This is a genomic window from Nonomuraea sp. NPDC054003 (genome assembly GCF_055585125.1).
The window spans coordinates 226598-282040 of sequence record NZ_JBVJKR010000006.1; the positions used below are offsets into that span (position 1 = coordinate 226598).

The window sequence follows — 55443 nt, forward strand, 5'->3', positions numbered from 1 at the left end:
CCGCCGCGCTGCCCGAGCTGGTGCCCTCCAGCGCGGTGCTCGGCGAGACGTCGCCGGAGGCCTTCCTCGGGCTACGCCTGCCCATCGCGGGCGTCGCGGGCGACCAGCAGGCCGCGCTCTTCGGGCAGGCCGGCTTCACCGCGGGCGCCTCCAAATGCACGTACGGGACGGGCAGCTTCCTCCTGGTCAACACCGGCGACCAGCCCGCGTCCCCGGACTCCGGGCTGCTCTCCACCGTCGCCTGGCGGCTCGGCGACGGGCCCGTCCAGTACGCGCTGGAAGGGTCGGTGTTCGTCACCGGGGCCGCCGTGCAGTGGCTGCGCGACGGGCTGGGGCTGCTCGGCGCCACGGCCGACAGCGAGCGGCTGGCCGCCTCGGTGCCCGACTCCGGCGGCGCCGTCTTCGTACCGGCGCTCACCGGTCTCGGCACCCCGCACTGGGACCCGTACGCCAGGGGAGCGCTCCTCGGTGTCAGCCGCGGCACCACCGCCGCGCACGTCGCCCGCGCGGTGCTGGACGGGATCGCGTTCCAGATCCGCGACGTGGTGGACGCCTCCGGAGTGGACATCACCCGGCTGGCCGTCGACGGCGGCGCCGCGGCCAACGACCTGCTCTGCCAGATCCAGGCCGACCGGCTCGGCCGGCCCGTCGTCCGGCCGGCCGGGACCGAGACGACCGGGCTCGGCGCCGCCTTCCTCGCCGGTCTGGCCACCGGGGTGTGGGCCGGCACGGACGAGCTCGCCCGTGCCTGGCGGGTGGCCCGCGAGTTCGCCCCCCGGCCGTCACCGGAGTCCGAACTCCGGCGCTGGCGCCGGGCGGTCGCCCTCGTGCGCGACTTCGGCTCACCCGCCTGACGCGCGGGGTGCTGTCTAGCGGCTGACTCCGTCGGTGGTGCGGTCGAGGAGCGCCAGGTCGGCGCGGCGGGGGAGGCTCTCCCAGTCGCCCTGGGAGGTGACCGCGAACGCCCCCGCGGCGCAGGCGGTGCGCAGCCGGTGCTCGGGCTCGGCGCCCTCCAGCCAGTCGGCCAGCCATCCGGCGGCGAACGCGTCGCCCGCGCCCACCGGGTCCACCTCGGTGACCTGGTAGGCGGGCGCCCGGTACGCGACGCCGTCGGACAGTTCGACAGCCCCCCGCGAGCCCAGCTTGACCAGCACGTGGCGCGGGCCCAGCGCGGCCAGCGCCTCCGCCATCGCGACCGGCCCCTCCGGGACGGCTCCTTCCGCGTCCTCGTGCGGCGGCGTCGCGAAGGTGTCCGGGAGGAGCAGGCGGGCCTCGTCCTCCGTGGCGAACAGCATGTCCACCTGGCCGATCACCTCGCGCAGCCAGGCGCCCGCCTCCGCCGGGGACCACAGGGCCTTGCGGTAGTTGACGTCCAGGGACACCGGGACTCCCGCGCTCCGCGCCACCTCGACGGCGTGCCGCACGGTCGCGCGGGCGGACTCCGACAGGGCCGGGGTGATCGCGGTGACGTGCAGCACGCGCGCACCCCTGATCAGGTCCGGGTCCAGGTCCTCCGGACGGATGCGTGAGCCGGCGCTGCCCGCGCGGTAGTAGCGGACGTCGATGTGGTCGGCCGTGCGGCGGCCCTTGATCATCAGGCCCGTCGGCGCCTCCAGGTCGGGGACGGCACGCACGTCCACGCCCTCGCCCGCGAGGGCCGAGCGGATCAGGTCGCCGAAGTCGTCGGCGCCCACCCGGCCCGCCCAGCAGGCCGTGCGGCCCAGCCGGGCGACGCCGATCGCCACGTTGGACTCGGCGCCGCCGAGCCCCAGGTCGAAGTCGCGGGCGAAGCGCAGCGGGCCGGTGCGGCGGGCCGCGAACAGGGCCATCGTCTCGCCGAAGGTCACCAGGTCTGTCATCGGATTGAGTTCGGGCACGCATGAAAACCTATTTCGGCGCGCGCCCGTATGCCAATCGTCAGGATCTGAGGGCTCCGGTCGGGGGCGACCCGTCAGCGGCGGCTCGATGGTGGTTCCGGTGCGGGGACGGGGAGGAGGGGGGCGACTCCGGAGGTGGCGTCGCCGAGCCATTCGAGCGTGCGGCGGGCGTCCTTGACGACGGTGGCCACGCTGAAGGCCAGGGCGACGGCGGCGACCAGCGCCAGCGCGGGCGACAGGAGCCCGAGCCGTCTGGGCCGGGACGCCGGCAGGCAGGCAAGCGCCCACGAGCGGGTCTCCTCGCGCGGCCGGTCGAGCCAGCCGCGCAGGCGCGGCCAGGCGTGGAAGAGGGCGGCGGTGGCGGGCACGAGGCGGTCGCCGGTGACGGCCACCAGGGTGCCGGCCTCGGTGCGGGCGGGCGGGACGGCGACGCTGGGCCGGACGAGCAGCCCTGACTCCAGCAGCCGGGACAGGACGGGCTCGTCGAGCGCGGGGGCGGCGGCCGGTGGCGTGCCGGGGGCCAGCTCGACCAGGAGGTCCCTCAGCCGGTCCCGCTCGACGGCGGTCAAGGACGCGTACAGCTCCTCGGCCACCTCGCCCAGCGCGGGCGGCCCCGGCAGGGACGGCACCCGGGCCGACGTCGGGAGCGGCAGGGCGGAGGCCGGGGGCCGGGACGACGGGTCCTTGGACAGGGCGCGCGCCACCCGGCCGCGCAGCCGCGGCGGGAGCGCCGTCAGGTCGGGGTCGCAGGACAGCAGCCGGTGCATGACCTCGCCCATGGAGCCGCCGCGGAACGGGTCGTCGCCCGTGGCCGCGAACAGCACCAGCGCGCCCCAGGCGAACACGTCGCCCGCCGCGCCGCCCGGCTGCCCCGTGACGACCTCGGGGGCGAGGTAGGTGCGGGTGCCGCCGATCGAGCCGGGCACGCCGGGGCAGATCACCTTCGGGCCGTCGCCGGTGAGCAGCACCTTGCCCGGCCGCAGGTCGCCGTGGGTGAGCCCGGCGGCGTGGAGACAGGCGAGCGCGGACGCCACCGCCGTGGCCAGCGCGACCAGCTCCTCACCCGCGTACGGGCCGTGCAGGGAGATCGCCTCCCGCAGGGACGGCCCGCTCGCGAACTCGCTCACCACGTAGGCGGGCGTGCCGCCGGACCGGACTTCGAGGACGCTCGCGAGATGCGGGTGGGTCACGGGTCGGACGCGGGGGAGGGGACCGCGCGGCACCCTGACCGCGAACCTGCGCCCCTCGTCGTCGTAGGCGTCGTAGACCACGCCGTGGCGGCCCGCGCCGAGCCGCCCCGCCAGCCAGTAGCCGCCGAGCCTCTCGGGATCACCAGGCACCGAGCGCATCATCGAAAGGCTTAGACGCACCCCGACGAGAGTTTGTTGCGCACGGCTCCCAGATCGCCACAGGCCCCCCGCGCGCCTCGGGGAGCCCGTGGGTAAAGATCATTATTACAGCAATCCGGATCTTGCTTGCCAATCGGGCCGCAGCACGGACATGACGAGGGAGTCGTACCACTCGCCGTCCCAGCGCAGCGCGTCGCGGAGCCGGCCCTCCTCCACGAAGCCGAGCTTCTCGTAGACGTGGCGGGCCCGGTCGTTGAACGCGAACACCTCCAGGCCCACCCGGTGCAGCGGCGTGGTGCGGAAGGCGTGGTCGAGGGCGAGCGTGATGGCCTCGGTGCCGTAGCCCCTGCCGAAGGCCCGGTCGCCGATGAGCGCGATGCGCAGGTTGCACGACAGGTTGGGCTCGTCGAGCTCGTTGAGCACGACCTCGCCCACGTAGTCGCCGCCGGCCTCGATGGCCAGGTCGAGGCGGTCCGCCTGGCCGGCCCGCGTGGCGCACCAGCGCCGGCACGCCTCCAGCTCGAAGGCGGCGTGGGAGCCGGTCAGCCGCCGCACCTCGGGATCGGAGACCAGCGCGAACAGGCCGTCGGCGTGCTCGGCCCCCACCGGCCGCAGCGTCACCCGCTCGCCGGTCAGCACGGGTTTGTCGGAGAACATCGCCCCTGGTTATCAGTCCCGGCCGGGCGCGGGCAAACCCGAATCGCGCAGCACGGCGGCCAGCACCTCCTCCGGTTTCAGCACGCCCACGTCGTACTTCAGGTCCGCCACTTCACGGAAGTACGGCTCGCGCCGGGCACGCAGGGCTGCCGGTGCGAATTCGGGCCGGTGGTCGCTGGTGCGCATCCGCTGGGTGAGCACCTCGTCGTCGGCGTCCAGCCAGATCACCGTGGCGGCGCGCATCGCCTCGCGGGCCCGCTCGTCGTCGAGCGTGCTGGCCGCCGCGGCGATCACCTTGGGCTCGCCGGCGAGCTCCTCGATCAGGTGCTCGGCCTCCCGCTCGTGCAGCACGTCGGCTCCCTCGCGGGCGGCGATCTCCGCGGACGGGCCTCCGTATCTCGACCGCAGAAAGGAGTCGCTGTCGCTGAACGGAAGGCCGAGAGCCTCGGCGATGAGGCGACCTGTCGTGCTCTTACCGCTGCCCATCAGCCCGATTAACACGATTGGTTTGTTTTTCTTCATGTGGATAGAGGTTCCTCGTGTCAAGGAGGTAAATCAAATGACCATCGCCGGAAGCATCATCCTCATCATGCTCGGTGCGATCCTCACGTGGGCCGTCGAATTCGATCTCGCCGGTGTGGACATCAACGTCGTCGGCGTGATCATCATGCTCGGCGGACTGGTCGGATTGCTGTTCGCCCTCTACCGGATCAACGTCACGCGCAGGGCGGTCGGCCCGATCGAGGAGCCGGTCCACCGGCACGAGATCTACGAGGAGCCCGAGGCGCGCAGGACGACCGTGTACGAGGAGCGTCGACACTACGACGAGCCGCCGCTCTAGGAGGTGAGCCGGACATGCCGGCCAGAGAGGAACTCCCGTCCACCATCCGCCGCTCCCCGAAGAAGGCGCAGGACACGTGGATGAAGGCGCACGACTCGGCCGTCGAGACGTACGGCGAGGGCAGGCGCGCCCACATGACGGCCTTCGCCGCGCTGAAGCACTCCTTCGAGAAGGTGGGAGACCACTGGGAGCCCAAGTCGAAGAAGGGGCCGTCGGACAAGGGCGCGACGGACCGTTCTGGACGCACGGCCGAGGGCGTCGACGCCAACGCCAGCAAGGAGCACCTGCGCGGCGTGGCCGCCGACCTGGACATCAGCGGCCGTTCGAAGATGAGCAAGCAGGAGCTCGTGGACGCCATCAAGAAGGCGAACAGGAAAGCGACCGCGAAGGCCCGCGGCTGATCCGCGCTCGCCGCGGCGGTACGGGCCGGCCACCGGAGACGGCGGCCGGCCCGTACGTGTCGTGATGCCGGTCACCGGGAGACGGCGGCCGGCCGGTGCTCACACCAGTCTGTTGACCGCCGCGACGATGGCGTGGCGGTCGATGCGCGCGTCGGCGAGCTGCTCCCCGGGCGTGGCCGAGCCGGGCATGCCGTGCACGGCCAGCTTCACCACCCGCGGCCCCAGCTCGGACACCGCGTCCAGCACGGCGTCGCCCAGGCCGCCCTCCGGCCGGTGGTCCTCCACCGTGATGAGGTTGCCGGTCGTGGTCGCCGCCTCGACCAGCACCGCCGTGTCGATCGGCTTGATCGAGTACATGTCCACCACGCCGACCTGGACACCCTCGGCGGCCAGCGTCTCGGCGGCGGCCAGCGCCTCGTGCACGGTGATCCCTGCGGCCACGATCGTGGCCCGGTCCGACGGCGAACGGCGCAGCACGCACGAGCCGCCGATGGGGAAACGCTCGCCCTGCTGGTGGATGACCGGCGTCGCGCCGCGCGTGGTACGCAGGTAGGACACCCCGGTCAGGTCCGCCATCTCCACGGTCAGGGCCGCGGCCTGGTTGGCGTCGCACGGGTAGAGCACGGTGCTGTCGTACACGGCCCGCATCATGGCCAGGTCCTCCAGCCCCATCTGGGACGGGCCGTCCTCGCCGATCGACACCCCGGCGTGCGAGCCGACCAGCCGGATCGGCGACCGGCTCACGCCCGCCATCCGGATGAAGTCGTACGCCCTGGTGAGGAAGGCGGCGAAGGTGGCCGCGTACGGGACCCAGCCGCGCACCGCCAGGCCCATGGCGGCGGCGACGAGCTGCTGCTCGGCGATGTACATCTCGAAGAACCGCTCGGGGAACGCCCGGCCGAACTCCTCGGTCTTGGTCGAGTCGGCCACCTCGCCGTCGAGCGCCACCACGTCGCCGCGGGCGGCGCCCAGCGCGGCCAGGGCCTCCCCGAACGCGCTCCTGGTCGCCACCTGGTCGCCGACCTTGTACTCGGGCAGCACCAGCTCGCCGCCCTCGAACCGGTACGGCTCGCCCGCGCGGTCCGGAGACCGGACCTCCACCCGCAGGTCGCGTTCGCCGCCGAGCTCCGCGACGGCGGGCTCCGGCTCCTTCAGCGGCTTGCCGTGCGCGCCCTCGCGGTCGGCCACCGCCCGCACGCCCTCGCCCTTGCGGGTCCTGGCCAGGATGGCGGTGGGCCGCCCGCGGACGCCGTGCGCTTCCTGGAACGCGTCGTCGATCGCGCCGGGGTCGTGCCCGTCGACCTCGATCGTGTGCCAGCCGAAGGCGCCGAACCTGCGCGCGTACGCCCCGGTGTCCCAGCCGTGGCGGGTGGGGCCGCGCTGGCCCAGGCGGTTGACGTCCACGACCAGGGTCAGGTTGTCCAGCCCCGTGTCGCCGGCCTGCTCGGCCGCCTCCCAGATGGAGCCTTCGGCCAGCTCGCTGTCGCCGCACAACACCCACACGCGGTACGGCATGCGCTCCAGCCGGCCGGCCATCGCCACGCCGACCCCGACAGGCAGCCCCTGGCCGAGCGAGCCGGTGGCGACGTCGACCCAGGGCAGCCTGGGCGTCGGATGGCCCTCCATCCGGCTGCCGCGCTTCCTGAACCTGAGCAGTTCCCTGTCGGTGACCGCGCCGGCCGCCTTGAACAGTGAGTACAGCAGGGGCGACGCGTGGCCCTTGGAGAAGATGAGGTGGTCGTTCGCCGGGTTGCCCGGGTCCTCGAAGTCGTAACGCAGGTGGTGGGCGAAGAGCACCGCCATCAGATCGGCGGCGGACATCGACGACGTGGGGTGGCCGGACCCCGCCTCGGCGGAGGCTCTCACCGAGTCGACGCGGAGCTGCGCGGCCAGCTCGCCGAGAAACCGCAGATCTCGTTCAGCCATGATTCCCTCCGATCGTTTCCGGGCGCCTACCCGTGGGGGATCGGGCGAATCGTGCTGCGATTCCCGGCCGGGCCGCTTGTTCCGGCCCATCCGGAACGGCCGAGAAGGGACCGCTCAGCGGGATTTCCGCATCAGGGCCGCCGCGCCCGCCGCCGCCGCGGCCGCCAGGGTGAGCATGACCGACCGGCGGTGCTGGGAGAGCCAGAGCTGCGGGCTGCGGTGGTGGCCGCGGTCGTCGAAGCCGCCGTGCGCGCCGTGGTCCTGATGCTCGTCGGCCGGCTCCCACAGGTTCGCGGCGCCGCTCGTGGGCTGCCCGTCGGTCTGCTGCGCCTGGACGCCGGTCCTGGCCAGGTAGCGGTCCACCAGCGCGGGGGCGGCGCGCTGGGCCAGGAGGGCGGCCGCGGTGGTGCCGCCGACCCAGTACTCCTTGCGTTCCGGGTGCGCGGCCGCGTACACGACGCCCCGGGCGGCCACCTCGGGCTGGTAGATCGGGGGCACCGGCTGGGGATGGCGGCGCAGCTTGGACAGCACCCAGTCGAACTGCGGCGTGTTCACCGCCGGGAGCTGGACCATCGTGACCCGGACATCGCTCCCTTCCGCGAGCAGCTCGGTGCGCAGGGACTCGGTGAAGCCCCTGATGGCGTGCTTGGCGCCGCAGTACGCCGACTGCAGGGGGACGGCCCGGTGCGCCAGGGCCGAACCCGTCTGCACGATCGTGCCCCGGTTGCGCGGGCGCATCAGGTCCAGGGCGACCTTGGTGCCCCAGACGTAGCCCAGGTAGGTGACCGCGGTCGCGCGCTCGTACTCCTCGGGGGAGATGTCGGCGAACCGGGCGAACACCGAGGAGAACGCCGAGTTGATCCATACGTCGATGGGGCCCAGCTCGGCCTCGATCCGCTCGGCGGCCTTCCTGACCTGCTCGTAGTCGGCGACGTCCGCCTCGTAGACCTGGCCGACGCCGCCGGCCGCGCCGACGTCGACCGCCGCCGCGCCGAGGCCCGTGGTGCCCCGGGCGATGAGCGCCACCTTGGCGCCCTTCGCGCCGAGCTCGCGCACCACCGCCCTGCCTACCCCGCCGCTCGCGCCCGTGACGACGACCACCCTGTCCTGGAGGATGTGGGGAGCCATGGGCGAGTCAGCCGATCTCTCCGACGTCACTGTCCTTCTGCTTGCGTACGGCCCGCCAGATGTTGATCACCGTGAGAATCGCCAGGACGACGGTGATCCCGGTCATGACCCAGGCCTTCGCGATGAGGCTGAGCACGCACATCGCGAACAGGAACACCAGGATGAACGAGCCCACCCTGATGTGGACCACGTCCCGCGGCGTGGCGGGGACCATCGCATGGCCCTTCTTGTCCCTTGTCTCGACCCAATCCTTGTTGTCGCTCATGTAGCTGCACCTGCCCGAGCCGTTTGCCGCCTAACACGCCGGGTAGCGCGGCAGACGTGCCCGAGCTGCATCCCAGCGACCAGAACGAACCGGGGATCACCCGGCGCCGTCGAGGCCGCGGGTTCAGCTATCACGGACCCGGCGGCGAGACCGTCCGCGACCATGCGACGCTGGCCAGGATCAGGGCGCTGACGATCCCGCCCGCCTGGACCGACGTGTGGATCTGCGCCTCGCCCCACGGGCACCTGCAGGCGGTCGGCACCGACGCGGCCGGGCGCCGCCAGTACCGCTACCACGACCTGTGGCGGCAGCAGCAGGACGAGGCCAAGTTCGACCGGGTGCTGGAGCTGGCCGACCGGCTGCCCGCGTTCAGGAAGAGCGTCGACGAGCAGCTCAGGGGCCGCGGGCTGACCAAGGAACGGGTGCTGGCCGCCGCCGCGCGGCTGCTCGACATCGGCTTCTTCCGCGTCGGCGGCGAGAGCTACGACTCCTACGGCCTGGCCACGCTCCGGATGGAGCACGTCGTCTGCTCGCGCAACACGATCACCTGCTCGTACCCGGCCAAGGGCGACGTGCCGCGTGAGATCCGGGTGGCCGACCCCGGCGCCTGCCGGGTGGTCAGGTCGCTGAAGTCCCTGAGCGCCGAGGGGGAGCTGCTCCGCTACCGGGGCGAGAACGGCTGGGTGGACGTGCGCAGCGAGGACATCAACGACTACCTGCGCGAGACCATCGGCGAGTTCACCGCCAAGGACTTCCGCACCTGGCACGCCACGGTGCTGGCCGCCGTCGGGCTGGCCGTCTCCCGCATGGCCGAGAGCGACACGGCCAGGAAGCGGGCCGTCACCCGGGTCATGCGGGAGGTCGCCGAATATCTTGGCAACACCCCCGCCGTGGCGCGGGCATCGTACGTGGATCCGCGGGTGATCAGCGCGTACGAGGCGGACAAGACGATCGGTCACGCGCTGACCGAGCTGGGAGCCGGCGTGGACCCGGGGAAGCTGGCCACGCACGGCAAGGTGGAACGAGCCGTCATCAACCTCCTTCGCACCGTTTGAGCGGTTCTTTGCCGGGCATGCGCGGCAGGGAGTATAGGGAGGGAAGCGATGGAAGCTCCGCAGTACGTCGCGGCCCGCGTCCAGGCGGCGCTGGCTGAGGACCGCCGCACGCATGAGCTCGGCATCCGTGTCGACGTGAGAGGCGATCAGCTTTTCCTGCGCGGCCAGGTGAGCGGGGCCGAGCAACGTGAACGGCTCGGCGAGGTGGCCAGGGAGGCCGCTCCCGACCTTCACGTGCACAACGAGATCAACGTCGTCGAGGTCGGCAGGCCAGGGGAGGTAGAGCATCTTGACTGAACTGCGCATCGCGGCCGTGGGAGACATCCACCTGGGTGAGGACGTGCGCGGCCAGTACCGCAAGAGCCTGGACGGCATCGGGGACCGCGCCGACATCCTCATGGTGGCCGGCGACCTGACCCGGCACGGCACGCTGGAGGAGGGCAGGGTGGTGGCCGACGAGCTGCGCGACCTGCCGATCCCGGTCGTGGCCGTGCTCGGCAACCACGACTACCACTCCGACATGCAGCACGAGATCGCCAGTGAGCTGCGCGACGCCGGCGTCATCGTGCTGAACGACGACAGCGCGGTCATCGAGTGCGACGGCACGCGGCTCGGCGTGGTCGGCGGCAAGGGCTTCGGCGGCGGGTTCGCGGGCAAGTGCGCGAGCGAGTTCGGCGAGCGCGAGACCAAGAACTTCGTCCGCCACACCCGGCTGATCGCGGAGTCCTGGCAGCACGCGCTGAAGGAGATCGACGCCGACCGCCGGGTGGTGCTGTCGCACTACTCTCCGATCAAGGAGACGCTTGAGGGCGAGCCGCTGGAGATCTACCCGTTCCTGGGCAGTTACCTGCTCGCCGAGGCGGTCGACACGGCGGGTGCCGACCTGATCCTGCACGGCCACGCGCACAGGGGCACCGAGAAGGGCATGACCTCCGGCGGCATCCGCGTGCGCAACGTCGCCCTGCCGGTGCTCGGCGCCGCGTACGCGGTCTACTGCCTGGCCGACGAGTAGCCGTTCATGGTGAAGCCCTTCCCGGTCATCCGGGAAGGGCTTCTTCGGCGTACAACTCCTTCTTCATTTATGGCAATTCATCGGGCCGGTGATAAACACCGGCCCGACGAACGAGCGTGTGGGGCGTCAGAACACGCCCTACACATTGAAGATGCTGACCCCACCGGGGCCGACCAGGAACCCGAGAACGATCAGGACGATCCCCCAGAGGAGATCGCGACGGGCCAGAATCACATAGATGCCGGCGATGACGAGAATTACCGCGATGATCCAGAGCAAAGTAGCCATGACACAGCCACTGCCCTCGTGGCGGGACCTTTAACATTCGATGTGCCGCCGATATTTTCCTCTTTCATGAGGCGGACCTGGCGAGCTTGGCGTACGCGAACTGCAGCCAGTCGGAGGCGGCCACCGCCGTCATCGCCGCTCCCACCAATCTGGTCGCGCGCGGCGCGAACACCAGGCCGATGGCGTAACCCGTGGCCGCCCACTGGGCGATGCAGAACGGGCAGCTCACCAGCTCGCCGACCGTGTTGCGCGGCTCCTCCTTCAGCTCCGACGGCCCGCTCACGCCCTCGAACCGGGTGAACGGCGCCCTGATCGGGCTGGTGACCGGATCCTTGGCCAGGAGGCGGGCGAGCTTGTGCGTGCAGGCCGCCATCAGGGCCACGTCCATCGGCCCGATCCGCTCCGGCGGCCGCCTGCCGGTGAGCTTCGCCGCGACGGCCGCCGCCGCCACGACCGTCCCGTACACGCCGATGATGCGGGCGTAGGTGCCCAGGGGACGATCATGCTCGCCTTCGTACTCCTGCCCGGTCTTTTCCAGGTACTCCGTCATGGGGTCGCGGCTACCCTTCGGCCGTCGGTTCACGCGCCGGGACAGGCCTATTCGAAGGGCCTGAGGGTAGCCCGCTCTCATGAGCAGTCATAGTCATGAGGTCACTGACGCCATCCTTGACACGCTCAAACGGGCGAGCTCCGGTTTGAAGGACGCGGGCGTGAAATTCGCCTTGGCGGGAGGGTGCGCCGCGTACGCGCGCGGCGCGGCGCCGTCCCTGCACGACGTGGACTTCGTGGTCACCGAGCACGACGTGCCCGCGGCTCTGGAAGCGCTGCGGGGCATCGGTTTCCGGACGGCCAAGCCGCCCGAGGACTGGCTGGTCAAGGCGTACGACGACGGCAAGCTGGTGGATCTGATCTTCAAGGTGTCCGACCGCCCGGTCACTGACGAGTTGCTGAACCGGGCCGAGCCGATGAAGGCGTCGGCGGTGATCGTGCCCGTCCTGGAGGCCACGGACCTGGTGATCTCCTGGCTGATGCCGCTGTCGGAGCACGCCTGCGACTACGGCGCGCTGCTGCCCCAGGTCAGGGCGCTGCGGGAGCAGGTGGACTGGTCCAGGGTCGCGGCGGTGACCGGGTCCTCCCCGTACGCGGCCACGTTCCTGACCCTGCTCGAACGGCTGGCCGTGCTGGAGAAGCCGGTCGAGCCCGCGGGTGACACCTCCTGGCCGTGAGCCACGGGGAGACCGCCGTGGGCCGCGTCGCCGGGCGTGGCCTTTTCGATGTCCCCGGGCGGGCTCGCCGATTTCGGGATGAACGCTGCTTTCCGTCCCGGCTAAGGTGAGCCCGTGCCGCGATTGATCTGCTCCCCTCCTCCCGCCCGCTAGCGGGCGGCATTTCCTGATTTTCCGGGTCTGACCGATCCGGGGGTGGCTGCTGCCCGCATCCGGGCCCTTCTCCACCACTCCCATCCGGAGCGATCTGTCATGACCCAACTGTCCATCCGGCGTGCCACCGGGTACGTCGTCACGGCCGCGGCTGCGTGGGGCACCGGCGGCGCGGCGGGATCCCTGCTGTTCGCCGCGGGCGGCTTCGACGCCCTCGACGTCACCTTCTGGCGCTTCCTCCTCGGCGCCGCGTTCCTCCTGCCCCTGCTCGGCGGGGCGTCCTGGCGGCTGGACCGCCACGTGCTGGTCGTCGGCGCGGGCATGGCCGTCTACCAGGCCGCCTACTTCGCGGCCATCGCGCGCTCGGGGGTCGCGGTGGCCACCGTGATCACCATGGGCGCGACGCCCGTGTTCACCGCCCTCGGCGGGCGTCTTCTCCTCGGCGAGCGGCTCGGCCGGTCCGGCCTCGCCGCACTCCTGGCCGCCCTGACGGGACTCGCCCTCCTGATGGCGGGCTCCCCGGAGGCGCCTGGCGGCTCCGGGGCGGGGGGCGCGCTCGGCGGGGCCGGGTTCGCGCTGCTGTCGGCGTTCGGTTACGCCGGGGTGACGTTGTTGTCACGGCGGCTCGGCACGGCGGAGGAGCCGGGGGACCCGCTGGCCACCGCCGCGGCCGGGTTCCTCGTGGGGGCCGCGTGCGTGCTGCCGTTCGCGCTGGCCGGCGGGGTGCTGCCCCGGCTGAGCTGGGAGAGCGCGGCGCTGCTCGCGTTCCTCGGCGCGGTGCCCACCGCGCTGGCCTACGGGCTGTTCTTCCGCGCGCTCACCGCGCTGAGCGCCACCACCGTCGCCATCGTCTCCCTGGGCGAGGCCGCCTTCGCTGCCCTGATCGGGGTGGCGTTGCTCGGTGAGCGACCCGGCCCCGCGGGCTGGGCCGGATGCGCGTTGCTGCTGCTGGCCGGGGTGTTCCCGGCCCGGCGGGCGCGGGGCTAGCGGACGGGCGAGTGCGGTCCGTCGTATGGGTTAAGGTCCGTACGGCGGACCGCTGCGCCCCGGCGCGAGGGAACGGCGCCGGCGAAGCGCGCGTTGGAGGAACTGTGGCCTCGATAACAGGAATCGTCAGGAACCTTCTGGACCGCCCCGGAGGGGCGAACCTGAGCCCCTACCGGAAGGTCGTCAAGGCCGCCGCCGGGCACGCCGACCGCCTCAAGACGCTCGACGAGCTGCCCCGGCCCGACATGAGCGACCTGGCCGCGTTCTGCGCCGTCGCCAGGGAGGCGGCCGACCGCACCCTCGGGCTCCGCCCGTACGACGTGCAGTTGCTCGGCACGCTCGCGCTGCTCGACGGCAAGGTCGCGGAGATGGCCACCGGCGAGGGCAAGACGCTCTCCGGCGCCATGGCGGCCGCGGGCTACGCCCTGAAGGGCAGGCGGGTGCACGTCATGTCCGTCAACGACTACCTCGCCAGGCGCGACGCCGAGTGGATGGCCCCCTTCTACGAGGCCATGGGGGTCACCGTCGGCTGGCTCGACCAGAACTCCACGCCCGCCGAGCGGCGCGAGGCGTACGCGAAGGACATCACCTACGGGCCGGTCAGCGAGATCGGCTTCGACGTGCTGCGCGACCGGCTGCGCACCGACGCGAGCGAGCTGATCGTGCCGGAGCCGGAGGTGGCGCTGGTCGACGAGGCCGACTCGGTCCTGGTCGACGAGGCCAGGGTGCCGCTGGTGATGGCCGGCTCGTCCGACGCCGGCAACACCGTGCCCGAGATGGCGGTGCTGGTCCGCACACTCGTCCGCGGCTACCACTACGAGATCGACGAGCAGGCCCGCAACGTCTACCTGACGCCCAAAGGCGCCGAGACCGTCGAGAAGCGGCTGGACGTCGAGCTCTACGACCAGGACGAGCCCGGCACGCTGATCGAGCTCAACCTCGCCCTGCACGCCCACGCCCTGCTCACCCGCGACGTCGACTACATCGTGCGCGACGGCAAGGTGCAGCTCATCAACCCGTCGCGCGGCCGGGTGGCGGTGCTGCAGCGCTGGCCGAACGGCCTCCAGGCGGCGGTCGAGGCCAAGGAGGCGCTGCCCGCCAGCGACAAGGGCGAGATCCTCGACTCGATCACCATCCAGGGCCTGATCAGGCGCTACCCGCGGGTGTGCGGCATGACCGGCACCGCCGTCGCGGTGCACGAGCAGCTCGGCGAGTTCTACGGGCTGAAGGTCGCGGTGATCCCGCCGAACCGGCCGTGCGTCAGGGAGGACGAGCCCGACCGGATCTACCCGACGGTGCCGGAGAAGGAGTCGGCGCTGGTCGAGGAGATCCAGCGGGTGCACGAAACCGGCAGGCCCATCCTCATCGGCACGCTCGACGTGGCCGAGTCGGAGAACCTCGCCGACCTGCTGCGCCGCCGCGGCCTCGAACCGGTGGTGCTCAACGCCAAGAACGACGCGGAAGAGGCCGCCATCATCGCCAGGGCGGGCGAGCGCGACGCGATCACCGTGTCCACCCAGATGGCCGGCCGCGGCACCGACATCCGTCTCGGCGAGGGCGTCGCTGAGCTGGGCGGCCTGTACGTGATCGGCTCCGGCCGCCACGCCAGCAGCCGCCTGGACGACCAGCTCCGTGGCCGGGCGGGCCGGCAGGGCGACCCGGGCGGCTCCGTGTTCTTCGTCGGCCTGGAGGACGAGCTGGTCACCCAGTTCGCGCCCGACGAGCGGCCGCCCGCCGCCGACCCCGACGGCCTGGTGCGCCACCGCCGCGCCGCCTACATCGTCGGTCACGCCCAGCGCATCGCCGAGGGCGTCAACCTGCAGATCCACCGCAACACCTGGCGTTACACCCGGCTGCTCGAACAGCAGCGCGAGCTCATCCTGGAGTGGCGCGACAAGGTGCTCCACACCGACTCGGCGGCCCGCGCGCTGGCCGCGGCCCACCCCGAGGAGTGGGCGGCGGCGCCGGAGGACACCCGCGAGGAGACGGCCCGCCAGATCGTGCTGCACGCCATCGACACCTGCTGGACCGAGCACCTCGCGTTCCTGCACGACCTGCGCGAGGGCATCCACCTGCGGGCGCTGGGCCGGATGAGCCCGATCGACGAGTTCCAGCGGGAGGCGGTGGCCGAATACAAGACGCTGCAGGCGGAGATCGAGCGGCGCTCGCTGGAGGCGTTCCAGGCCCCCGAGCCCGACCTGAAGCGCCCCGAGGCCACCTGGACCTACCTGGTGCAGGACAACCCGTTCGGCACCGAGTGGGACCGCATCCTCAAGCGGATCAAGGGCGGCCCCGCCCGTACCTGACAGCAGATGGCAGGTATGCCTGGAAGGCTGCGGAGCATGACGACGAAAGCGAAGCTCCTTGCCACGACCATCGACTGCGCGGAGCCGAAGAAGCTGGCGGAGTTCTACCACCAGCTGACCGGCCTGCCCATCCAGTACTCGGAGGACGAGTACGCCGCCGTGGGCGACGGCACGACCAACATCTACTTCGGCAGGGTCCCCGACCGCGAGCCCGTCCCGTGGCCCAGCCCCGCCAAGCAGTTCCACTTCGACTTCCGGGTGCCCGACGTGGAGAAGGCCGTCGAGGAGTACGTCGCGCTGGGCGCCACCAGGCCGGAGTTCCAGCCGGGCGTCACCGACGAGGGCGTGGGCTGGATCGTGATGCAGGACCCGGAGGGCCACGCGTTCTGCGTCTGCCCAGAGAAGTCCTGAACCCGGAGGGCCAGATCGCGGCCCCCTTAAGGGGAAGAATGGCCTAAAGGATGATTCGGGGCTGGCGCGTACCCTCTAAGCTGGGGCAATGCTCCAAGGATCTCCTCCCCACCGAGCACGCCCATGACCTGGATCGGCGTGCTCATCGCGCTGGCGGGCGCTCTCGGATACGCGCTGGGGGCGGCGCTGCAGCAGTACGAAGCCGTGGCCGAGGGCGCGTCGCTCAGGCTGATGCGGCGCCCCCGATGGTGGATCGGCGGCGTCATCGGGTTCACCGGCGCGTGCCTCCACGCGGTCGCGCTGAGCTTCGCGCCGCTGGTGGCGGTCCAGCCGATCAGCGTGGCGACGCTGGTGTTCGCGGTGCCGCTGGCCGCCTTCATGTACGGTCGCAAACCGTACAAGGCGGAGATCTTCGGCTCGATCGCGGTGGCGGTGGGCCTGCTCTGGCTGATGATGCTGGTGCCCCACCAGGACGTCACGCCCCGGCTGAGCGACGGGGCCGCGCTCGGGTTCATCGGCGTGATCACGCTGATCGCGCTGGCCACGCAGGTCGCCGCCGCCCGGGTGCGCGGGCCGGTCAGGGCGATGCTGCTGGCGATCGGCGCGGGCGCGGTCACGGCCAGCGTCTCGACGTTCGTCCGGGTGGTGGGGGGCGGCCTGGAGGGCGACCTCGGGCGGCTGGTCCACTGGTTCACGCTGGCCATCCCGGTGCTGCTGATCTTCGCGGTGGTGCTGCTGCAGCGCTCCTACGCGGTCGGCTACTTCGGCATCGCCTACGCGGGCGTGCAGGTGGTCGACCCGATCACGTCGGTGATGGCCGGCGCGCTGCTGCTCGGCGAGTCGTTGCCGACCAGCCCGTCCACCGCGATCCCCGCCGTGTGCGCGGCGGCGCTGACCATCGCCGGCACGATCACGCTCGGCCGTCTCGCACCCGATCACTCCCGGCCGGCGCCGGTGGCCGCCACCGCAGAACCCCGTCCATTTGCCGCAGCATCAGATCTGGCGTGACCCGCGTGGCCAGCGACATGCCCAGGTCGCGCAGGGCCACGGCGAGCGGGTTGCGCAGCTTGGTCGTCCGGCAGATGCTCATGGCCTTGCGCACGATCCCGGCGGTGCGGCTCAGCCTGGCCTCGGTGTAGGCGGCCAGGTCGCCCCCGGCGAGGTGGGCGAGCACGACCGCGTCCTCGATCGACTGGCAGGCGCCCTGGCCCAGGTGGGGCGTCATCGCGTGGGCCGCGTCGCCCAGCAGCGCCACCCGCCCCGCGTGCATCGCGGGCAGCGGCTCGCGCAGGTAGTAGAGGTCGTTGCGCAGGACGTGGGCCGGGTCGGCGGTGCGCAGCAGCTCGGGGATCGGCTCGTGCCAGCCGCCGAACCTGCGCACCAGCTCCGACCTCTCGTCACCGGCGGCGCCGCCTGCGGGCGCGACGTCGGTGGCGTAGAAGTACACCGTCTTCTCGTCCAGCGGGTGCGCGCCGAACACCAGCCCCCGGCCCCAGGTCTCGCTGTTGCGCGGCGTCGCGGCCGGCATGGGCGCCAGGCCGCGCCAGGCCGTCACCCCCGAGTAGACCGGCCAGGGATGGCCGGGGAAGAGCGCCCGGCGGGTCGGGGAGTGGATGCCGTCGGCCGCCACGACCAGGTCGCCGGTGAACTCGCCGGCGTCCGTCCGCACGGTGCCCGTGGCGGCGTCCACGCCGGTGACCGTGGTGCCGAGGCGTAGCCGGTCGGGCCCGAGCGCCTCGGCCAGCAGGTCCACCAGCTGGGCGCGGAGCAGCACCACGGCCGTCCGGTCGCCGTAGCGCTCCTCGGCCGCGCTGCCGCTGGTGTGGGTGAGCCAGCGGCCGTCGGGCCTGCGGATCCCGATCTGCCCCTGCATCCTGGCGCGCGCCCGCACCGGGTCGCCGAGTCCTACGGTGTCGAGGGCGCGCAGCGCGTTGACCGCTATGGCCAGCCCGGAGCCGACCGGTTCGAGCTTCGGCGTCCGCTCCAGGACGGTGACGTCCCATCCCTTGCGGTCCAGGGCGACACCCGCGGTCAGCCCTCCGATGCCGCCGCCGATGACGATCGCTTTCATGTCCATCCCCTCACTACTTCTGTAGTGGCAACATACTACGCCCGTAGTTTGGACTACAAGCGTAGTATCGGGGTCCGTGAAGCGATCCGAGGCCGTGGCGGAGGCGGCGATCACCCTGCTGGCCGAGCGGGGCATGCGCGGGCTGACCCATCGGGCGGTCGACGAGGCCGCCGGGCTGCCGCCCGGGTCCACGTCCAACGTGGCCCGCACCCGCGCCGCGCTCCTGGAGCTCACCCTGTCGCGGCTCACCGACCTGGAGGAGCGGCTGTTCTCGGAGGCGATGGGCGACGGGCCGCCGCCGGGCGCCGACCTGACCGAGCTGCTCGCCGGAGTGCTGACGGCCCAGCTGCGCGACCGGCGGCGCACGCTGGCCCGCTACGAGCTGGCGCTGGAGGCGACCAGGCGGCCGGAGCTGCGGGAGATCTACGACAGAGCGGGCCGCCGGTTCCGCGATCCCGCCGTCGCCCTGCTCGCCGCCGCGGGCTCGCGCGATCCGGTACGGCACGGCCGCCAGCTCGTGGCGTTCGCCGAGGGCGTCATGTTCGACGTCATCGCCGGCGCGGGCGCCGAGCCGTCGCCGGACGACCTGCGGGCCGGCGTGCGGGATCTGCTGAGAGGCATGCTCGCCGACCAGGGCGACGGCCGGAGCGACGCCCGCCGGAGCCGGCGGCGGGGCTGACACCGGGACGGCGGCGGGGCGGGTGTCAGCCGGTGAGGCGGGCGCGGTGGGACGGCCACTCGTCGTCGAGGATGCCGAAGCAGGCCGTGTCGCGCCAGGTGCCGTCCGGCCTGCGGCGGTGGCGGCGGAGCGTGCCCTCGTGCAGCCCGCCGATCCGCTTGATGGCGGCCTGGGAGCGCAGGTTGAGCGCGTCGGTCTTGAGCAGCACCCGGTTGTGGCCGAGCTTGTCGAAGGCGTGGTCGAGGAGCAGGAGCTTGCAGGAGGTGTTCACGGCCGAGCGCCAGTGGGCGCGGCCGTACCAGGTCCAGCCGATCTCGACGCTCTCGTCGAACCCCGGCACGTCGCAGTAGGCGGTCCAGCCGACCGCCCGCCCGGTCTCCTTGAGCAGCACGGCCAGCGGCACGTGCCTGTCGTCCTCGATCAGCGCCCGGGCAGCCGCCGCCAGCTCCTCCTCGGCGCGCGGCGTGGCGATCGGCATCCACCGCCACACCTCGTCGTCACCGCCGCCCGCGGCGAACAGGTCCGGCACGTGGCCGGGGGAGAGGGGTTCCAGCCGGACGACGTCGTTCTCCAGCGTCACGGGTGCGGGAAGGTGTGCGGTCATGGCGGTGACCTTACGGGGGACCGGTCCGTACGGGAGAGAGCCACCTGGCGGGTTTTGGCGGAGACCACTGTCGACAGCCATACCGGCCGGTCGGTAGGCTCCCGGCATGGACTTCGCTTTCGACAGCGTCACCGAAGACCTTCGCCGGCGCCTGCTGCAGTTCATGGACGAGTGCGTCTACCCGGCCGAGCCCGCCTTCGATGAGCAGGCCAAGGCCAGCGGCTGGGGCGTCCCGCCGCTCGTCGAGGACCTGAAGGACGAGGCGAGGAAGCGTGGCCTGTGGAACCTGTTCCTGCCCGGTGACCACGGCGCCGGGCTGACCAACCTCCAGTACGCGCCGCTCGCGGAGATCATGGGCCGCAGCCCGCGGCTGGCGCCTGTGGCGACCAACTGCGCCGCGCCCGACACCGGCAACATGGAGGTGCTCTCCATGTTCGGCAGCGAGTGGCAGCGCAAGGAGTGGCTGCGCCCGCTGCTCGACGGCGAGATCCGCTCGGCGTTCGCGATGACCGAGCCCGACGTGGCCTCCTCCGACGCCACCAACATCGCCACCTCGATCGTCCGTGACGGCGGCGAGTACGTCATCAACGGCCGCAAGTGGTTCACCTCCGGCGCGATGAACCCGAACTGCAAGATCTTCATCGTGATGGGCAAGACCGACCCAGAGGCGCCCAAGCACCGCCAGCAGAGCATGATCCTGGTGCCCCGCGACACCCCCGGCATGGACATCCGGCGTGGCATGAGCGTCTTCGGCTACGACGACGCCGACCACGGCGGGCACGCCGAGATCCTCTTCGAGGACGTCCGCGTCCCGGCGGAGAACCTCGTCGGGGAGGAGGGCGGCGGCTTCGCCATCGCCCAGGCCAGGCTCGGCCCCGGCCGGATCCACCACTGCATGCGCCTGATCGGCATGGCCGAGCGGGCCGTCGAGCTGATGTGCGGCAGGGCGCTGGCCAGGACCACGTTCGGCAAGCCGATCGCCCGGCAGGGCGTGGTGCAGGACTGGATCGCCGAGTCCCGCATCAAGATCGAGCAACTGCGCCTGCTCGTGCTGAAGACCGCCTGGCTCATGGACACCGTCGGCAACCAGGGCGCCCACACCGAGATCCAGGCCATCAAGATCTCCACCCCGATCACCGTGGAGTGGATCCTCGACAAGGCCATCCAGGTGCACGGCGCGGGCGGCGTCTCCCAGGACTTCCCGCTGGCCGGGCTCTGGGCCGGGGCCCGCTCGCTGCGCCTGGCCGACGGGCCGGACGAGGTGCACAAGCGGTCGCTGGCCTACCGCGAGCTCAAGAAGCACATGTGATCCCCCGACGACAGGAGCTGGAGTGGACGAAGCACGGCTCAAGGAACGCGTCGCCGCGTTCCTGAGTGAGAACGACCCGGCAGGCGACCGGCTGGAGTTCCTGCGCGCCAGGTTCGACGCCGGCCTGGCCTGGGTCTGGTTCCCCGAAGGGCTCGGCGGTCTCGGGCTCTCCCGTGACATGCAGGCGGTCGTGGAGCGGGAGCTGGCCGGCACCCCGCAGATCGACGGCGGCGTGCAGGGCATCGGCCTGGGCATGGCCGCGCCCACCATCCTCGCCTTCGGCACCGAGGAGCAGCAGCGGCGCTTCCTGCGGCCGCTGTGGACCGGCGAGGAGATCTGGTGCCAGCTCTTCAGCGAGCCCGGCGCCGGCTCCGACCTGGCCACGCTCGCCACCCGGGCGGTCCGGGACGGCGACGAGTGGGTGGTCGACGGACAGAAGGTGTGGACGTCGGGCGCCCACCACGCCCGCTGGGCCATCCTGGTCACCCGCACCGACCCCGGCGTGCCCAAGCACCGCGGCCTGACGTACTTCGTCTGCGACATGCAGGCGCCCGGCGTCGACGTCCGGCCGCTGCGGCAGATCACCGGCGAGGCCGAGTTCAACGAGGTCTTCCTGACCGGCGTCCGGCTCGCCGACGACCTGCGGCTGGGCGCGGTCGGCGACGGCTGGCGGGTCGCGCAGACGACGCTGATGAACGAGCGGGTGGCCATCGGCGGCGGCGGTGGCGCCCGCGGCGGCGGCATGGTGGGCGGCGTGCTGCGCTCCTGGCGGGAGCACCCCGAGCTGCGCACCCACGACCTGCACCAGCGGCTGCTGTCGCTCTGGGTGGAGGCCGAGGTGACCCGCCTGTCGGGCGCCAGGCTGCGCGAGCAGCTCGCCGCCGGCCAGCCGGGGCCCGAGGGGTCCGGCATGAAGCTGTCGTTCGCCAAGCTCAACCAGGCGCTGACCGGCCTGGAGATGGAGTTCCTGCGCGACCTCGGCTACGACGACTACGCCTTCCGCCGCTCCGAGACCGTCGACTTCTACGGCCGCGGCCCCGGCTACCGCTACCTGCGCGCCAAGGGCAACTCGATCGAGGGCGGCACCTCGGAGATCCTGCGCAACATCATCTCCGAACGGGTGCTCGGCCTGCCCTCGGAACCCCGCATCGACAAGGACGTGCCCTGGAAGGACCTGCCGCGATGAGCCTGCTGTATTCCGAGGTCGAGGAGGAGCTCCGGGCCGCCGTGCGCGACCTGCTCGCCGACCGCTGCCCGCCGTCGGCGGTGCTCAAGCGCGCCGAGTCGCGGCCGTACGACCCGGACCTGTGGAAGACGCTGGCCGGGGAGATCGGCGTGGCCGGGCTGATCGTCCCCGAGGAGTACGGCGGCGCGGGCGCGTCCGCCAGCGAGGCCGCCGTCGTGCTGGAGGAGCTGGGCCGCGGCATCGCGCCGGTGCCGTTCTTCACCAGCTCGGTGCTGGCCACCCGCGCGCTCGTCCAGGCGGGGGCGGGCGAGCTGCTCGAACGGCTGGCCGACGGGCGCTCGACGGCCGCGCTGGCGGTGTCGTTCGCCGCGTCCCCGTACCGGCCCGACCGCGGCGCGTCGGTGCGGCACTCGGGCGGGACGCTGTCCGGCACGGTCACCGGCGTCGCCGGGGCCGACGTGGCCGACGTGCTGCTCGTCCCGGTCGAGGGCGACCTGTATCACGTGGAGGGCGCCGAGGTGCGGGCGGAGACCTCGTTCGACCTCACCCGGCCCGTCTCCACCGTCACGTTCGACGGCGCGGGCGCCACCCGCGTGGGCGACGTGGACCTGGTGGCCGTCCTGCGGTTCGGCGCCGGGCTGCTGGCCTCCGAGCAGTACGGGGTCGCGCAGTGGTGCCTGGACACCACGCTGGCCTACGTCAAGGAGCGTCACCAGTTCGCCCGGCCGGTCGGCTCCTTCCAGTCGATCAAGCACCGGCTGGCCGACCTGTGGCTGGACGTGGTGCGCGCCCGCGCCGCCGCCCGCAACGCCGTCACCGAGGACACGCCGGTCGCGGCCGCCGTGGCCCAGGCGTGGAACGCGGGCGTGGCCGTACGCGCCGCGGAGGAGGCGCTGCAGTTGCACGGCGGGATCGGCATGACCTGGGAGCACCCGCTGCACCTGTATCTCAAGCGCGCCAAGTCCGCGGAGGTCGCGCTCGGCACGCCGGGCGACCACCGGGAGGCGCTGGCCTCACTCGCCGGGGTGCCCGGCCCCGAGTGAGGTGAGCAGCAGGTCGGCGAAGTGCTCGCCCACCTGGGCACCGGTCAGCGGCCCGTCCGCGTGGAACCAGGTGCCCAGGTGGTGCACCGAGCCGAAGAAGTAGTCGACGACCAGCTCGGCCGGCACCCGGTCGCTGAACACGCCCTCGCGCTGGCCCTCCAGCACCAGGTCGCGGAAGCGCTCGTGGTAGCGGCGGCGCTCGGCCCGCACGGTCTTGCGGGTCTCGGGGGCGAGCAGGTGCATCGAGCGGAAGAAGATCTTGGAGTCGTCGAGGTTGTCCGTCGTGGTCTCCACCACGTCGGCCGCCGCCCGGTGCAGTCGCTCCACGACCGTGCCGCCGCTGTCGGCGATCTGCGTCAGGCGCTGCATCTGCATGCGCAGGACCCTGGCGTAGATCTCGTGCAGCAGGTCGTCCTTGGAGTCGAAGTAGTGGTACATGGCGCCCTTGGTGACGCCCGCCGCGACGACGATCTCCTGCACCGAGGTGCTCTCGAAGCCCTGCTCGGCGAAGAGCCTGGTGGCCTCGCCGAGGAGCCGCTGGCGTACCGGTTCATCTTTCACGGGGCAAGCATACCGACTGGTCGGTTGAGCGTCTTGATTGTGGCCCTGGAGGTACCAATTACGTCACCTTAGGCTCGCCTTGCTTCGGCATGGGGTATCTCTTAGTTCGGCGAGGGATCTTCGGCGTAGCAGATCCTGTGGTTTCACGACATCTTCATTCGGGGAGTTTGCCGTGCCCGGTGGCTCTATCTACGTGCAGCAGGACGAGAAATTCACAGGATCGTCTCCGCAGTGGTGGTACGAGAAGTTCTGGCGGGAGGGAGCCCAGAGCAGGCGCCGCTCCCGCATGGTCAAGGCGGCGGTGGGAGCCGTCGCCGGGTTCGCGATCGCGCTCCGGTTCACCCTTCCGGCGCCCGTCCTCTACGCCGTCGCGCTCGGCGGCGTCGTCGCGGGCATCGACTGGTGGCTCGACTGGCGCGCGTTCCGGGCCACCGCGGTCTGGCGGGGCAGGCGGCGCGGCGAGGCCATCACGGGCCGGCTGCTGCGGCGCTCACTCGGCAGGCAGGGCTATCGCGTGCTCGACGGCCGCGCCATCAGGGACCAGGCGTCCATCGACCACCTGGTGATCGGGCCGGGCGGGGTGTGGATCGTCGACAACGAGTCGTGGAGCCCCGACACCGAGATCGCCTCCTACAACGGGCGGCTGTTCTTCGGCGAGAAGTACGGCACGAAGACGGCCAAGCCGCTGTGCGACGCCGCGCAGGCGTTCGCCGAGCTGCTCGGCCGCGAGACCGGCATCCAGATCTCCATCAGCCCGCTGATGGCCGTCCACTGCGGCATGCTGCCGCGCGGCGGCTCGCTCACGGCCGAGGGCGTCACCTTCCTCAAGCCGCGCCTGGTGGCCAGGCACATCAAGGCCAACCAGAAGGCCCTGCTGGACGCCGCGCAGATCGAGCTGCTGGCCCGCACCGCCGCCCGCGAGCTGCAGCGCGTCTGACCCGCCGCCGGCGACGGGTCAGGCGATGTCCTCGATGAACGCGGTCAGCTGGGCCACGTTCCTGCACTCGTGCATCGGCACCACCGTGCCGTAGTCGGTGGCGATCGAGTCGCCGGTGTCCCACTGGCGGCGCGGCTCCGGGTTCAGCCAGTACGCGTGGCGGGCCTGGCCGGCCAGCGACTTCAGCACCTCCAGGGCGGGCGGCTGGTAGTTGGAGCGGGCGTCGCCCAGGATGAGCAGGGAGCTCTTCGGGCCGATCGCGTCGCCGTAACGCTCGGCGAACGTCTCCAGCGCGTGACCGTAGTTGGTGCGGCCGAAGCGCACCATGTCGGCCTCGGTCGCCAGCCGGCTCATCGCGTCCAGCACGTCGGCGCCGGGCTGGAAGAACCGGGTGATCTCGTCCACGGTGTCCACGAACCCGAACGCCCGCACCTTCGTGAACTGCTCCCGCAGCGCGTACGTGAGCAGCAGCGTGAAGTGCGCGAACGACGACACCGAGTCGCTGGTGTCGCAGAGGATGACCAGCTCGGGCTTGTGCGGCCGGGGCGGCTTGAAGTGGGTGTCCATCGGCACGCCGCCGCTCTGCAGCGAGGCCCGCACGGTGCGGCGGAAGTCCAGCCGCCCGCGCCTGCCCTTCCTGTGCTTGATCGTCAGCCGCGCGGCCAGCCTGCGGGCCAGCGGATGGACCTCGCGGCGCAGCCGGGCCAGGTCGGCCTTGGTGACGCGGAGGAAGTCGAGCTGGTCGAGCGGCGGCCGCACGGCCGAGCGGGCGATCTTCTCGATCCCGGAGTCCTCGGCGATGCGGCGGCGCACGTCGGCGGAGACCGCCTCCTCGAACCGCCTGATGCCCGAGTTCACCCGCTGCCGGGCGGTCTTCTCGGCCAGCCCGCCGCGCTCCTGCCCGGCCAGCACCTCGCGCAGGATGCCGGCCATGAGCGTCTCGGGCGACAGGGCGCGCAGCACGCTGTAGGAGAACCAGTTCTGCCGCCCCGGCCGCGCCTCCTGCCTGCCGAAACGGCCCACCATGGCCCGCGCGAACGCGCGCAGTTCGCTCTCCGTGCCGTCCATCAGCAGCCCGGCCAGGTGCTCGCGCAGCTCGGGGACCGGGGCCTGGTCCAGGTCGACGTCCTCACGCTGCCGCAGGCCGCTCGTCGTCGGCGGGAACCACAGGTCGAACAGCACGTCGAAGCCGGGCCGGTTGGCCGGCTTCTTCACCAGCGTGGCCGCGTACGCCTCGCGCAGCGACTCCCTCTCGACCAGGTCGATCACCTGTAGCGCCCGCGCCGCGTCCAGCCCTTCGGCCAGCGACACGGGCAGCCCGGCGTCCCGCAGCGCGTGCATGAATCCGATGTGCCTGTCGACGAGCGACATCAGGCCAGCCCGAGTTCCTTGACGGCACGCTCGTGGTCGGAGTTGTGCTTGAGCACCACGCCCAAGGTCTCCGCCACCGTCTCCTCGTCCAGGTCGCCCCGCCCGAGCGCCAGCAGCGTGTGGGCCCAGTCGACGGTCTCGGCCACCGACGGCGCCTTCTTCAGCTCCAGCGCGCGCAGCGTCGCCACCGTGCGGGCGAGCTGCTCGGCCACGCCGGCGGGGAGCGACGGCACCTGCGCGAGCACGATGTCGCGCTCGCGTTCGGGTGTCGGGTACTCGATGTGCAGGTAGAGACAGCGCCGCTTGAGCGCCTCCGACAGCTCGCGGGTGGCGTTCGAGGTCAGCACCACGTACGGCCTGCGCCTGGCGACGATCGTGCCCAGCTCCGGGATCGTCACCTGGAAGTCGGACAGCAGCTCCAGCAGCAGGCCCTCGACCTCGACGTCGGCCTTGTCCATCTCGTCGATGAGCAGCACGGTCGGCTCCTCGGCCCTGATGGCCTTGAGCAGCGGCCGCTCCAGCAGGAACTCCTCGGTGAAGATGTCGTCGTCGGCGCTGGTGGCCTGGATCCGCAGCAGCTGCTTCTTGTAGTTCCACTCGTACAGCGCCCGCGCCTCGTCCAGGCCCTCGTAGCACTGGAGCCTGACCAGGGCGGACCCGGTGGCCTGGGCGACGGCCTTGGCCAGCTGGGTCTTGCCGACGCCCGCGGGGCCCTCCACGAGCAGCGGCTTGCCGAGTGCGGCGGCCAGGAACACCGAGGTGGAGATGGCGTCGTCGGAGAGATAGTCGACGGCGGTGAGCCGCTCGGTCACGTCGGCGGGGGATGCGAACATCGATGCTCCTGTCTGGTGGCCGAACTTTATTCTAGCCGGAGATGTCCGCGTCCAACCGATTCGACCAGCATGCGAATCGCCGGTATATTCATCCCCGCAAGCGCCGCTAGCTCAGTTGGTCAGAGCAGCTGACTCTTAATCAGCGGGTCCGGGGTTCGAGTCCCTGGCGGCGTACTCGACGGGAAAGCCCCGGCTCACCATGGTGGGCCGGGGCTTTCCGCTTGTCGTCGTCTCAGCGGCCGTGCAGGCGGAGGAAGTCGTCCAGGCTCCGGTGGTAGAAGGCGAGGTCCTTCTCCAGCTTGGCCCTGGTGACCCGGTCGGGCTCCGACGCGCGCAGCGACCTGCCCGTCTCCGTCCAGAACTCCTCCGATTCGAGCTCGGCGGCGCCGTCGGGGAAGAACTTCAGTGCCTCCTCCAGGGCCTCGGCGGCGAACCGCCAGCCCGACGCCACCTCGTCGTGCTTGCGGGCGTCCGAGGGGTCGGCGGCGGAGTACAGCGCGCCCTCCATCGCCCGGCGCGCGTACGTGGTCGCGATGAGCACCCACTGGCCGGGGTCGATCAGCTCCGACACCCCGGCGCCGAACACCAGGTCCCGCTCCCTCGCCCGCGCCTCGGACTCGCGGGGCACGAGCACCTCCGCCCCGCCGAGGCGCACCACCCAGCCGTCCGCCGTCTCCTGGGTGGTCGCGTCGCGCGAGCCGCCGGCCAGGTCGAGGTACACGTACGCCTCCACGAGCGTGCGGGCGCGCTTCCGCTCAGGCATACCGCTCCACCAGCCCCTGGTAGGTGTCCCGCACGACCAGCAGCCGGTCGAGCTGGAACCGGCCCGGCTCCTGCGCCCGCATCCGCTGCCCCCGCTCCGACCAGAACCCGTCGTCGGGCACCTCGTCCGCGCCCGGCGGCACGAACTTGACCACCTCCGCCACGGCCGCCGCCGCGACCCGCAGCGTGCGCTCCGCCTCGGCCGGGTCGTCCGTCGGCACGTTGCCCGCCGACAGGTCGGCCACCCACATCCACTCGCCCGCGTCGAGCAGCTCCGACGGCTCCTCCCCGCCGAACGTCGGATAACCGGCGGGCATCAGGGGCCGCTCCGGCAGGCCGAACACGTACTCCCGGGGTGTCCCGCACGCCTCGCACGTGCCGTGGTAGCGGTTGACCAGCCCGCCGTCCACGCTGACCAGCCCGCTCTGCCAGGAGGTTTCCACCGACCCGCAGGCGCACGGGTGCAGATCGAGATAGAGGTGGGCCTCGTCCCTCGTCCTCGCCACCGCGAACGTCATGACCGTCCTCTCGCTCGGGATTCCCCATGATGCCGGAACTCCGGCGTCCGGCTCATGCCCGGACCGTGCCGGCCGTCACCTGCTCCGGAGCGATGACGGTATCGCCGGGCACGTCCGGCTGGGTTCCTCCGCCGCGGCCGCACGTGCACGGCTCGCCGTCCGGGCACTGGCACGCCTGGTCCGGCGGGAGCCAGCCGGTGGTGTTGGCGAGCGTGCGCAAGCGCTGCAGGTGGGCGGGCCAGTCGCGGGGCCGGTCGCCCGCCGCGAGCGTCGCCAGCTCGGCCGCCACCGGTTCCGGTACCAGCCGCAGCACCTCCGGGTGGGCGTTGACCAGGTCGAACAGCACGCCCAACCGGCCGGGCCGCTGCGCCGTGGTGGCCGCCCGCACCTGCCGTACGGCCTCGTAGAGCTCCGCCAGGGCCGCCTGGTCCGCTGCCGCCTGCCCTCTGGCCCGCGCGATCGCCTGCGCGGTCGCCGCGGCGGCGGCGCGCTCGTTCGCCCCGATCGTGAGCCGCGCGTCCACCTGGAACGTGAGCGCCCCCTGCTCGGGCGCGCGGCGCTGCTCGGGCACGGCGGACCCCGGAGGATGGATCTCGACGGGGATGGGCGGGCGGCCGGGGAGGACGATGTCCAGGCGGCCGGGCGCGCGGACGTGGACCCGGGCGTCCATGGCGGCCGCGGCGCGCTGGACGGCGGCGACCGCGGCCGTCTCCGGGAGCGACAGCCGATGCGCCGCCGCGAGGGCGGGGTCCGCCGCCGGGCCGCCGCTGAGCAGCCTGGCGATCCGGTTCTGCTCGGGCGCGGCGTCGCGCGGGCCCGTGCCCCAGGGCGGCGGGGGCGGCGTGTGGCCCCGGCGTTCGAGGTCGTCCGCGATGGCGTCGATCGCGTCGGCCAGCCGCCCGCGGACGGCCGGGTCGGTGGCCGCGTGCCACCGGCGCGCCAGGTGGACGTGCTCGTCCAGGCGGGGGAGCAGGCACAGGTCGTCGCCCTCGCGGTCCGGCGACGACGGCCTGACCACGCCCTGCGGCGTGCCGGCCGCGGCCGCGGTGACGGCCTGCGCGACGTGTGAGAGCTCGTGCACCATGATCGACGACACCACGTCCGGGTGCGTCCGCTGCCATAGGCGCATCACGTGCGGGTCCTCCGGCGTGCCCGCGCGTACCTCGGTGGAGCCGTTGAGCCCCGCGCCCGGGTCCTCGATCACCACCCGGACGTGCTGGTCGGGCGCGGCGGGGAACTGGACGGTCAGCCGGTCGCCGGCCGTCCAGGACAGGTACGCGGCGGCGCCGCCCAGGTCGTGCACGGTGAGGTCCTGCCCGCGCGCCTCCTCCAGGGTGAGGTCGGGCGTCCCGTCGGGCCGGGCCGCCCGGTCGAAGACCGTGCCCTCGATCGCGGGGGAGGGCGAGGCGCCGCCGGCCCAGCCCTGGGCGACGCTGCCGCCCACGGGGGACTGCGGCTTGCGGACGTCGGCGGGCCAGATCGGCTTCGAGGCCTCCGCCATGAAGAAGCCCCGCTCGTTCAACGCGGCCCTGACCTGCTGGACGAACGGGGCGCGCAGCCGCGAGGTCAGGAACGCCTGGTGCAGCTGGAGGCCGGCCTGGTCGGCGGCGTCCAGCAGGGCGGGAGGCAGGGTGGCGAACGCGGCGGCGAACTCGGCCTTGTCCGGGGTCATGCTGTGCACCGAACCGTCGGGGGCGGCCACGTGATCGTGCATGGTGCCCTGCTCGCGGATCCTCACGCGAACCGGAACGCCCCGGTCGCGGGCGGCGAGACGCGCGGCCTGCAGTACCTGGATCAGCCCACGGCGGGAGTCATCCGGAACGAATCGCTGCGACTTGGTGTCCGGATCGAATGCGGGAGCGAGCCGTACGTTCGACTCCATCCGGTGGATGAGCTCCTCCAGTTCCTCCCCGGTGAGGACCACGTCCACCAGGCCGTTCGCGGCGCTCGGCATGTGGACGGGCTTGCCGGTGGTGTCCTGCTCCTGGCCCGGAGCCCGCTTGGCCCGTTCGAACGTGAGGTCGAAGTCCACCCTGAACCGGACGATGTACAGGGCGCCCTTCTCGAAGCTGCTGCGCTCGCGCCGGGCGCCGTGATGGTCGCTCACGGTCTCGGACACCTGCTCGCCGCCGCGCATGCCGCCGTTCAGGCCGGAATCCTCGTTGCTCCCGTTGACGTTGGCGCCGACGGGCATGACCCGGCTGCGGGACATGGAGACGTTGTGGGACTCGGCCTGCCTGTTGACCTGGCCCTTCTCCCCGTCGAACGGTCCGGCGACGATGGTGAGGTCCGAGGTGCGGGCGTGGACGGTGACCTGTGCGGCCTTGTTCCGGGCGTGGCTGCCGGGAATCTCTATCACGTCACCGACCTGCCCGGACATCCGCTCGAAGGCGGGCAGCAGGGCCGATCGCGCCAGGCGGTTGACCAGATACGACCGTTGTGCCCGGACGGTCTTGGCGCCCACCATCTTCGACAGCTGCTTGGTGATCACTTCGAACAGGTCGGGCTTGGCCGGATCCTCCCAGATCGCCGCCGGGACCATCCCGGCCCGCAGCTCCGCCTGCCGGGGGTCGGGCGCGGTGGAGATCGGCCCCGGGTCCCGGTCAGCGGACATGATCATGCCGGTCGGGACCCGCCGCACCAGCGACGCGTCGAGCACGACCGCAGGGCCGAAGTCCGGCTCGTCACCCACCCGGTGCCGAGAGACCTGGACGACGGCGATCATGTCGTCCTGGCGGACCCGGTTGTTCCCGAAGAACAGGCCGATCCGGTTCAGGCGGGTGTTCTGCGTGTTGACGGAGTGCGTGTAAGTATGGCCCCGGTCCGTCGCGAGGCCGGCGCCGTCGCCCTGGCCGTCGTCGCTGCCGTTGTAATTCAGGCCCGCGGCGTAGGAGACCGTCCGGGACCGCGAGAAGGTGCGGTCGATGTAGGCGTAGAGCTGCTTGATGATCCCCGAGAGTTTCGAGTGCGTGAGAGCTTTGGCCCTCCGCGAATCCGCGGGATCCATGGGGATCAGCCGGTACTTGACCGTCAGCTCCTCCGGCGGCTTCGACGGATCGTCGGCCCGCAGGGCGTAACTCCGCTCGAAGCCGCGGCGGGACCACGCGTCGTCGAGGTGGATCCTGATGGAGTTCTCGGAGAAGTCGGTGTCCAGATCCTGCTCGTTCTGGATACGGTCCCCCGCCTCGGGCTCCTGAGCCAGGATGGCGGCCTCCACCGCTTCGCGAGACGAGATCACCGTGCCCTGCTCGTCGGTCAGAGTGATCGACTCCACCAGTGACATGCCCGTCGCCATGTCGAACGACGGCGCCAGCACGACGTCGCGGGAGCGTTCGATGAGGTCGATCGCCTCGCTCAGCACATTCTGGAGCTGCTGCTCCTTGTCGGCGTTCGGGGAGTTCGGGTTCTCCCCGAGCCCGGTCAGCTCGTTGATCGTGTCGAGCAGCGCCGTCGGCGTGTGCCGGTCGGCGTAGCCGACGTCCTCCCCGGCGCTCCGCGCGCGGGCGACGTCCAGCAGATACTTCTGCACCAGAGGTACGGCCACGTCGGCGTCCAGCGGCAGGCTGCCGTTGCGCAGGCGCTCGATGGCGTCGCTCACCAGCCGGGGCGGCAGGTCGAGCTTGCCTTCCATGTAGAGGACCAGCGCGTCGTACTCGGAGATCGTGAACAGCCCGGTGCCCTGGGCCGGGGCGGCGTTCGTGCGCAGCGTGACGTCGGCGCCCGGCAGCCCGGGCGCCGCGGTCTCCGAACCGGTGAGCGTGAGATCCACCGGCGCCTGGATGACGTACTGGCGGCCGAACTCGATGAGGAGTTCCTCCGTGCCCCAGATGTTGGTGAATGCGGTCGACTCGGAGGTGCCGCTGGAGCGGCCGGGCGCGGTCGACCCGCTGTCGCTGCTCTTCCCGCCGTCGTCGACGTCGCCGACCTTCGACGAGCTGCCGGTGGTGTGGCCGGACGTCCCGCCCCAGGACACGCCGGCGCTGCCGAGCCCGAAGAGGATGTCGCCGTACACCTGGTCGACCATGCCCACGACCGTGGCCTGGCCCATTTCGCCCGAGACCGACAGCGACGACCGCGACGGCATGCCCTGGCCGCGGACGATGAGGTCGGAGACGATCGGCCCGTTCAGGAACTTGGCGTGCGAGACGAGATGGCGCACGTTCAGCAGCGAGAAGATCTTGTGGAACGCCGGGGAGTCCTCGCGCGTCCCCCGGGGCAGCACCTCGCGCGCCGCGCGCCACACATCGGGCACGTCCAGGTGGAGCAGCCTCATCTTGGCCCGCGCCTCCGGGGACACGTTGCCGAGCGTCGCGGGCGGCGTCTCGGTGTCCGGCGGCATGAGATCGGCCGAGAACAGCAGCTTGGCCGAGGTGCGGTCGGACGTCAGCGTGGTCGTCTCGCCGCCGTGCAGGAGCTCGGCCTTCAGGTCGCCCGCCTGCTGGAAGATCCCGAGAGGGCCCTTGCTCTCGTAGAGAAGCACCTCGTTGTTCGTGCCGCCGACGCTGAGCCCGTGCGCGAGCGTCCTCGCGAAGTCGTATCCGGCGCCGAACTCGTTCAACATGCCGTTCTGCCCCTCCGGGGGGCCGTCGCTCAGGCCGAAGGAGGCGCCGACGCCCCAGTTCCTCACCAGGGAGAGGGCCCGGGCCACGGTGTCGGAGCTGATCTCGAGATTGACCACCGTCTCGGACTCCGTGTGCCCGATGTACGTGGTTCCCCGGTCGAAGTCCTGCTCCAGGGAGATCTTCAGCGAGAAATGCTCGGGCGCTCTGTTGACGCCCTGCTTCACCAGGTCGAAGACGATGCCGTCCTGCGCGAGCGAGTCGTACGCGCCCCTGATCCGGCTGTCGGACAGCTGCTTGGTGACCTCCTGCAGGTTGAGGATCTGGGCGTCGCGCGCGAGCTTGCCGGAGGCGTACTTCGGCTTGCCGTCGACGATCTTCGGGATGAGTCCTTTCTCCGCGAGCTGGTCCATGACCTTCTGCCGGAACCGGTCCAGCCCGTCGATCTCCTGGACGAGGGCGGGCCCCGCGCCGCGCATCTTCCCGGGGCCGTGGCCGATGAAGCGGGGCAGCTCGGGCTTCCGGCCGGGAGGCGGGTCCTGGTTCGGGTCGCCCCGCAGCACCGGGTTCCCGTTCGCGTCGGTGACCGGCCGGCCGTTCCGGAGCACCAGCGCCGCCTGGTCGACCGGCAGGCCGTACCGGTAGGCGGCCGACTCCCGCATGCTCGCGGTCACCTTGCCGCGCATCGGGTCCAGCGTGACCGGGTCCTCACCGTACTTCTCCACGGTGAACGTGGTCTCCACCATGAGCCGGTAGCCCTGCTTCGGGCTGATCTTCCTGTGCACGCTCGGATGGATCGCCTGCCTGTTGGCCGTCGACGAGGACGACCGCGACCCGCCCACGGAGCCCTTGGCCTTCGGGCCGAGGTTCGGGCTGTAGTCACCGGGCCCGTCGAGGTCCTCCAGCCCTTCGTGGCCGATCGAGGCCGAGACCTCTCCGCCGATCGACCTGCTGGCGGTCGCGCCGCCGGACGTGGCGACGAAGTCGACGAGGACCTCTTCCTCCCACTCCTCGGCCGTGGAGCCGCCGAGCACCTCGCTCTCCACCAGGATGATCTTGCTCTCCGCGCGCACCCGTGCGTGCGGCCGCCCGTCGACGGTGAAGACGCGCTCGATCCCCCCGTTGACCGCGTCCCGCAACCGGTGGGGCAGCTCGGCGGTGACGAAGCCGTGCAGGCTCGCGCGGGTGTCCTCACCGATCTTGGCGTAGTCGCCGCCGAGTTCCTCCGCGATCTTGTCGAACATGTCCTCTAGGCCGGGCATGTCGCTGACCACGAGGTTGGGGGCCTTCGGGTCGCGCAGGCTCTCGTCGATCCGGGTCAGCCTTCTCGGCGGCTGGTCGGTGTAGGAGTGCGAGACCCACAGGCGCTGGGCGGCGGGGTCCCCGGGGGCGCCGGACGTCACCTCGGTGGCTTCCCGCCAGCCGCGCTCCCGCGCCGTGCGGATCTCGACGGTCCACTTGGCCTCGGCGTCGAAGAGCAGGGACTCGCTCCGGTTGTCCGCGACGGAACCCCACTGCGCGTACATGCCGGCGCCGCCGGTCGAGGACTGGCTGTGCCCGCCGGAGCTGCCGAGGGCGATGCCCAGCAGCTGGAGCGCCGACGCCAGATCGCCTTCCGGCAGGGCCTTCGCCAGGCTCTTGGTGTTGAACCCGGCGGAGCCGCCGACGCTGGCCGTCTGCGTTGCGGAGACCGTCCGGGCAGCCTGGAAGAACAGGCCCACCATCATCTCCGACGCCTTGACGCCGGGGTCGAGCACCTCGACCAGGTCGGCGAGGGTGAGCTTGATCCTGAGCTCCGCCGCCGTGCCGCCCCGGCCCACGCGCAGCACCAGGCCGTCGGGGGAGACTATCCGGTGGAAGTCCGCCCGTACGGCGCGTTCCAGCTCGTCGGGGGTGAACCGGTGCCGCGCCCCGTTGCGGGCCAGCATGTCGTTGACCGTGTCGGTCAGGGCGTTCAGGTGGGCGAGGGTGCCCGCCGGCATCGCGGTGGACAGGGAGGCCGGCTGCGGCAGCGCCCTGGCCAGGGCGTCGAGGTAGCGCTGGTGCCGTGTCAGCACCGCGCCCTCGAGCCGCCTGGTGCGCCTGGACACGCTCGGCACCCCGTGCTGGTTGGGCCGGAGCGGCTGCTGCCGCGCCGCCAGGAGCCGCGCGTACGTCTGCTCGGCCTGCTCGGCCCGGCTCAGCGCCCGCTCGTACGCTTTGGCGACCCGGAGGTGCCGGCGCTGCGTGGCCCGGTGGTTCCTGCTCTCCTTGCGTGCCTGCCGGGCGCGCTCGAACCGGCCCGAATCGTGCTGCCGCAGCGCCTTCCGGGCGTCCGCGGTGGCCTTGAGCGCCGCCTCGCGTGCCTCGGCGGCGCTGGTCTCCTTCGCCGTGATCTGGAGCTGGAGCTCCTGCTTGGCCTTGGCCAGCGTGGTGATGAGCTCTCGGACGTCGTCGTCGGAAAGGCGTCCCTGCGGTAACGGCGGCGCGTGCCGCTTCCGGGTGGCCTGCGTGGGCGCCCACGGCCGGGCGGGCGGGGTCTGGCCGTGTTTCCGCAGCTCCTGGGCCACGCCCTCGATGTCGATGGCGAGCAGTCGCTGCTCCTGCGCCGTCGGGGCGTTGTGCCACTTGTCGGACAGCAGCGCCATCTCGTTGAGGCGGGCGGTCACGCAGTGGTCGCGGCGGGCCTCGGCCTTGCGGCGCCGCAGGAAGCCCTTGCGGCCGTCTGACCGCAGCTTCTGCAGGGTGTCGGTGATCTCGTGCAGCCAGACCCTGGAGAGCTGGTCGTTCGTGACGTTCGGGTTGAAGCGGACCTCGTGCGGGTTGCTCTTGCTCGACTGCTTCCTGACCACGGTCTCGGCCATCAGGCCGTCGCTCGACAGGCGGCCGATGACCGGGCGGAAGTACTGGGTGCCGTCCGTGGTGGTGTGCACCGCCAGTGTGCTGCCGTCCTGCGACCAGGTGAAGCCCGTCACGGTGCCGTCGCGGAAGTACTGGGTGGCCAGCTCCTGGGTCGCCGCCCGCACGTCGTCGAGCGTCATGTCGGGGCCCTGTCGGCCGCTGGGCACGTACCGGGTGTCCTTGACCGGCCGCGACGTGACCGTGCCCGGCTTGCTCTGGTACACGCCCGCGCCGTTGGAGGTAGTGCCCTGCTCGGGGCCGGTGGCGGGAGCGGTCCCGGTGGCCGGGGACGTCGGGGCGGCGGCGGCGCCGGTCTGCGTGGTGCCGCCGTCCGGCGCCTGAGCCGTCGTCGTGGCGCCGTCCGAAGGATCCTGAACGGTCCGCCCGTCGGTGCCGGTGTCCTGGGACGGTTGCCCGTCCGAATCGGTCGTCGGGGAGGGCGTGCCGGTGTCTTGGGACGGCTGGTCGGTCGTGCGGGCGTTCTGGGACGGCTGCTCCGCCGTACTCGTGTCCTGGGACGGTTGCCCGGTCGAATCGGTCGGGGACGGCGTGTCGGTGTCTTGGGACGGCTGGTCCGTCGTGCGGGTGTCGGGGGACGACTGGGCGGTGTCGGTGTCTTGGGACGGCTGGTCCGTCGTGCGGGTGGTGCGCGCGGAAGGTTCGGACGTGTCCGGGGACGGCTGGTCGGTGTCCTGGTCGGGGCGCGCGGGACGGTCGGGCTGCTCGGGCCGGTCGTCGGGGTTCGAAGGGGCGGAGGCGCGCCGGTTCGTGGTCGTGTCGGTGTCCGGCAGGGTGGCCGTGGACGTGGTGGACCGGGTCGTCCCGCCCTGGCCCGGCGCGGTGCTCGTCCGCGCGGACCCGGGGTCGCCCCCGCGCACGGGCGCCTGCCCGGCGGGCTGGTTGTCGGAGGAGGGCCCGTTGTTCGACGGATTGCCACCGGTCGTGGGCCCGGCGGGCGGGTCGCCGCCCATGCGGGCGGCGTCGGTGCGCGCGGCGGAGTCGTACGCGGAGGCGAGCGTGGACACCGGGTTGGCCAGCGCGGAGTAGACGTCGGGATTGAACGGGCTGATCGACCCCGCACGACCGGCGCCGCCGAGGAACCCGCCCATCATGGACTCGGCCGTGAACGGGTTCTGCCACTGCCCGTAGACGGCGCCGTTGGCGAAGAAACTGCCGACCGGAGAGGCGATCATGTTCGTCGCGCCGGTGGTCAGCGCGCGCCCCGCGAAGCCCGGCACCGAGCCGGTCACCCGGGACACCGGCCCGGACAGCCGGGTGCCGATGACCGCGCCCGCACCCGCGCCGATGACCGCGGCCTGGGACTTCTTCCAGTCCCACTCCTGCCGGGTGCCCATCCGGATCTGCTGGTACTGGGCGACGGCGTCGATGAAGAACTCCTCGCCGATCTCCTCGACGAGTTCCCGGCCGAGCGAGGTGGCCAGCAGCCTGGCGATGACGCCCCGGCCGGTGGCGCCGCTGAGCGTGGTCACCCTGGCCAGCCGGGACGCGGTCAGCGACCTGCCGCCCACGGTGGCCAGCCTGACGAGGATGCGGCTGATGGCCGCGCGGGCCGCCGCCGCGTACGGCCCGATGATGGCGGTGGTGGACCCGGCGCTGAAGAACGCGGCGACGAGGGCGATGGCGATGGCCACGACCGTCACCCAGAAGGCGACGTTGATGGAGAGCTTGGAGTACTGGGTCTCGACGGCGAAGTTGTTGGCCTGCTGCCCGTACGCGTGCGCGTTCGCCGACACCCCGGCGAGCCCGCCCTCGTTGCCGTACAGGACCTGGGCCCTGGAGACGAACTCCGCGGTGGAGGGCGAGTTCCAGCCGGTGGCGACCGTGCGGGCGGCGGTGCCCGCGTCCTGCGTGCTGCCGACGGCGGTCGTGCCGAGGTCACCGTACGCGTGAGCCAGCTTCGACAGCCCGCTCTCGCTGGCCTCCGGCCACTTCTGACCGGCCGACAGCATGGGGATCAGCCAGTTGACCACCCAGTCGGGCAGTGCCTCGGTCTCCCACACGGGCTGGACGTCGCTGTTGATGGTGACCAGGGCCGACACGCTCGGCTGCCCACCGCCGCCCGGTGCGGTGGGATTGGTCGGGCCGCCGTTGACCGCCACGCCGGAGCTCTCAGACCTGCCGCATCATCGCGGAGAGATCCTCTTCCATGGCGGTGCTCACCTGCAGGGTGTTGCCGACGGCGGCGCGCACCCTGCCCGGCTCGCCGGAGATCTCCTGGCACAGCTGCGCGCACTGGTCGAGCAGGAGGTTCGGGCCGTTGCCCTGGAAGTGGGCGTTCCAGAACGCCACGCCCTCGGCGCCGGTGCCCCACGGCGCGGCGGCGAGGGCCGCCTTGACCTTGGCGACCCGGTCCGACAGTTTCTCGTCGAGGTCACCGGCCATCGTGTCCCACTGGGTCAGCCCGCGGTCCACGGTCGGTTTGATGATCTCCGTACCGTCCCAGAGTCTCACGTCCGGCCCTCCATCCGGTCGGCGAGCCGGTTCATGGCGGCTTCGAGGTCACCGTCGAGGTGCGCCTCGAACTCCGCGCGGGGGATCACCGGCTCGAAGATCTCGGTGACGCGTTCCCTGGCCCTGGCCACCGCCCGCCGCGTCGTCTCGGTGATCGTGTCGGCCAGGTGCCGCGCGTCGGGACGCCGGTAGATGCGCGGGTCGAGGTCGAGCCTGACCAGCTCCCCGCGCGCCCCGACCGTCACCGACACCAGGCCGTCGCGCGACTTCTCGGTGACCTGGACCTCTCGCGCCTTCGCGTGCAACTCCAGGCTCGCGTCCTGGATCTGGCGGAACATGTCGCGCAGTTCGTCGGCGTACGCGCGCATCGCCGCCACGTCAGGGAGGGACTCCACGGACACCTCCCCCATCCCCGGCGAATCTGATCACACACCCGTATTACTGATCAGTTTCCGTCACATGAACATCAGAAGGCAAGAGGTGCATCAAAGTGGTGAATCTTCCCCATTGAGTGGTACGGCGTGCTCCTGCGGATCGTTCACCTCTTCACGGGGCACCCAGAGGCGGTACACGCCGCGCTCGATCCGTTCCAGCCCCAGCTCCCGCGCGGTGAGCGCGGACCCGCCCAGATACTCGAGCAGCAGCAGCCCGTCACGCTCGTCGCGCACGTCGAACCGCTCGCCCCGCCAGTGGCACACCGTCGTCACGAAGTCCAGGGCCTCGCACTCCGCCACGGGCACCGTGCGCACGTGACAGCCGGGCTCGACCTCCTCGAAGCCGTCCGCCGGATCGGGGCTGCGCAGCCGCACCCACAGTTCCAGGGGGTGCGGCTCGGGGCTGGCCACATAGTCGGCGCCCCGCCAGCGGGCACGGTAGTGAGCACCGTAATAAGCAGGGCTTGTCACGTCCGCGCCCCGATCAGCAGCCATCGCCGCAGGTCGCCGTGGTAAAGAGCGCGCCGGTGCTCGGTCCCGGCCTCGGTGAGCTCCCAGATCTCCGCGCCGTGCGGCAGGATCACCCCGTACACCTTGTACTCGCGGATGACCTGGTCCACGTTCGGCGCCAGGCCCAGCCCGGTGAACGGCGGCTCCTCGACCACCCATCCGGCCACCGCGGCCCTGCGCTCCTCGTCGGTCCCGCCGTACGGGGTGCGGTAGAGGCCGAGGCCGGCGGGGCGCCAGCGCAGGATGTTGAGCGAGCCGTCGGAGGTCAGCATGTCGGGCTGCCCCAGGGCTTCGGCGAGCACCGCGGGCGTCGCGATGTGCGAGACGTCCAGCGCGTGGTGGCAGTATCCGGAGATCCTCGGCTCGCCTCCGGTGAGCAGGTCGTGCACGCCGCCGGGGGAGAGCAGCTTCTGCACCGCCGGGACCCCGGAACCGGGGGCGATCAGGAGGTCCTGGGCCAGCGTGGGCACCGCCAGCCTGGCCAGCGTGCCCGACTCCAGCAGGAAGGAGGCGGGCAGCCCCGGATTGACCGCCAGGCCCCACCGCGGGTCGGGCCAGCCGGCCGCCAGCTCGACCGGCGACGCGATCCGGCAGTGCGCGGCCACGCCGCCGGTGGCCAGCCGCATCGCCGCCACCGAGGTGAACGCCAGCACCCACGTCCGTTCGGCGTCCGCGGCCGTCGCCCAGGCCGGAGCCTCGGTCCCGGCCGCCGCGCCGGCGGTGATCGGCAGCGCCAGGTCGGCGTCGCGGAGCAGGCTCAGGCACAGGGCCGTCTGCCCGTCCTGATGAGCGGCCCACAGCCGCTCCTCGAACGGCGTGGCCGGTTGATGATCGATCGACGTCACTCTGCCCAGTCTGCCCGGTCCGTCGGCCCCCCTATGCGGACAGGACCCGGCGGAGCGTGGCGGCGAAGCCGTCGGGGTCGCCCGCCATGCCGAACTGGCCGTCCAGGAATCCGCCGTGGTGGCTGGGGAAGACCACGGGCTCCGTGCCGAGCCGCGCGGCGACCGCCACGCCCGCGCGGTGCGCCAGTTCCCCTTCCGACTCGGCGCCGACGCCGATGACGATCCGGGTCGGCGCCGCGCGCAGCGCCTCGAAGTCGTGCTCGTAATGCGTGCAGGTCATGAGATTCTGGGCGAACATCGGGTCGTCGCGGGAGCCGTCGTCCTCCGCCGGGAACCCGAGCTCCTCCGGCTTCTGCACGGGCAGGTCGGCGAAGCCGGCGGGAACCTCGCCCCGCAGGCTGGAGACCGCGATGAACTTCGCCATCGCCGCGCCGAAACCGTCGCGATCGTACGTCCGGCAGATGTCCACCACCGAGGCCAGCGCCCGCTCCCGGTCCGGCAGGGCCTGCGCGGCCGGCGGCTCGTGCGCCACGAGCGTGCGCACCCGCTCGGGGTGCCGGGCCACCAGCGCCAGCGCGTTCACGGCGCCCCCGCTGCTGGCGAAGACGTCCACGGGCCCGCCGCCGAGCGCGCCGATCAGCCGGTGCACGTCGTCGGCGTGCTGCTCGGGCGTCGACTCGCCGTCGCCGTCGCGCTCGCTGCGCCCGATCCCGCGCGGGTCGTAGGTCACCACCGTACGGTCCCGGAACCGCCCGGCCAGGGCGGTGAACCCGGTGGCGTCCATCGGCGATCCGATCATCAGCAGGATCGGCGCGTCGTCCGTCTCGGCCTGGTGCACGTCGTAGGCGAGAGTCGCGCCGGGCACCTCAAGGGTGTGGGTCATGTCGTCGCTTCCTTCCCAGTCATCCTGGAATGTAGACCCACGAGAGGCGGCGAAGTCATCGGTCGCGTGCTCCTTGACGGGGGACTTCTGTCACCCCGGCCCATTACCCTGCATGGAGGCGTTGATGGGGGTGGAGGGCTTCGTGACGGTCAACGGGATGGCGAGCGTCGATGTGGCCTCCGTGGCCGCGGGGGCGGTCGGCCGGGTGCTGGGCACGCAGGCCGCCTCGCCGCTGTCGTTCTGGATCGGGCTGGAGCCGGGCAAGGTGGTGCAGCTCGACGACGTGGTGGTGACCAAGCGCGAGGTGCCCGGCCACGGGCCGCTGGTGATGGCCGGCGTGGTGACGGCCGTGGAGGCGCGTCACGAAGGCGCGGCGTACGACTCCGACGTGTTCCTGATCGCCGAAGGGGCGCTGCCCGCGGCGGTGGTCGAGGTGGCCGAGGTGCGGGTCACCCGGGTCGAGCCCGAGGTGTTCGTGCCGCCGCTGCCCGGGGCCACGGTCTATCTCGCCGGGGCGGGCGACCGCGACCAGGCGCTCTACTTCGACGTGATGGAGCGCCGGGTGCCGCTCGGCGTGGGCCGCGACGGGCAGCCGCTCTACGTCAACTTCGACTTCCTCGACGGCACCCGCGGCGCCCACGTGTCGATCTCCGGCGTCTCCGGCGTCGCCACCAAGACCTCGTTCGCCACCTTCCTGCTCTACTCGATCTTCAACTCGGGGGTGCTGGGCGGCGAGGCGGCCAACACCAAGGCGCTGATCTTCTCGGTCAAGGGCGAGGACCTGCTCTTCCTCGACCAGGACAACGTCCGCCTCGACGAGCCGGCCAAGGCCGTCTACGGCCGGCTCGGGCTGCCGGCCAAGCCGTTCGGCAGCGTCCACGTGTTCGCGCCGCCCCGGCCCGGCGACCCCAACGGCGTCCCGCACGTCTCGGCCCGCACCCACGGCGTCAGCTCCTTCTACTGGACGCTCGTCGAGTTCTGCCAGGACGAGCTGCTGCGCTTCGCGTTCGCCGACGCCGACGACGAGCGGGCCGGCTACTCGCTGCTGGTCGGCCAGGTGGCGGCCCGGCTCAAGGCGTGGGCGGAGCCGGTCGGCGACGGCGGCGCCGTGATGATCCAGGGCACCTCCTGCCGCACCTTCTCCGACCTGGTCGAGCTGCTGTCCGACCAGCTCCAGGACGAGGGCAGCCGCCCTCAGTGGACCGGCGCGCAGACCCCGCTCGGCACCGTCAACGCCTTCCTGCGCCGGCTCAGGAGCGCCGTCCGCGCGCTGTCGCCGATCATCCGCGGCGACCTGCCGTTCTACCGCAACCACTCGGTCAGCACCTCCAGCGCCCAGGTGACGATCGTCGACCTGCACAACCTGCCCGAGCGGGCGCAGCGGTTCGTGGTCGGCGTAGTGCTGCGCGGCGAGTTCCACCGCAAGGAGTCCTCGGGCACCGCCAAGCCGCTGCTGTTCGTGGTGCTCGACGAGCTCAACAAGTACGCGCCGCGCGAAGGCGACTCGCCGATCAAGGAGATCCTGCTCGACGTGGCCGAGCGCGGGCGCAGCCTCGGCGTGATCCTCATCGGCGCCCAGCAGACCGCCTCCGAGGTGGAGCGCCGCATCGTCGCCAACAGCGCCGTGCGCGTCGCGGGCCGGCTCGACACCGCCGAGGCCGCCAGGTCCGAGTACGGCTGGCTGCCCCCGGCCGTCCGCGACCGGGCCACCATCGCCAGGCCCGGCACCATGTTCGTGGCCCAGCCCGAGATCCCGGTGCCGCTGGTCGTCGCCTTCCCGTTCCCCGCCTGGGCCACCCGCCCGTCCGAGGCGCTCGCCCCCGCCGAGGCGTCGGCCGATCCGTTCCAGGGGCTGCCCGGCGTCGAAGACGACATCCCGCCCTTCTGAGAGGTCGACTCGTGAAGATCCTGCACACCGCCGACTGGCACGTGGGCAAGGTGCTCAAGGGGCGCTCCCGCCTCGACGAGCACCGCGAGGTGCTGCGCGAGCTGGTCGCCACCGCCCGCGAGCGGGACGTCGACCTGGTGATCGTGGCCGGCGACCTGTTCGACACCTCCGCGCCCACCACCGAGGCCCAGCAGCTCGTGCTGCCGGCGCTGATGGCGCTGCGCGAGGGCGGCCGCGACGTCGTGGTGCTGGCGGGCAACCACGACAACCCGCAGCTGTTCGAGGTCTACCGGCCGCTGCTCGGCAAGCTGGGCCTGCACGTGGTGGGCGCGTTCCGCCGCCCCGACCAGGGCGGCACGCTCTCCTTCACCGCCCGCACCGGCGAGCCGGTCCGGCTCGCCGTGCTGCCCTTCCTGTCACACCGCTACGTGGTGCGCGCCGCTGAGGTGCTGGCCGGCACCGCCGCCGAGCACAACCGCGACTACGCCGCCCGCATCGCCGAGCTGATCGCCGCGCTCACCGCGGGTTTCGAGAACGACACGGTCAACCTGATCACCACCCACGGCACGCTCCCCGGCGGCCGGTTCGGCGGTGGCGAACGGGAGGCCCAGTCGATCTTCTCGTACTACTTCGAGCCCACCGCCTTCCCGCCGTCCACCCAGTACGCCGCGCTCGGCCACCTGCACCGCCGCCAGCAGCTGCCCGGCCCGTGCCCCATCTGGTACAGCGGCTCGCCCATCGCGGTCGACTTCGGCGAGGAGGGCAACCTGCCCGGCGCCCTGCTGGTGGACGTCGCGCCCGGCCGGCCCGCCGTCGTGGAGGAGGTCGTGTTCCGCTCGCCGCGCAGGCTGCGCACCGTGCGCGGCACGCTCGACCGGCTGGAGTCCCTGGAGCAGGGCGACGACTGGCTCCGGGTGGTCGTCGAGGAGAAACCCCGCGTCGGCCTCGCCGACCAGGTGCGCGAACTGCTGCCGGGCGCGATCGACGTGACGCTGGACGAGCGCTTCCGCCCCGTCGCCGCCGTACGGGAGTCGCGCTCGCCCGCCCGCAGCCCGCGCGAGCTGTTCCGCGAATACCTGACCGCGACCGGCCGCGCCGACGAACAGGTGGCCACGCTCTTCGACCGGCTGTACGACGAGGTGACCGGCTGATGCGCCCGCTGCTGCTGCGACTCGACCACTTCGGCAGCTTCCGCGACCCGGTGGACGTCGACTTCTCCGACGTCGACTACTTCGCGCTGACCGGGCCGACCGGGGCCGGCAAGAGCACGATCATCGACGCGCTCTGCTTCGCGCTCTACGGCACCGTCCCGCGCTGGGGCAGGGAGAACGTCATCGCCCACGCGCTGGCCCCGTCCGTCGCGGCGGGGAAGGTGGCGCTGCTGTTCGAGAGCGACGGCCGCCGCTACGGGGTGGTCCGCGCGCTCGTCCGCGACGGCAAGGGCACGGTCCGCACCAAAGAGGCGCGCATCGACGAGCTGGCCGGCGGGGTGCCGCTGGGCGAGGCGTGGGAGGCCGTGGTCAGGCCGCTCGCCGAGGGCGAGCACGTCACGGCCGAGGTGCAGCGGGTGACCGGGCTCGAATACCGCTTCTTCACCCAGTGCGTCGTGCTGCCGCAGGGGCGCTTCGCCGAGTTCCTGCACGCCGCGCCGCGCGAGCGGCAGGACCTGCTGGTGCAGCTGCTCGACGCCGACGTGTACGAGGCGATCAGGCAGCGGGCGGTGCGCGAGGAGGAGACGGCCAGGACCTCCGCCTCCCTGGCCCGCGACGAGCTCGGCAAGCTGTCGGGGGCGACGGCCGAGCTGGAGGAGCAGCTGGACGGGCGGCTCTCCGCGCTGCGGCGGCTGGCCGCGACCCTCGACGCCGACCTCGACCTGTTGCGTGCCCGCGAGTCCGAGATCCGCCGCGCCACCCGCGAACGCGCCGCCGTGGCCGAGCGGCAGGCGGCCCTGGCCGCGCCGCGCATGCCCGACGGGGTGGCGACGCTCTCGTCGGCCCGGCGGGCCGCCGCGGAGGCGGTGACGTCCCTCCTCGACGAGGTCGCCACGCTGGAGGCAGACGAGCACGAGGCGGACGAGGCGCTGGCCGCGCTGGGCGGCCGGGAGCGCCCCCAGGCCGCGCTGACCGCGCTCGACTCCCGCGACCGGCTCACCACCCAGATGGAGTCGGCCCGTGCCCAGGCCCGTTCCGCGGCGGACTCCCTTGAGTCGCTGAGGTCCGCGCTCCAGGAAGCCGAAAGCGCCATGGCCGAGGCCGATCGGCGCCGCGACCGGCTGCGCGACGCCCACGCCGCCGCCGACCTGGCCTCCCGCCTCACCCCCGGCGACCCCTGCCCCGTCTGCCTCCGCCCCACCCCTGGAGAGAACACACCCCCGCAGCCGACCGCCCCGATGGGCTCCGCCGCCTCGGGAACCCCCGCCGCGACCACCGCCGGCGCGGAAGATCCCCGTACGGGGAGCCACGCCGATGCGGAGAGCCGCGCGGGTGCGGAGAGCCGCGCGGGTGCGGAGAGCCGCGCCGGTGCCGGGGGCCACGCCGGTGCCGGGGGCCACGCCGGTGCCGGGGGCCACGCCGATGCGGGGGGCCACGCCGATGCGGGGGGCCACACCGGTGCGGGGAGCCACACCGGTGCGGGGAGCCACACCGGTGCGGGGAGCCACGCCGGTGCCGGGGGCCACGCCGGTGCGGGGAGCCACGCGGGTGCGGAGAGCCGCGCGGGTGCGGCTGTGCATGCCCATGCGGGAGCCGGGGCGTCCCGGGTGGTGGTGCGGGCGCCTGGGGCCGCGGAGATCAGGGCGGCGGAGGGGGCGCTGGCCGCCGCGCGGAAGGAGGCCGAGCGGGCGCGGACCGCGTACGCGAAGGGTGAGACGTCGGCGGGGATGTACGCCACCCAGGTGACCAGGCTGGAGGCGGAGCTGGCCGCGCTGCCACCGGCCGTGGACCGGGCGGCGGTCGAGGGCAGGCTGGCCGCGATCGCCAAGGCGGAGGCGGTGGCCGCCGAGGCCCGCACCGCCGTCAGGGCCGCCCGCTCCCGGCTGCGGCAGGCGCAGACGGAGGCGGAGCGGGCCGACCGGCGGGCCGCCGACGCGTGGCGGACGCTGGAGACGGCCCGCGACCGGCTGCTCGCGCTCGGCTCGCACGACGACCCGCCGCCCCCGCTGGCCCGCGACGACCTGCACCGCGCCTGGACCGACCTGCTGGCCTGGCGCGACGAAGCCGCCCGCGCCGCCACCGCCGCGCTGGCCGAGCGCGACGAGGAGCTCGCCGCCGCCACCGCCGGCCTCTCCCGCGAACGCGCCAGGCTCGCCGAGCGCCTGCGGGAGCACGAGGTCCCGCTGCCCGGCGAAGGCACCCCCGAGCAGCTCGGCGCGGCCGTCGCCGGGGAGGTGGCCCGCGTCGAGTCCCGGCTGGAGCGGGTCAGGGAGGCCCGCGAACGCGCCGCCGAACTGGCCGAGGAGCTCGCCGCGAAGGAGCACGCCGCCAAGGTCGCGCACGAGCTGGCGCTGCGGCTGCGCGCCAACGCCTTCGAGCGCTGGCTGTGCGCCGAGGCCCTCGCCGTGCTCGTCACCACCGCCTCCGGCCTGCTGCGTGAGCTGTCCGACGGCCAGTACGAGCTCGCGCTGAGCGACCGTACCGAGATCGAGGTCATCGACCACGCCGAGGCCGGGATGCGGCGCAGCGCCCGCACGCTGTCCGGCGGCGAGACCTTCCAGGCGGCCCTCGCGCTGGCGCTGGCGCTGTCCGACGCGGTCGCGCGCGGCCTCGACTCGATCTTCCTCGACGAGGGGTTCGGCACGCTCGACCCGGCCACCCTCGACACGGTCGCCACCACCCTCGAACGGCTCGCCGCCGGGCAGGAGCGCATGGTCGGCGTCGTCACCCACGTCCCCGCGCTGGCCGAACGGGTGCCGGTGCGGTTCGAGGTCCGCCGCGACACCAAGGGCTCGCACGTGCGGAAGGTGGGGCCGTGACGGCGTTCTCCGTCGATCCCTGGGACCCCGGTTACGCGGCGGCGCTGGCCGCCGAGGCGTTCTCCGAGCTGGGCGCCACGAGCGCCGAACTGGTGCTCGACATCGAGCGGCCGTCCGGCGACTGGAAGCCCGTCACCCCCGGCCCCGACGCCCGAGCCCCCGAGACGCTGCTGGTCGCCGACGGGGTGCGCCGGATCGACGCCCGGGTGTGGGTGGACGACCCCGACACGGCCATGCCGGTGCCGGGGATCGCGGCCTCGTACGCCGCCGGGATCGTCCGGTGCGGTCCCGACGGCGCCGACCTGGCGGACATCGAGGTGCACCGCGCGCTCATCAGCGCCTCCCCGTACACGCCCGAGGTGAAGACCGCGCACGCCACCTACCGCCCCGGCAGGGCGGCCGACTCGACGGCGGAGGAGCTGTCGCTGGCGCTGCAGCGGCAGGTCACCCAGCTGGAGGTGGAGCTGTCGGTCCGTCACCGCGGGATGGCCGACGACCTGCTGCTGGTCGACGGGCCGCTGCGCGGGCGCGGACATCTGCCGCGCACGATCGGCTACATCAAGACCCACCACATCGCCTACCTGCCGCCCGCCCAGTCGGCGGTGGTGGCCTCGCTGGCGCCGGGCCAGCGCACGCCGGTGTTCCTCATGGGCACGAGCTGGCGGCGGCACGCCTGGTACGTGCGGCTGCCCGTGCACGCGGTCACCCCGTGGGCGGGCATCGTGCGCTGCGAGGCGAGCGCCGAGCTGGACCCCGCGGAGGCGGCGGCGCTGGCCGACGCGGTGACGCTGGCCCTGCCGCCGCTGGCCGGCGTCGACTACAAGGATCCGCGCGCCCCGCAGAACCTGGTGCCGATCGGCGGCCTGGAGAAGCTCCTGCGCCACCACCTGGGCGACTCCCGGCTGCTCTACCGGGCGCTGCGCACGGCCGCACGTAGTTGATCTTGGCGGAAATCGTCACTTTCCTGTCCTTGCCGCCATGACGGGCGGCCCTGGAGCATAAAGACGTGCGCGTCGTCTTCGTCATCTTTCCCGGGTTCCAGATCCTGGATCTGACCGGGCCGCACGAGGTGTTCCACCAGGCCGGACCGTACGCGATCGAGACCGTCGCGGTGGCGGAGGGGCCGGTCCCCGCGTCGGGCGGGCTGGCCGTGGTGCCCACCGCGACCGTCGCCGGTTGCGACGGCGCCATCGACACGCTCGTCGTCGTGGGCGGGCGCGGCACGCCCGAGGCGTGCGCCGACGCGCGGCTGATCGGCTGGCTGCGGGAGGCGGCCGGGCGGTCCAGGCGGGTGGCGTCGGTGTGCACCGGGGCGTTCCTGCTGGCCGAGGCCGGGCTGCTGGACGGGCGGCGGGCCGTCACCCACTGGTCGTCGTGCGACCGGCTGGCCGCGCGGCACCCGTCCGTCGTCGTCGATCCGGACGCGCTGTTCGTCCAGGACGGCAACGTGTGGACCTCGGCGGGCGTGACCGCCGGGATCGACCTGGCGCTGGCGCTCGTCGAGGACGACCTCGGGGCGGACGAGACGCGGCGGATCGCCCGCCATCTGGTGATGTTCGTCCAGCGGCCCGGCGGGCAGGCGCAGTTCTCCGCCCAGCTCGAAGCGCGGCGGCCGGCCCGCGAGCCGCTGCGTGATCTGCTGGCCTGGATCACCGCCTCCCCCGACCAGGACCTCACCGTGCCCGCGCTGGCCCGCCGGGCGGACATGAGCGAGCGCAACTTCACCCGCGTCTTCACCGCCGAGACCGGCCGCACGCCCGCCGCCTTCGTCGAGTCCGTGCGGCTGGAGGCGGCCCGCCGCCTGCTGGAGACCACAGACGACACGCTCGACGCCGTCGCCAGGGCCTGCGGGTTCGGCACGGTCGAGACCCTGCACCGCTGTTTCCGGCGGAGCCTGCGGGTCACCCCGGGGCAGTACCGCCGCCACTTCCGTATGACGAGGAGCCACTGATGCGCATCGGGATCTTGCTGTTCGAGGGCGTCGAGGAGCTGGACGCCGTCGGCCCGTGGGAGGTGCTGGCCTCCTGGGCCGCCGCCCATCCGGACGAGGCCGAGGTGGTCGCCTTCGCCCGCGAGGCCGGCCCGGTCCGCGCGGCCAAGGGCCTGGGGCTGGTCGCCGAGCACGGCATGGCCGACGTCGGGCCGTTGGACGTGCTGCTGCACCCGGGCGGGCGCGGCACCCGGCCGCTGCTCAAGGACGAGGAGCACCTGGCCTGGCTCCGCGACCGGCGCGCCACCGTGCCGCTGCTGACGAGCGTGTGCACGGGGTCGCTGGCGTACGCGGCCGCGGGCCTGCTCGCCGGCCGCCCCGCCACCACCCACTGGTCGGCCATCGACACCCTCACCGAGCTGGACCCGACGATCGAGGTGCGGCCCGGCTACCGGTTCGTGGACGACGGCGACACCATCACCGCCGCTGGAGTGTCGGCGGGCATCGACATGGCGCTGCACCTGGTGGCCCGGCTGGCCGGCACCGAGCGCGCCAAGGAGACCCGCCACTACATCCAGTACGACCCGGCCCCGCCGGTCTAGGGGACGCGGCCGACGACGCCGAGCACGCCGCCCTTGACCAGGCCAGGCCACGGGTACGGGTCGTCGTCGTTGCGCCACTTCTGGGCCGGCACCACACCCGGAGGGAGGATCTCCAGGCCCTCGAAGAGCGCGAGCAGGTCCTCCCTGCCGCGCCAGGCGAGGCCGCCCGAGGTGCTGCGCTGGTAGACGCCGCGGACCCCGTCGACCTTCGAGGCCTCGCTCTCTCCGGGCTCGATGTAGCCGTGCGAGACCACCAGATAGCTGCCGGACACCAGAGGCTGCCTGAGGGCCGCCACGATCTTGGCCACCTGGTCGTCGTCGTGGAAGAAGTGGAAGACGGCCGCCACGACCACGGCCACGGGCCGGGAGAAGTCCAGATGCTCTTCGGCGGCGGCCAGGATGGCGTCGGGCTCGGCCAGGTCGCCCTGGACGATGATCGTCTCGGCGTTGTCGGCCAGCAGGGCGCGGGCGTGGGCCAGCACGATCGGGTCGTTGTCCACGTACACGATCTTCGAGTCCGCGGCGACCCGCTGCGCGACCTGGTGGACGTTGTCCTGCGTCGGCAGGCCCGTCCCGATGTCCAGGAACTGCCGGATGCCGGACTGGGCCAGGTGCCGCACGCTCCGGATGAGGAATCCCCTGTTGGCCAGGGCCACCTCGCGGATGTCGGAACCGGTCTGGCGGGCGAGCTCGATGACTTGCTCCGCGGCCTCCCGGTCGGCGGGAAAGTTGTCCTTGCCGCCCAGGTAGTAGTCGTACATGCGGGCCACACTGGGCACGTTGGGGTCGATCTGCCCCGGAAGCTGCGCCATGTCCTCGCCTTCCACGTAGCCTCTGCCGCAAATGTAGTGCTTTTTCGTGACGAACGGATCTTTATCCTCTAGAAAGAGGTGATCCGGTGGGGCGGTATGGGCCAAGGGCTGATGCGGGCGATACTTTGGTCCGATGCGGCGGGCCCGCCGGGGGTGTCAGCGTTGCCCGCATGGGGTTCATCGGAGTCATTCTCATGATCCAGGGGTTCGGCGGGTTCGTGGCCCGCCAGTTCTTCGACCGCGACTTCGGGCTGCTGCATCTCTGGCTCGACGGCGCGACGCTGACGGTGGTGAGCGTCGCGCTGGGCGTGCTCGGCCTGGTGCTCGCCCTGGCCAGTCTTCGAGACAGGTCGTGACGGGAGCGGCCGAGGTGACCGGCTGGCTCGCGTCCAGGGCCGTCCCGCTCGACGGGCTCGACCCGCGCGGGCCGGTCGCCGGCCTGGAGCCGCTGCGCGAGGTCCTCGACGGTGTCAGGGTGGTGGGGCTGGGGGAGGCGACCCACGGCACGCGGGAGTTCTTCCTGCTCAAGCACCGGCTGCTGCGGTTCCTCGTGGAGGAGCTGGGGTTCACCGTGCTGGCGATGGAGGCCAGCGTGTCGGCGTCCGAGGCCCTGGACGCCTACGTCCTGGGCGGAGCGGGGGAGCCGGAGCGGCTGCTGGCCGACCTCGGGTTCTGGACGTGGCGGACGCGGGAGATGCTGGCCGTGGTGGAGTGGATGCGCGCGCACAACCGCACCGCCGAGCCGAAGGTGCGCTTCGCCGGGATCGACCCGCAGTTCCCCGCAGCGTCGCTGCGGTGGCTCCGCGATCACCTGGGTGAGCGGGCAGGCGAGCTGCTCGGGCCGCTGGCGGTGCTGGGGGAGACGCGCCTGGGAGTGGGGGAGCCGCTCGACCCGGCGATCGAGGCGGCCGCCCGCGGGCTGGCCGACGAGGTGGGCGCCGGCGGGCCGGGAGAGGCGCACGCCAGGACCGTGCGGCAGTTCGCGACACTGGTCACGCGGCCGATGCGCGACGCCGACGGGGCGCGCACCGCCGGGGCGGCCCGCGACCAGTTCATGGCCGACAACGTCGACCGGCTGCTGGAGGACCCGGCCACGAAGGTCGCCGTCTGGGCCCACAACGGTCACGTGGCCGCCGGCCACTACGCGCGCCTCGGTGCTCCGGTCATGGGAGATCATCTGCGTCAGCGTCACGGCGCCGGTTACTACGCGCTCGGCCTGCTGTTCGGACAGGGTGAGTTCCGGGCCAGGCGGCTCCGGTTCGGCAGGCCCGACGTGCGGCGGCCGCCGGTGCGCCACCGGGTGCCCGCCGCCGGCAGGCCCGACGTGGCCGAATCCCTGCTGGCCGCCGCCTGCCCCCGCGATCACGTCGTCGACCTGCGCCTCGGGCCCAGGCCCGAGGCGGTGACCCGGTGGCTGGGCGAGCAGCAGTACGTGCGCGGTTACGGCGCCACGGCCGGGCGCTTCTCGTACAAGCTGACCTTCACCCCGGCCGTGCTCGGCGCCGCCTTCGACGGGCTCGCCTACATCGCGCACGGCACCTGTTCGACCCCGCTGTAAGGGTTGTCACAGCGGGGGCCGGGGGCCGATGGCGCCCAGGCGGTCGGCGTATCTGCCGAGGCCGAGTGCCATCGACTCGACGGGCCGGTCCGCGCGCCGCACCGGCACGCCCATGGCGGCGCGCAGGCGTCTGGCCAGGCCGCGCAGCAGCGCGCCGCCGCCGGTCAGCACCGCCCCGTGCGCGGCGACGTCGGCGGCGAGCTCGGCGGGGCAGCGCTCCAGGGCCGTCGCCGCCGCGCGGGCGATGGCGTCGGCCGGCGCCCGGGTGACCTCGTACAACTGCTGGACGGGCAGCCACGCGACCCGCTCGCGCCGCGACTCCGGGTCGAGGCCGCGGACGATCACGTGCCGGTCCAGCGGTTTCCAGGACGGGCCCGCGCGGAGCTTGGCCGCCTCCGCCTCCGCCTCGCCGACCAGCAGCCCGTGCTCACGGGCGACCAGGGTGGCGATCGCCGCGTTCACGGCGTCGCCGCCGGCGTGGACGGTCCCGGCGGCGACGACGGCGCCGCAGGCGAGGATCGCGATCCTGGTCAGGTGAGGGCCGATGTCGACGATCATGCGCCCGGCCGGCTCTGTCACCGGCAGCCCGGCGCCGAGCGCCACCGCGACGGCGTGCTCCACGAGGTACACCCGCCTGGCGTCCGCCTCGTAGGCCAGGTCGCGCACGGCCGAGCTCAGGATGGGCGGGGCGCCGTCGGGCAGCGCCATCACCAGCCGCGGCCGGGCGTACGGGTGCCCGTGCACCTTGCTCAGGAAGTGCTTGACCAGCCGCCCGGCGAGCTCGCCGCCCTCGCGCACCGGCCAGCGGGCGATCCCGTCGTCGTGCCGTACCGCCCGCGTGCCCGCCCCGCTGGCGGCCGAGCACGCCGCGTACGCGTCCGCGCCGAAGAGCGTGCGGCCCGTGGCCGCGCAGGCCGCCGCCATCGACGGCTCGTTGAGCACCACGCCCAGGCCGGGGGCGTAGATCTGGGTGGTGGCCGTGCCGAGATCGATCGCGAGATCCCGGCCGAGGAACGCGAGCGGGCTCACCGCCGCGGCTCCGGGGGGTAGAGCTGCATGTCCGTGGTGTTTCCTCGATCGGGTCAAGGCAACACCAAGTGGCCGGCGCGCGTCCCGCCGATGATCCCGGTTATGCGCTGTCAAGGCCTGCGTGCGAAGCTGGAGGCTGTACGCACATCAGGAGGCCCTCATGGCGGAAACCCCGGAGCCGGAAGTCGACGAGACTCCCGAGGACGAGATGAAGCGCAAGTTCCGTGAGGCACTGGAGCGCAAGCGCGGCCAGCAGGCGGGATCTGGCGGCAGTGGTAGGGGCGCCGACCATTCCAAGATCCACGGAGCCCACGGCCCGGCTGCCGGCAAGCGGTCCTTCAGGCGCAAGAGCGGCGGCTGAATCTGGGTGTTCAAGGGGGTACGGCATGCCGTACCCCCTTTTTCTAGGTAGATCTTCGCCCGAATCATGGGCTTACCTTTGCGTTTGTCCGATTTGCTCGCTAGATTGGTCGGCGTTACCAGGCAGTGACCTTGGCTCTTCACCAGGAAGAGGCGGCTGCCTGGCGCCGAATCCCGCTCCCCCGCGGGAACCGGGGACCCACCTTCTGGGGTGAATCCGGCCCATGCGGCCGGTAGGGCATCTCCACGTCCGAACCCGTCAGCTAACCCGGTAGGCGAGATGGAGAGGACGTTTTCCTGTGATGAATCACCGCGCCCGTCCCCCCTACCGCGGGATGTCATCGGCCGCCGATTGAGCGGCACCATTTCCTGATCTTCCTTTCGCGCTCCCACCGTAGCGTCCGTACGGCTTGATGCCCGGCTACGTCGTTCCGCGAGCGCATCTTTGCTGTTGCCTCACAAAGGACTTCTGTTTTTCATGTCTGCTCGTTTCAGCATGCGTTCCATCGCCGCGATCGTCGCCGCCGCCGGCACGCTGGCGCTCGGCTCCGGCGCCGCAGCTCACGCCGACACCGACAAGGGCACGGAGAAGGTCCTGCTCCAGGGCGAGACCACGGCCTCCTACTTCTGGGACGACGGCTCCGGCCGCGCGGGTGACACCGGCCTGCCGGCCAGCGGCAAGCCCATGCAGAAAGGCATGGCCGCCAGCCCCAGCTGGCCGCTGCTGACCGAGGGCTACGTCGTCTACAAGGGCAAGAAGGCGCCGTTCTTCGTCGGCGACCGCGGCCCGGGCGTCCCGTCCAGCAAGGGCATCATGCTCGACCTGGACGGCAAGACCTTCGCCGACCTGACCGGCGGGAAGTTCAACCCGCGCACGCTCATGGTGGACGGCAACGGCGGCAAGGGCCACATCGAGGTCGAGTACGTCATCACCAAGTGGGGTGACGGCCTGGGCCTGAAGAACCACCCGGTCGCCTTCTCCGAGGGCGCCTACAAGCGCATGGACCGCAACCCGGCCGCCCCGCCGGTCCTGGCCGGGGACAAGGCGGACGACAAGGCGGACAAGAAGGACGAGGAGAAGGCCGTCGCGGGCCAGTCCGGCAGCGACAAGGCCGAGCCCGTGAAGACCAGCCCCGTGAAGGCCGACCCGGTGAACCTCGTCAAGGCCCCGGCCGAGCCGCAGCCCGCCGCCGGCGGCGCCGAGGCGGCCGCGGCCACCGAGCGGAGCAACGTGGCGGGAGCCGCCGTGGCCGGCGGCGTGATCCTCGTCGGCGGCGGCCTGGTGCTGAGCCGCGAGCGCATCCGCAAGCTCGTGCGCCGCTGACCTTTGCGTCACCACGATTAGAATGTCATTCTAGAGCCGTGACCTCGACCGCATCGGCTCATGGAATCGACATCGCGTACGAGAGCTTCGGCTCTCCCGACGGGCGCCCGCTCCTCCTGATCATGGGGCTGGGCGCCCAGCTCATTCACTGGGACGACGAGCTGTGCGAGCAGCTCGCCGAGCAGGGGCACCATGTCGTCAGGTTCGACAACCGCGACGCCGGGATGTCCACCCACCTCCACGAGGCGGGCGCGCCCGCACCGGGCAAGCCGGCGCCCTACCTGCTGGACGACATGGCCGCGGACACCGCCGGGCTGATGGACGCCCTCGGCTGGCCGGCCGCGCACGTGATGGGCGCCTCGATGGGCGGCATGATCGCCCAGTCGCTCGCCATCCGGCATCCCGAGCGGGTGCTCACCCTCATCTCGATCATGTCGACCCCCGGTGGCGCGGTCGCCCCGCCGAGCGAGAGCGCCCGGTCGGTCCTGTTCGCCAAGCCGGTGACCACCCGGGAGGAGGCCATGACCCAGGCGCTGGCGACCTGGTCGGTCATCGGCTCCCCGGGGTACGAGCTCGACCGCGAGCGTGTCCAGCGGCTGGCCGGGGAGGCGTTCGACCGCGGCCACGACCCGGCGGGGTTCGCCCGGCAGCTCGCCGCCATCATGGCGTCGCCCGACAGGACCGAGGCCCTCACCCGGCTCAACGTCCCGGCGCTGGTCATCCACGGGGCCGACGACCAGCTCGTCCCGCTCTCCGGGGGGCAGGCCACGGCAGCGGCCATCCCGGGCGCCGAGCTCAAGGTCTTCCCCGGCATGGGGCACGACCTCCCGCGGGCGCTCTGGCCGGAGCTCGTCGAGGCCGTCACCAAGCTCACCGCCGGTCACGCGGGCCCGGCCCGCTGATTGCGATACAGCTGGAAGGGGCGCACCTCGCGAAGCGCCGGGAGGCTGCCGCTCGCGAGATGCGCCCCGGCGGCGGCACGCGCTCGCCGCGCCCGGACGCGTGCCGCCGGGTTCTCGGGGGAGGGGTCAGACCTCCAGCTTCTCCTCGATGCCCTTGAGATGGTGCCTGGCCAGGGCCAGGTTGGCCCGGCCGCGGTCCAGGGCCAGGTAGAGGAACAGGCCCTTGCCGCCGCGCCCGGAGATCGGCCGGATGATGTGGTACTGGCCGCCGAGCGTGATGAGGATGTCCTCGATGGCGTCGTTGAGCCCGAGCGAGTCCATCGTCCGGAGCTTCGCCTTGACGACCTCGGTGTTGCCGGCCGCGGCGACCTGGAGGTCCAGGTCCTTGGACCCGCCCAGGGCGCCGAGCGCCATGCCGCTGCCGTGGTCCACGATGGCGGCGCCGATGGAGCCGTCGATCGCCATCATCTCCTTGAGAGAGATGTCCATGCTGGCCATGCTTTCCTCCGATCAGGAATGGTCACTTCTTGCCTGCTGCCACCGCCGCCACCGCGGCGGCGGTCTTGCGCCCCTCCAGCCGGAGCAGCCCGAGGTTGGCGCCGGGCTCAGCCAGGACTGTGAGGACGACAGTGGGGCCGGCGGCGTAGAACGCGGCGTGGCCCGCGCTGCCGGAGACGAGCGTCTCCTCCAGGTCGCCCCGCCCGGCCAGGATCATCATGCGCCGGCTCA

General features: G+C 72.5%; 53 protein-coding genes, 1 tRNA gene and 1 riboswitch (2 of these 55 only partly in view). Of the genes, 28 read left to right on the forward strand and 26 right to left on the reverse strand.

Annotated features, from left to right (window positions below):
- Positions 1 to 854: the 3' portion of an FGGY family carbohydrate kinase gene (locus ACZ6YG_RS17555; RefSeq protein ID WP_466018580.1), read on the forward strand. The gene continues 613 nt to the left of window position 1, outside the view; only the last 854 of its 1467 coding nucleotides appear in the window; its start codon lies off the left edge, out of view; it ends in the stop codon at positions 852 to 854.
- A 15-nt stretch (positions 855 to 869) separates the two neighbouring features.
- On the opposite strand, the gene ACZ6YG_RS17560 is transcribed toward ACZ6YG_RS17555, so the two are convergent.
- The 4 genes from ACZ6YG_RS17560 to ACZ6YG_RS17575 form a co-directional block, all read right to left on the reverse strand.
- A complete protein-coding gene (locus ACZ6YG_RS17560; protein ID WP_466018581.1) occupies positions 870 to 1877 on the reverse strand; it encodes a sugar kinase in 1008 nt (335 codons plus the stop codon).
- A gap of 74 nt (positions 1878 to 1951) precedes the next feature.
- Positions 1952 to 3217, reverse strand: a complete 1266-nt coding sequence (locus ACZ6YG_RS17565; RefSeq protein WP_466018582.1) for a serine/threonine-protein kinase — start codon at positions 3215 to 3217, stop codon at positions 1952 to 1954.
- Between the two features lie 114 nt (positions 3218 to 3331).
- Positions 3332 to 3883 (reverse strand): GNAT family N-acetyltransferase, encoded by a 552-nt coding sequence (locus ACZ6YG_RS17570; RefSeq protein WP_271275393.1) that lies wholly within the window; start codon positions 3881 to 3883, stop codon positions 3332 to 3334.
- A gap of 12 nt (positions 3884 to 3895) precedes the next feature.
- On the reverse strand, positions 3896 to 4405 hold the full coding sequence (locus ACZ6YG_RS17575) for a shikimate kinase (protein WP_281429310.1): 510 nt from the start codon (positions 4403 to 4405) through the stop codon (positions 3896 to 3898).
- Positions 4406 to 4442: 37 nt separating this feature from the next.
- On the opposite strand from ACZ6YG_RS17575, the gene ACZ6YG_RS17580 reads away from it, so the two are divergent.
- Together ACZ6YG_RS17580 and ACZ6YG_RS17585 are read left to right on the forward strand one after the other, a co-directional pair.
- Entirely contained in the window at positions 4443 to 4724 is a 282-nt protein-coding gene (locus ACZ6YG_RS17580) for a DUF6458 family protein (protein ID WP_148029578.1), read from the forward strand.
- Between the two features lie 14 nt (positions 4725 to 4738).
- Entirely contained in the window at positions 4739 to 5125 is a 387-nt protein-coding gene (locus tag ACZ6YG_RS17585) for a ChaB family protein (protein ID WP_148029579.1), read from the forward strand.
- A 99-nt stretch (positions 5126 to 5224) separates the two neighbouring features.
- On the opposite strand, the gene ACZ6YG_RS17590 is transcribed toward ACZ6YG_RS17585, so the two are convergent.
- The 3 genes from ACZ6YG_RS17590 to ACZ6YG_RS17600 all read right to left on the reverse strand — a co-directional run bounded on the left by ACZ6YG_RS17590 (position 5225) and on the right by ACZ6YG_RS17600 (position 8444).
- Complete coding sequence (locus ACZ6YG_RS17590; protein ID WP_271275392.1) at positions 5225 to 7051, reverse strand: transketolase; 1827 nt, start codon at positions 7049 to 7051, stop codon at positions 5225 to 5227.
- A gap of 114 nt (positions 7052 to 7165) precedes the next feature.
- Positions 7166 to 8179, reverse strand: coding sequence for an SDR family oxidoreductase (locus tag ACZ6YG_RS17595; RefSeq protein WP_397198767.1), 1014 nt, complete (start codon positions 8177 to 8179; stop codon positions 7166 to 7168).
- A 7-nt stretch (positions 8180 to 8186) separates the two neighbouring features.
- Positions 8187 to 8444 (reverse strand): hypothetical protein, encoded by a 258-nt coding sequence (locus tag ACZ6YG_RS17600; RefSeq protein ID WP_219543758.1) that lies wholly within the window; start codon positions 8442 to 8444, stop codon positions 8187 to 8189.
- A 56-nt stretch (positions 8445 to 8500) separates the two neighbouring features.
- Between ACZ6YG_RS17600 and ACZ6YG_RS17605 the strand changes: the two genes are divergently transcribed.
- From ACZ6YG_RS17605 to ACZ6YG_RS17615, 3 genes are read left to right on the forward strand one after another with little or no spacing between them, the layout of a single operon-like run.
- The gene (locus ACZ6YG_RS17605; RefSeq protein ID WP_364231155.1) at positions 8501 to 9499 is read left to right on the forward strand and encodes a DNA topoisomerase IB; all 999 of its coding nucleotides are present in this window, start codon (positions 8501 to 8503) and stop codon (positions 9497 to 9499) included.
- 48 nt (positions 9500 to 9547) lie between these two features.
- The gene (locus ACZ6YG_RS17610) at positions 9548 to 9796 is read left to right on the forward strand and encodes a BON domain-containing protein (protein WP_148029583.1); all 249 of its coding nucleotides are present in this window, start codon (positions 9548 to 9550) and stop codon (positions 9794 to 9796) included.
- A complete protein-coding gene (locus tag ACZ6YG_RS17615; protein WP_219543759.1) occupies positions 9789 to 10511 on the forward strand; it encodes a metallophosphoesterase family protein in 723 nt (240 codons plus the stop codon). Before ACZ6YG_RS17610 ends, ACZ6YG_RS17615 begins: the two co-directional genes overlap by 8 nt.
- Before the next feature lie 138 nt (positions 10512 to 10649).
- On the opposite strand, the gene ACZ6YG_RS17620 is transcribed toward ACZ6YG_RS17615, so the two are convergent.
- Together ACZ6YG_RS17620 and ACZ6YG_RS17625 are read right to left on the reverse strand one after the other, a co-directional pair.
- Positions 10650 to 10799, reverse strand: coding sequence for a GPGG-motif small membrane protein (locus ACZ6YG_RS17620; RefSeq protein ID WP_020543887.1), 150 nt, complete (start codon positions 10797 to 10799; stop codon positions 10650 to 10652).
- Between the two features lie 64 nt (positions 10800 to 10863).
- Positions 10864 to 11349, reverse strand: coding sequence for a DUF1360 domain-containing protein (locus ACZ6YG_RS17625; protein WP_148029584.1), 486 nt, complete (start codon positions 11347 to 11349; stop codon positions 10864 to 10866).
- A gap of 79 nt (positions 11350 to 11428) precedes the next feature.
- Between ACZ6YG_RS17625 and ACZ6YG_RS17630 the strand changes: the two genes are divergently transcribed.
- From ACZ6YG_RS17630 to ACZ6YG_RS17650, 5 genes are all read left to right on the forward strand, one after another.
- Positions 11429 to 12025: a nucleotidyltransferase gene (locus ACZ6YG_RS17630; protein WP_148029585.1), complete on the forward strand. Its 597-nt coding sequence runs from the start codon at positions 11429 to 11431 to the stop codon at positions 12023 to 12025.
- Positions 12026 to 12277: 252 nt separating this feature from the next.
- Positions 12278 to 13165: a DMT family transporter gene (locus ACZ6YG_RS17635; protein WP_148029586.1), complete on the forward strand. Its 888-nt coding sequence runs from the start codon at positions 12278 to 12280 to the stop codon at positions 13163 to 13165.
- A 104-nt stretch (positions 13166 to 13269) separates the two neighbouring features.
- A complete protein-coding gene (gene secA2 / locus ACZ6YG_RS17640; RefSeq protein ID WP_372452407.1) occupies positions 13270 to 15471 on the forward strand; it encodes an accessory Sec system translocase SecA2 in 2202 nt (733 codons plus the stop codon).
- Between the two features lie 36 nt (positions 15472 to 15507).
- On the forward strand, positions 15508 to 15882 hold the full coding sequence (locus tag ACZ6YG_RS17645) for a VOC family protein (protein ID WP_148029587.1): 375 nt from the start codon (positions 15508 to 15510) through the stop codon (positions 15880 to 15882).
- A 123-nt stretch (positions 15883 to 16005) separates the two neighbouring features.
- Positions 16006 to 16890, forward strand: coding sequence for a DMT family transporter (locus ACZ6YG_RS17650; protein ID WP_148029588.1), 885 nt, complete (start codon positions 16006 to 16008; stop codon positions 16888 to 16890).
- On the opposite strand, the gene ACZ6YG_RS17655 is transcribed toward ACZ6YG_RS17650, so the two are convergent.
- The gene (locus tag ACZ6YG_RS17655; RefSeq protein ID WP_466018583.1) at positions 16793 to 17953 is read right to left on the reverse strand and encodes an FAD-dependent monooxygenase; all 1161 of its coding nucleotides are present in this window, start codon (positions 17951 to 17953) and stop codon (positions 16793 to 16795) included. The genes ACZ6YG_RS17650 and ACZ6YG_RS17655 overlap by 98 nt on opposite strands.
- 76 nt (positions 17954 to 18029) lie before the next feature.
- Here ACZ6YG_RS17655 and ACZ6YG_RS17660 point away from each other — a divergent pair, with 76 nt between their 5' ends.
- Positions 18030 to 18632 carry a TetR/AcrR family transcriptional regulator gene (locus tag ACZ6YG_RS17660; protein ID WP_466018584.1) on the forward strand — a complete coding sequence of 201 codons (603 nt, stop codon included), beginning with the start codon at positions 18030 to 18032 and terminating at the stop codon, positions 18630 to 18632.
- A gap of 25 nt (positions 18633 to 18657) precedes the next feature.
- On the opposite strand, the gene ACZ6YG_RS17665 is transcribed toward ACZ6YG_RS17660, so the two are convergent.
- Positions 18658 to 19236, reverse strand: coding sequence for a GNAT family N-acetyltransferase (locus tag ACZ6YG_RS17665; protein WP_219543764.1), 579 nt, complete (start codon positions 19234 to 19236; stop codon positions 18658 to 18660).
- Positions 19237 to 19342: 106 nt separating this feature from the next.
- Between ACZ6YG_RS17665 and ACZ6YG_RS17670 the strand changes: the two genes are divergently transcribed.
- From ACZ6YG_RS17670 to ACZ6YG_RS17680, 3 genes are read left to right on the forward strand one after another with little or no spacing between them, the layout of a single operon-like run.
- Positions 19343 to 20545, forward strand: coding sequence for an acyl-CoA dehydrogenase family protein (locus ACZ6YG_RS17670; protein ID WP_466018585.1), 1203 nt, complete (start codon positions 19343 to 19345; stop codon positions 20543 to 20545).
- A gap of 22 nt (positions 20546 to 20567) precedes the next feature.
- Positions 20568 to 21731, forward strand: coding sequence for an acyl-CoA dehydrogenase family protein (locus tag ACZ6YG_RS17675; RefSeq protein WP_219543766.1), 1164 nt, complete (start codon positions 20568 to 20570; stop codon positions 21729 to 21731).
- Positions 21728 to 22774 (forward strand): acyl-CoA dehydrogenase family protein, encoded by a 1047-nt coding sequence (locus ACZ6YG_RS17680; protein WP_148029593.1) that lies wholly within the window; start codon positions 21728 to 21730, stop codon positions 22772 to 22774. The genes ACZ6YG_RS17675 and ACZ6YG_RS17680 overlap by 4 nt, the downstream gene beginning before the upstream one ends.
- Here ACZ6YG_RS17680 and ACZ6YG_RS17685 read toward each other — a convergent pair.
- Positions 22745 to 23335 carry a TetR/AcrR family transcriptional regulator gene (locus ACZ6YG_RS17685; protein WP_148029594.1) on the reverse strand — a complete coding sequence of 197 codons (591 nt, stop codon included), beginning with the start codon at positions 23333 to 23335 and terminating at the stop codon, positions 22745 to 22747. The two genes, ACZ6YG_RS17680 and ACZ6YG_RS17685, sit on opposite strands and share 30 nt — an antisense overlap.
- Before the next feature lie 172 nt (positions 23336 to 23507).
- On the opposite strand from ACZ6YG_RS17685, the gene ACZ6YG_RS17690 reads away from it, so the two are divergent.
- Positions 23508 to 24272 (forward strand): nuclease-related domain-containing protein, encoded by a 765-nt coding sequence (locus ACZ6YG_RS17690; RefSeq protein WP_271275384.1) that lies wholly within the window; start codon positions 23508 to 23510, stop codon positions 24270 to 24272.
- Positions 24273 to 24290: 18 nt separating this feature from the next.
- Here the strand turns inward: ACZ6YG_RS17690 and ACZ6YG_RS17695 are convergent, their stop codons facing one another.
- Positions 24291 to 25643 carry a vWA domain-containing protein gene (locus tag ACZ6YG_RS17695; RefSeq protein ID WP_466018586.1) on the reverse strand — a complete coding sequence of 451 codons (1353 nt, stop codon included), beginning with the start codon at positions 25641 to 25643 and terminating at the stop codon, positions 24291 to 24293.
- Positions 25643 to 26476 (reverse strand): AAA family ATPase, encoded by an 834-nt coding sequence (locus ACZ6YG_RS17700; RefSeq protein ID WP_148029597.1) that lies wholly within the window; start codon positions 26474 to 26476, stop codon positions 25643 to 25645. Before ACZ6YG_RS17700 ends, ACZ6YG_RS17695 begins: the two co-directional genes overlap by 1 nt.
- Before the next feature lie 100 nt (positions 26477 to 26576).
- Here ACZ6YG_RS17700 and ACZ6YG_RS17705 point away from each other — a divergent pair.
- A tRNA-Lys gene (locus ACZ6YG_RS17705) sits at positions 26577 to 26650 on the forward strand.
- Between the two features lie 58 nt (positions 26651 to 26708).
- On the opposite strand, the gene ACZ6YG_RS17710 is transcribed toward ACZ6YG_RS17705, so the two are convergent.
- The 8 genes from ACZ6YG_RS17710 to ACZ6YG_RS17745 form a co-directional block, all read right to left on the reverse strand.
- Entirely contained in the window at positions 26709 to 27239 is a 531-nt protein-coding gene (locus tag ACZ6YG_RS17710) for a hypothetical protein (protein ID WP_148029598.1), read from the reverse strand.
- Positions 27232 to 27756, reverse strand: a complete 525-nt coding sequence (locus ACZ6YG_RS17715) for a hypothetical protein (RefSeq protein ID WP_148029599.1) — start codon at positions 27754 to 27756, stop codon at positions 27232 to 27234. The genes ACZ6YG_RS17710 and ACZ6YG_RS17715 overlap by 8 nt, the downstream gene beginning before the upstream one ends.
- Positions 27757 to 27808: 52 nt before the next feature.
- The gene (locus ACZ6YG_RS17720; protein ID WP_466018587.1) at positions 27809 to 37315 is read right to left on the reverse strand and encodes a WXG100-like domain-containing protein; all 9507 of its coding nucleotides are present in this window, start codon (positions 37313 to 37315) and stop codon (positions 27809 to 27811) included.
- 10 nt (positions 37316 to 37325) lie between these two features.
- Positions 37326 to 37667, reverse strand: coding sequence for a hypothetical protein (locus ACZ6YG_RS17725; protein WP_397198763.1), 342 nt, complete (start codon positions 37665 to 37667; stop codon positions 37326 to 37328).
- Entirely contained in the window at positions 37664 to 38062 is a 399-nt protein-coding gene (locus ACZ6YG_RS17730) for a YbaB/EbfC family nucleoid-associated protein (protein ID WP_261808343.1), read from the reverse strand. Before ACZ6YG_RS17730 ends, ACZ6YG_RS17725 begins: the two co-directional genes overlap by 4 nt.
- A gap of 90 nt (positions 38063 to 38152) precedes the next feature.
- Positions 38153 to 38572, reverse strand: a complete 420-nt coding sequence (locus ACZ6YG_RS17735; RefSeq protein ID WP_466018588.1) for a hypothetical protein — start codon at positions 38570 to 38572, stop codon at positions 38153 to 38155.
- On the reverse strand, positions 38569 to 39456 hold the full coding sequence (locus tag ACZ6YG_RS17740) for an SseB family protein (RefSeq protein WP_148029604.1): 888 nt from the start codon (positions 39454 to 39456) through the stop codon (positions 38569 to 38571). The genes ACZ6YG_RS17735 and ACZ6YG_RS17740 overlap by 4 nt, the downstream gene beginning before the upstream one ends.
- A 31-nt stretch (positions 39457 to 39487) precedes the next feature.
- Positions 39488 to 40339: an alpha/beta fold hydrolase gene (locus ACZ6YG_RS17745; protein WP_466018589.1), complete on the reverse strand. Its 852-nt coding sequence runs from the start codon at positions 40337 to 40339 to the stop codon at positions 39488 to 39490.
- A 112-nt stretch (positions 40340 to 40451) separates the two neighbouring features.
- Between ACZ6YG_RS17745 and ACZ6YG_RS17750 the strand changes: the two genes are divergently transcribed.
- From ACZ6YG_RS17750 to ACZ6YG_RS17775, 6 genes are all read left to right on the forward strand, one after another.
- The gene (locus tag ACZ6YG_RS17750; RefSeq protein ID WP_466018590.1) at positions 40452 to 42227 is read left to right on the forward strand and encodes an ATP-binding protein; all 1776 of its coding nucleotides are present in this window, start codon (positions 40452 to 40454) and stop codon (positions 42225 to 42227) included.
- A gap of 11 nt (positions 42228 to 42238) precedes the next feature.
- The gene (locus ACZ6YG_RS17755) at positions 42239 to 43378 is read left to right on the forward strand and encodes an exonuclease SbcCD subunit D (RefSeq protein ID WP_397198759.1); all 1140 of its coding nucleotides are present in this window, start codon (positions 42239 to 42241) and stop codon (positions 43376 to 43378) included.
- Positions 43378 to 46197, forward strand: a complete 2820-nt coding sequence (locus ACZ6YG_RS17760; RefSeq protein WP_466018591.1) for an AAA family ATPase — start codon at positions 43378 to 43380, stop codon at positions 46195 to 46197. Before ACZ6YG_RS17755 ends, ACZ6YG_RS17760 begins: the two co-directional genes overlap by 1 nt.
- Positions 46194 to 47138 (forward strand): hypothetical protein, encoded by a 945-nt coding sequence (locus tag ACZ6YG_RS17765; protein ID WP_148029608.1) that lies wholly within the window; start codon positions 46194 to 46196, stop codon positions 47136 to 47138. The genes ACZ6YG_RS17760 and ACZ6YG_RS17765 overlap by 4 nt, the downstream gene beginning before the upstream one ends.
- Positions 47139 to 47203: 65 nt before the next feature.
- Positions 47204 to 48148, forward strand: coding sequence for a GlxA family transcriptional regulator (locus tag ACZ6YG_RS17770; RefSeq protein ID WP_397198757.1), 945 nt, complete (start codon positions 47204 to 47206; stop codon positions 48146 to 48148).
- The gene (locus tag ACZ6YG_RS17775) at positions 48148 to 48729 is read left to right on the forward strand and encodes a DJ-1/PfpI family protein (RefSeq protein ID WP_219543778.1); all 582 of its coding nucleotides are present in this window, start codon (positions 48148 to 48150) and stop codon (positions 48727 to 48729) included. The genes ACZ6YG_RS17770 and ACZ6YG_RS17775 overlap by 1 nt, the downstream gene beginning before the upstream one ends.
- Here ACZ6YG_RS17775 and ACZ6YG_RS17780 read toward each other — a convergent pair.
- A complete protein-coding gene (locus ACZ6YG_RS17780; RefSeq protein WP_364231199.1) occupies positions 48726 to 49541 on the reverse strand; it encodes an SAM-dependent methyltransferase in 816 nt (271 codons plus the stop codon). The genes ACZ6YG_RS17775 and ACZ6YG_RS17780 overlap by 4 nt on opposite strands.
- 170 nt (positions 49542 to 49711) lie before the next feature.
- Between ACZ6YG_RS17780 and ACZ6YG_RS17785 the strand changes: the two genes are divergently transcribed.
- Positions 49712 to 49897, forward strand: coding sequence for a hypothetical protein (locus ACZ6YG_RS17785; RefSeq protein WP_222708829.1), 186 nt, complete (start codon positions 49712 to 49714; stop codon positions 49895 to 49897).
- Between the two features lie 14 nt (positions 49898 to 49911).
- Positions 49912 to 51099 (forward strand): erythromycin esterase family protein, encoded by a 1188-nt coding sequence (locus ACZ6YG_RS17790; protein ID WP_466018592.1) that lies wholly within the window; start codon positions 49912 to 49914, stop codon positions 51097 to 51099.
- Between the two features lie 6 nt (positions 51100 to 51105).
- Here ACZ6YG_RS17790 and ACZ6YG_RS17795 read toward each other — a convergent pair whose 3' ends face one another.
- A complete protein-coding gene (locus ACZ6YG_RS17795; RefSeq protein ID WP_466018593.1) occupies positions 51106 to 52128 on the reverse strand; it encodes a rod shape-determining protein in 1023 nt (340 codons plus the stop codon).
- 160 nt (positions 52129 to 52288) lie between these two features.
- On the opposite strand from ACZ6YG_RS17795, the gene ACZ6YG_RS17800 reads away from it, so the two are divergent.
- The 3 genes from ACZ6YG_RS17800 (at position 52289) to ACZ6YG_RS17810 (ending at position 54714) form a co-directional block, all read left to right on the forward strand.
- Entirely contained in the window at positions 52289 to 52489 is a 201-nt protein-coding gene (locus ACZ6YG_RS17800; RefSeq protein WP_148029613.1) for a DUF5302 domain-containing protein, read from the forward strand.
- 154 nt (positions 52490 to 52643) lie between these two features.
- Positions 52644 to 52781: riboswitch (cyclic di-AMP (ydaO/yuaA leader) on the forward strand.
- A 185-nt stretch (positions 52782 to 52966) separates the two neighbouring features.
- Positions 52967 to 53812 carry a hypothetical protein gene (locus ACZ6YG_RS17805; protein WP_466018594.1) on the forward strand — a complete coding sequence of 282 codons (846 nt, stop codon included), beginning with the start codon at positions 52967 to 52969 and terminating at the stop codon, positions 53810 to 53812.
- Positions 53813 to 53850: 38 nt separating this feature from the next.
- Positions 53851 to 54714, forward strand: a complete 864-nt coding sequence (locus tag ACZ6YG_RS17810) for an alpha/beta fold hydrolase (RefSeq protein ID WP_466018595.1) — start codon at positions 53851 to 53853, stop codon at positions 54712 to 54714.
- Between the two features lie 126 nt (positions 54715 to 54840).
- Here ACZ6YG_RS17810 and ACZ6YG_RS17815 read toward each other — a convergent pair whose 3' ends face one another.
- Positions 54841 to 55212, reverse strand: a complete 372-nt coding sequence (locus ACZ6YG_RS17815) for a hypothetical protein (RefSeq protein ID WP_271277187.1) — start codon at positions 55210 to 55212, stop codon at positions 54841 to 54843.
- 22 nt (positions 55213 to 55234) lie between these two features.
- A protein-coding gene (locus ACZ6YG_RS17820; protein WP_466018596.1) for a roadblock/LC7 domain-containing protein crosses the window boundary here: on the reverse strand, positions 55235 to 55443 show its 3' portion. Its footprint extends 166 nt past the window's final position; only the last 209 of its 375 coding nucleotides appear in the window; the start codon falls outside the window, past its right edge; the stop codon is at positions 55235 to 55237.

Bases quoted from the DNA above. Each gene is read 5' to 3' on its own strand.
- ACZ6YG_RS17710 (WP_148029598.1), bottom strand. From the start codon at position 27,239: ATGCCTGAGCGGAAGCGCGCCCGCACGCTCGTGGAGGCGTACGTGTAC.
- ACZ6YG_RS17580 (WP_148029578.1), top strand. From the start codon at position 4,443: ATGACCATCGCCGGAAGCATCATCCTCATCATGCTCGGTGCGATCCTC.
- ACZ6YG_RS17635 (WP_148029586.1), top strand. From the start codon at position 12,278: ATGACCCAACTGTCCATCCGGCGTGCCACCGGGTACGTCGTCACGGCC.
- ACZ6YG_RS17745 (WP_466018589.1), bottom strand. From the start codon at position 40,339: ATGACCCACACCCTTGAGGTGCCCGGCGCGACTCTCGCCTACGACGTG.
- ACZ6YG_RS17750 (WP_466018590.1), top strand. From the start codon at position 40,452: ATGGAGGCGTTGATGGGGGTGGAGGGCTTCGTGACGGTCAACGGGATG.
- ACZ6YG_RS17655 (WP_466018583.1), bottom strand. From the start codon at position 17,953: ATGAAAGCGATCGTCATCGGCGGCGGCATCGGAGGGCTGACCGCGGGT.
- ACZ6YG_RS17630 (WP_148029585.1), top strand. From the start codon at position 11,429: ATGAGCAGTCATAGTCATGAGGTCACTGACGCCATCCTTGACACGCTC.
- ACZ6YG_RS17805 (WP_466018594.1), top strand. From the start codon at position 52,967: ATGTCTGCTCGTTTCAGCATGCGTTCCATCGCCGCGATCGTCGCCGCC.
- ACZ6YG_RS17600 (WP_219543758.1), bottom strand. From the start codon at position 8,444: ATGAGCGACAACAAGGATTGGGTCGAGACAAGGGACAAGAAGGGCCAT.
- ACZ6YG_RS17800 (WP_148029613.1), top strand. From the start codon at position 52,289: ATGGCGGAAACCCCGGAGCCGGAAGTCGACGAGACTCCCGAGGACGAG.
- ACZ6YG_RS17620 (WP_020543887.1), bottom strand. From the start codon at position 10,799: ATGGCTACTTTGCTCTGGATCATCGCGGTAATTCTCGTCATCGCCGGC.
- ACZ6YG_RS17700 (WP_148029597.1), bottom strand. From the start codon at position 26,476: ATGTTCGCATCCCCCGCCGACGTGACCGAGCGGCTCACCGCCGTCGAC.
- ACZ6YG_RS17650 (WP_148029588.1), top strand. From the start codon at position 16,006: ATGACCTGGATCGGCGTGCTCATCGCGCTGGCGGGCGCTCTCGGATAC.
- ACZ6YG_RS17575 (WP_281429310.1), bottom strand. From the start codon at position 4,405: ATGAAGAAAAACAAACCAATCGTGTTAATCGGGCTGATGGGCAGCGGT.
- ACZ6YG_RS17610 (WP_148029583.1), top strand. From the start codon at position 9,548: ATGGAAGCTCCGCAGTACGTCGCGGCCCGCGTCCAGGCGGCGCTGGCT.
- ACZ6YG_RS17760 (WP_466018591.1), top strand. From the start codon at position 43,378: ATGCGCCCGCTGCTGCTGCGACTCGACCACTTCGGCAGCTTCCGCGAC.
- ACZ6YG_RS17590 (WP_271275392.1), bottom strand. From the start codon at position 7,051: ATGGCTGAACGAGATCTGCGGTTTCTCGGCGAGCTGGCCGCGCAGCTC.
- ACZ6YG_RS17595 (WP_397198767.1), bottom strand. From the start codon at position 8,179: ATGGCTCCCCACATCCTCCAGGACAGGGTGGTCGTCGTCACGGGCGCG.
- ACZ6YG_RS17585 (WP_148029579.1), top strand. From the start codon at position 4,739: ATGCCGGCCAGAGAGGAACTCCCGTCCACCATCCGCCGCTCCCCGAAG.
- ACZ6YG_RS17625 (WP_148029584.1), bottom strand. From the start codon at position 11,349: ATGACGGAGTACCTGGAAAAGACCGGGCAGGAGTACGAAGGCGAGCAT.
- ACZ6YG_RS17670 (WP_466018585.1), top strand. From the start codon at position 19,343: ATGGACTTCGCTTTCGACAGCGTCACCGAAGACCTTCGCCGGCGCCTG.
- ACZ6YG_RS17645 (WP_148029587.1), top strand. From the start codon at position 15,508: ATGACGACGAAAGCGAAGCTCCTTGCCACGACCATCGACTGCGCGGAG.
- ACZ6YG_RS17815 (WP_271277187.1), bottom strand. From the start codon at position 55,212: ATGGCCAGCATGGACATCTCTCTCAAGGAGATGATGGCGATCGACGGC.
- ACZ6YG_RS17715 (WP_148029599.1), bottom strand. From the start codon at position 27,756: ATGACGTTCGCGGTGGCGAGGACGAGGGACGAGGCCCACCTCTATCTC.
- ACZ6YG_RS17695 (WP_466018586.1), bottom strand. From the start codon at position 25,643: ATGTCGCTCGTCGACAGGCACATCGGATTCATGCACGCGCTGCGGGAC.
- ACZ6YG_RS17680 (WP_148029593.1), top strand. From the start codon at position 21,728: ATGAGCCTGCTGTATTCCGAGGTCGAGGAGGAGCTCCGGGCCGCCGTG.
- ACZ6YG_RS17780 (WP_364231199.1), bottom strand. From the start codon at position 49,541: ATGGCGCAGCTTCCGGGGCAGATCGACCCCAACGTGCCCAGTGTGGCC.
- ACZ6YG_RS17785 (WP_222708829.1), top strand. From the start codon at position 49,712: ATGGGGTTCATCGGAGTCATTCTCATGATCCAGGGGTTCGGCGGGTTC.
- ACZ6YG_RS17570 (WP_271275393.1), bottom strand. From the start codon at position 3,883: ATGTTCTCCGACAAACCCGTGCTGACCGGCGAGCGGGTGACGCTGCGG.
- ACZ6YG_RS17775 (WP_219543778.1), top strand. From the start codon at position 48,148: ATGCGCATCGGGATCTTGCTGTTCGAGGGCGTCGAGGAGCTGGACGCC.
- ACZ6YG_RS17665 (WP_219543764.1), bottom strand. From the start codon at position 19,236: ATGACCGCACACCTTCCCGCACCCGTGACGCTGGAGAACGACGTCGTC.